Below are 47,806 nucleotides of genomic sequence, written 5' to 3' on the forward strand. Positions count from 1 at the left end.
GGAGCTTCGGCAAGCTGATGAGCTACCTGACGTATAAAGCCAGAGCCAACGGCATCGCCATCCAAAAGGTGGACGAAGCCTACAGTACGCAAACATGTCCTGTTTGCCACAACCGCAAGAAACATGCCGGTCGCAATGTCCTTTGTGCGTGCGGCTACACCAGCCACCGCGACATTCACGGAGCCAAGAACATCCTCAGCAAGACACTGTACGGGAACTTCCTGCCGTCGGCAGTCGCGGAACAGACAAAGTATCTACGACCATGTTAGGGAGTAGTAGATGGCGCGTCGCCGCCCACAAACAGTAAAAACTGTTTGCGTTGCTTTTTGTGGAGAGAAGAAACAGCCACTTCCCAAAGGGAAGCATCTCGGCAACTGTCGAGTCCCGCTGCAGCGTCTCTTTAGACAAAAAGAAACCCCGACTTCAAAATCCGTCAGGATTTAAGTGGGGGAGTGTTCATTTAAGCGATAGAAATATGCATTTCAATTCCGCTGTTATCCTTCAAGATAATGACACCATTATCCTCTTTGTATGTGTAGTCTTTTTCTTTCAAACGACTTAACAAAGCATCCATTTCCTCTTGGTTTGGGACCAACCATTCATAGTAGGCCAAACCTAATTGATTCTCGCGTGGTTCAGGTAAATTTTTACCTGCCCAAGTGTTTGAACCAACGTGATGATGATAATCCCCGGATGCGAAAAATTTCGCTTGGCCGAAGTAATCAGACTTCAAGCCCAATGGAACAATGTTCGTATAGAAATCTTCTGTTCCAGGTAAATCATGGACTGTTAAATGGACATGCCCCATAATCGTTCCGGCTGGCATACCTGTAAATTGTTTTTTGACAGTTCCAAGCACGCCTTCCGCATCCATTTGAATCGTGATTCCTTCGATACGACCGTTTTCACGTCTGTCCCATTCTGATTCGGGTTTATCTGCATAAATTTCAATCCCGTTACCTTCAGGGTCGTTAAAATAAAGCGCTTCACTGTAGCCATGGTCACTTGCACCACCCAGTGGATATTTATTCACCAACAAGTAGTATAGGTATTCTCCTAAATCTTGTCTAGATGGCAATAATAGCGCTAAGTGGAATAATCCTGCTGTAAGTGTCTTCGTTGCATCGGGTTGAATCTGCACGAGTTCCACCAATGGTTCCTTAGTAGATTCCAATCCAAGGGTGATGGCTTTCATTTTTGAATCCAATACCGTCAAACCTACAACCTTTTGATAAAACTCGGACATTTTTTCTAAATCCTTAACCTTTAGCACTACTTTACCTAATTTCCAATCTTTTTCTGTCATTCGAATACCTCTTTCCAATAATGTTATATATTAAATGTTTCAATCGTATATGCCAATTCCGACAAAGGATCATCGGTCCACCAATGACGACCATTACCTAAACAAGCACAGTAGTAAGTGATAGCATCTTCGCTCAATATTTTACGGTAGTGGACATGTCCCATGATACTTTTTGTAATAGGATATTTATCATATAAAGACATATAGCTTTTACTACCCAGAAAGGCGTTGTAATAATCGTAAACCCGATTAGGCAGCGGAACTGTGAAATGTGGATGCGTCACAATGTGGGTCATCAGAATAATTTCTCTTCCTGAAACCTGGGTAATGTCGTCTTCAATTTGATGCAACATCCCCTCAGCCACCTGTTGATCCGACTGGCCCCAATGGACGTATAGTCGGTCATTCCAGCCGCCAACACGTAATTTTTTCGCTTCGAATTCTTCCAGCGTATATTTGTTGCTCGCAAAACCGTAATCATACCAACCGGGATTAGCTACAATTGCAAATCCATCATTTATAATGAAGGGTCTTCCAACGAGCGATTCATCCCGGTCCATGAAGATTTGATTGATTTTCCCGGTGTCCGTCTCTTTATTACGGATAGACCAATAATCATGATTACCAGGAACAAAAAATATTTTTGAAACCTGGTGTTCTTTCATGCGGTCGAGGAAAGCTAAGGAATCATGGTAATCTGAACTGATGTCTCCCGCCAGGAGTAAAGCGTCTATTTCATGATTATAGAGATAATCTGCTAATAAACGGTCATATGTCTGCCCGGGTGCCAACTTTCGTTCGTTTATATCAATATGGAGGTCTGATAAAACACCGAATCTCAATCGAACCGCCTCCTTCAGCTTACTTAAATATAGTATATCACATTGTCTCGAATTTGGAATACTTTTATTCAAATTTTATCATTTTAATTTATTTTTGCCGTGACTGCCACAAATTTTGCTTCTGTCAGCTCTTTTAGATCCAACGGGTTTAACTCTATTTGCATTCCGCGTTTACCTGCAGATACAATTATCGTTTCCATCCCTTCTGCTTCTTGGGCGATAAAAGTTGGATAAAGTTTCTTCATTCCAATCGGCGAAGTTCCTCCACGGATATAGCCTGTCGTTTTTTCTAAATCTCCCAGCGGTAATAACTCGGTTCGTTTGTTGCCACTTGCACTCGCCAAAGCTTTTAAATCTATTTCTGCCAAAGCAGGAATGCAAACGACGATAGGTCCCGTATTATTCCCTTCAATCAGTAATGTCTTAAATACTTTTTCAATCGGTAGAGAACCATTTTTTGCTGCTGTGCGTGCATCCAAATGATCCTCGTGCCATGCATATTCATGAAGCCGGTAAGGAATTTTGGCTTGTTCTACCATCCGGATAGCATTCGTTTTATTGATTTTCTTTTTAGCCATTTCAATCACCTCAAAAAAAATAGAAGAAAGGTTTCCCTTTCTTCCCATTTTAACACGTTTATTTTTCTAGCTCCTCTATTTCAAGCTGAACTGGAACTTTCGTCCCGCCAAATTCATCCTTTATATAGGCTTGGACTTCTTCACTATGGTAAATTTCTCCAAGTTTTAAAATAGCTTCATCATTAGCTTTTTCAGGCTGGGTCACTAAAATATTTACATTTTGTTTTGTATCTTCTGAGACTTCTTCGTAAAATAAGGAGTCGTCAAGAACATTCAATCCACCTTCCAAAGCAATAGAGTTACTAATAAGGGCAATAGCTACGTCCGGTAATACCCGAGGTCCAGTCGTATCATCAATTTCAGTAAATACCAAATTTTTGGGATTTTCGATAATATCGGAAGGAGTGCCGAATGAATCAAAATCCTCCGTCAATGTAATCAATCCCGCTGCTTGTAAAAGTAATAAGCCTCTTGAGGCATTGGAAGGATTGTCAGCGATGGCAACTTCAGCGCCATTGGGCAATTCATCCAGTGACGTATACTGCGAAGAATAGATTCCCATTGGTTCGAGATAGGTCGTTGCAAAAGCAGTAAGTTGATCACCTGATTCTTCATTGAATGATTGCAAATAAGCCCACGATTGGAAAGCATTCACGTCTACCTCTTCATCAACTGTCGCCATATTTAATTGGGGGCCCCCATCTATTTCTTCAATTTCCAGAGTTATGCCCATTTCTTTCGCTGCCTCCGAATCAGCAATATAACGCCAAATATCAGCATCCGACGATTGTGAGCCAACTGTAATCACTTCATTCTTGATTGCTTCTTTTGATTCAGCATTTCCTGCCGTACAAGCGCCTAGAATCATGCTTGCGCCCGCTAAACTTAATCCCAATAGCCACTGTTTTTTATTCATATATAATCCTCTCCTAGTGCATTGTCATGCCACCCGTCACATTTATAGCTTGCCCCGTCATGTATGAAGCGAGGTGACTAGCCAAAAACAGTACAACATGGGCAACTTCATCTGGATTTGCGGTTCTTCCAAGGGGCACTTGTGAACAATCTTCAGCGTATATTTCATCTGCAGTCATGTTCCTGATTAACCCACCTTCGACCCGTTCTCTCTTTTTCATTGCTGTCTCAACAATTCCTGGACAAACTGCATTCACCAAGATGTCATCAGGGGCCAATTCCTTGGCCATGGTCTTGGTTAAACCAATAACGGCATGTTTGGATGCCACGTATCCTCCCATCCCCACATAGCCGTTTTTTCCGGCCTGGGAAGAGATTTGAATGATTCTGCCACTTGATTTATTATCTTTCATCCACTTCGCAACTTTTTTTGAAAATAGATAAACGCCACGGGAATTAATTGCAAAAACCTTATCCCAGTCTTCTAGCTTACTGTCCACCACCACATCCATGGTTGAAATCCCAGCACAGTTAACCAAAATATCTATTTTGCCAAAATGATCCAGAGTATTTTGGATGCACATATCTATCGAATGCTCATTAGCTACATCAACTTGCGCCTGTATTATCTGTCCCTGCATTATTTGGAACGGTTCAGGATAGGCATAATCAATGGAAACGACAGAAGCTCCAGCTTCAGACAAAACCGAAACAATTGCCTCGCCGATACCATTTTTTCCGCCCGTTACGAGGGCAACCTTGTTGGTTAAATCGATAGTTATCATTTTTCGGACCCATTACCCTTCAGTGAATATTCTTTCAAAAGGATCACGGCTAATTCCTTTTTCCAACACTGATCGGGTGTATTCTTTGGCAGCAAACAAACTATGGTCCCGATAATTTCCGCATTCTTTGGCTGTTACCGATGGAACAGTTTCTGTTTCCAACACTTTTTTCAATGTTTTTTCCAATGCTACAGCAATATCCTCTGCAGTTGCCTCATCCCATTTAATGCAATAGAATCCTGTTCGGCAGCCCATTGGCGAGATATCTATAATTCCCGGTAATTCGTCACGCAAGTAGGTGGCCAGTAAATGTTCCAATGTATGTAAAGCTCCTGTGGGGAAAGCATCTTGATTTGGTTGCAAAAAACGTAAATCTATTTTTTGTATTGTACTACCCTGGTTATGCTCAATTCCCGCTATCCTAACGTAAGGTGCTTTCACCAAATTATGATCCAATGTAAAACTTTCAACTTTTGCCATATTTATCATCCTCCGAATATTATTTATAAACAAAAAAAGTCCTTGAAGAAGCAAATTAATGCTTCTTCAAGGACGGGAAATTTTATCTTCACGTGGTACCACCTTTGTTCGTATTGCCCTCACGGACAATACCTCGTCAAGTGCTCAAGGAATAAACCTTGAATACTTCGATGCTGCAACGGGCATCCCCGTAGCTACCTTATATTAATGAATATTCGGCAACTCCACTCTAAGGCCATTTTCTATTTTACTTCCCTTCCCTCTTCTCACCTACCGAGGGTCTCTGCAAAGTTCTGGTAAAATATACTTTCCTTTTCAATGTGTTTGTTCTCATTATTCTCATTTAACTTTAATCTAGAATAACACTGAAAAAGTGGCTTGTCAAACTTATTTTGTATAAGCTTCAGTTAATTGAGGAACAATTTGTTTTTTGCGGGAAACAACACCCGGCAGGAAGACCGTTTGATTTTCCAGCACAACGTCAAATGCAGCCTCTGCTTTGTCTGCACCATTTCCGACAACAAGTAAAGTAGAGTCGCTGTCCACGATATTTGTGATCATCAGGACGAATAAATCATAATTTTCGGCAGCATTTTGCGCTGCCATCAAGCTAGTTAATTCTTCTTGACGATTTAAAACGTCTTGAATAGCTACCGTGTTTACTTGACCTACACGTACTGATTTGTCACCCATTGGGAAAGTTTTCGCATCCAGGCCTAATAACTCTTCACTCGTTTTGCTGTCCAAGTTTGTTCCAGCCTTCAACAAATCCATACCATAGCTGTCTAAATCAATCCCAGCGATTACCGCTAAATCTTTAGCTGCGTCAATATCTTCCTGGGTACATGTTGGTGATTTGAACAACAAAGTATCAGAAACAATGGCTGAGGCCATTAAACCAGCAATTTTTGCAGGAATTTCGATCCCTTTTTCTTTAAACATTTTGTAGATAACTGTATTTGTACATCCTACAGGTTCACTCCGGTAATACAAAGGATTAGCCGTTTCAAAATTTGAAATACGGTGGTGATCAATAACATATTTAATTTCAACATTTGTAATATCAGATGCACTTTGTTGGAACTCGTTATGATCCACAAGCGCAACGGCTGAAACTTCATTTGATACAGTATTAACCACACGTGGTGCCTCAAAGTTGAAATGATTCAAAGCAAAGGCCGTTTCTTCACTAGGACCTTCAAACGCAACCGCTTCTGCTTCAACTCCGATTTCGTTTAAGTAATAAGCAAATGAGATTGCTGATGTGATTGCATCTGTGTCTGGATTTTGATGTCCGAATACTAATAATTTTTCCATAATTGCCCCTCTTTCATCTATCTATCTGTATTTATGATATTAAAAAAAAAAGAAAAGGGCAACGAAATTTCGCCTTTTTCCTTTTTAATGGCACTGTTAAGCGTGCAAGTATCCTTTATATTCGTCACAACGCAATAATTTGCGGGCATTTTCAACACGTTCCTGTGTTGGCGGCTCAATCCCTTCCAACTTATAAGGAATCCCTAATGCCTCATATTTATAGATACCCATCTTATGGTAAGGAAGAATTTCGACTTTTTGCACGTTTTTCAAAGTTGAAATATAATCTCCCAAACGAACTAAATATTCATCATAATCCGATCTTTCTGGGACTAGTACGTGACGAATCCAGACAGGTTTACCAATCTTTGATAAGTATTCGGTCATTTCCAGAATACTATCATTTGGCCACATCGTTAATTCTTTGTGTTTTTGACGGTCGATATGTTTAATATCCATCAAAATCAAATCTGTTACTTTCATTAATTCTTCAAAGCGACCAAAGAATGGCTCGTCATATGTAAAAGGTTGACCGCATGTATCCAGCGCTGTATTAACACCCATGGCTTTAGCTTTTTGGAATAGTTCGATAATAAAATCTATCTGGAGCAATGGTTCACCACCACTTATTGTGAGACCACCTTTTTCTCCCCAGAACTCTCTATATTGCAGAGCCATGTCAAGAACTTGATCTGTCGTCATTTCTTGTCCACCACCAATATTCCACGTATCTGGGTTATGGCAGAATTCGCAACGCATACGACATCCCTGCATAAAAACGATAAAACGGATTCCAGGTCCGTCCACGGAACCAAAACTCTCAGTTGAGTGTACAAAACCTGTCATTGGGTTTGTCATAAGTCATTTCTCCTCCATAGCTTTATCTATATTTCCGACCAAAAAGAGAGAATTTTCTCTCCCTTTAGTCGAAAACGGAGGCGAAGCCTCCGCATTCAATTTTTATTACATACTTTCGTGCATTGTACGGTTGATAACGTCTAGTTGTTGTTCGCGTGTTAATTTAACGAAGTTAACTGCATATCCAGATACACGGATAGTCAATTGTGGATAGTTTTCTGGGTGATCCATAGCATCCAACAATGTTTCGCGGTTAAATACGTTAACGTTCAAGTGATGACCGCCTTTACGTACGTATCCGTCCAACATGTTTGACATGTTTTCTTCTTGAACTTCTGCTTCGCGGCCCAACGCTTTAGGTACGATAGAGAATGTATTTGAGATTCCATCCAATGAATATTTGTAAGGAATTTTAGCAACGGATGAAAGACTTGCCAAAGCGCCGTGTGTATCGCGTCCGTGCAATGGGTTCGCTCCTGGAGCGAATGGTACACCTGCTTTACGGCCATCCGGTGTTGCACCAGTACTCTTACCATAAACCACGTTAGAAGTGATTGTAAGGATTGAAGTGGTATGTTTTGCATCACGGTAAGTTTTATGTTTCTTAACTTTACTCATGAAGTCTTTCAATAACCAGATACCGATTTCGTCAGCGCGGTCATCATTGTTACCGTATTTTGGATAATCGCCTTCGATTTCGAAATCTACAGTAATGCCATCTTCATCGCGGATTGGTTTAACTTTCGCATATTTAATCGCTGAAAGTGAATCAATGGCAACTGAGAACCCAGCGATACCTGTAGCCATAGTCCGCATTACGTGTGTGTCATGCAATGCCATTTCCAAGTTTTCATAGCTGTATTTGTCATGCATGTAGTGGATAACATTCAAAGTATTGATGTAGAGTTCAGCTACCCATTCGTTCATCAAGTCATATTTTTCCATTACTTCGTCGAAATCAAGGTATTCAGAAGTGATTGGTTGGTATTTAGGACCAACTTGTTTTCTGGTAACTTCGTCAACCCCACCGTTGATTGCATAAAGCATTGATTTAGCCAAGTTTGCACGAGCACCAAAGAATTGCATTTGTTTACCGATACGCATTGCAGATACACAACATGCGATTCCGTAATCATCGCCCCACTCTGGACGCATGACATCATCGTTTTCGTATTGGATTGAGCTAGTAGCGATTGAAATATGTGCACAGAAGCGTTTGAAGCCTTCAGGCAAACGTGTTGACCAAAGTACAGTCAAGTTTGGCTCTGGAGCTGTCCCCATATTCTTCAATGTTTGCAAGAAACGGAATGAATTTTTCGTTACTAACGTACGGCCATCTTCACCCATACCCCCGATTGATTCGGTAACCCAAGTCGGATCTCCAGAGAACAAATCATTGTAATCCGGCGTACGTGCAAATTTAACCAGACGTAGTTTCATAACAAAGTGGTCAACAATTTCTTGTGCTTCTTTTTCTGTCAATGTACCGTTTGCCATATCGCGTTGGATGTAGATATCCAAGAATGTAGAAACGCGGCCCAAGGACATAGCAGCACCGTTTTGTTGTTTAACAGCAGCAAGATAACCGAAGTATACCCATTGGAATGCTTCTTTAGCAGTTGTTGCTGGTTTGGAAATATCGTAACCGTAAATGTTTCCTAATTCTTTCAACTCTTTCAAGGCACGGTATTGTTCGCTCATTTCTTCGCGTAGACGCATAATGTCTTCTGACATTGTACCGTTACCCACTACTGCATAATCTTTCAATTTTTCTTGCATCAAGAAATCAACACCATAAAGTGCTACACGGCGGTAATCTCCGATGATACGTCCACGTCCGTATGCATCTGGCAATCCAGTGATGATTTTATTTGAACGTGCTGCACGCATATCTGGTGTGTAAACATCGAATACACCTTGGTTATGTGTTTTTCTCCAATCGCGGAAAATATGCGAAATTTCTGGATCGATTTCATAACCATAAGCTTCAGCTGCTAACTCACTCATACGGATTCCGCCGAATGGTTGCAATGAACGTTTAAAAGGTTTTTCTGTTTGGAAACCAACAATTTGTTCTTTGTCTTTATCCAAATAACCTGCACCGTGAGATGCGATTGTAGACACAACTTTTGTATCCATATCCAACACGCCGCCAGCTTCTCTTTCTTGTTTGGTCAAGTCCATTACTTGATCCCATAATTCATTCGTTTCTTCTGTAGGACCTTCCAAGAATTCTGCATCGCCTTCATAGATTGTGTAGTTTTGTTGGATAAAATCGCGAACGTCAACTTCTTCTTTCCAAGTTTTACCTTTGAAACCTTGCCATTGTTCCATAACGTAAATCCTCCTAAATGATAATTTTTATTTTGTGAAATATGTAACACCTTTAACGAATTCATTATAACACGTTTCAGAGCTTGTGCAATACTTTTCATGCAATTTGTTTCTTTTTTTCATTTCTTTTGTAAATGTCCGCTAATACATTGATAATACAACGTTTTCAAAAATCGTTTTCAATGATAGGTCTTATTCATTAATTATCATATCATGAAAAAACAGGACCCATCTGTATTATAATACAGATGGGTCCTGTTTCATGTTGTATGAATACAGTTTGGATTATTCCTCTAATTGTGAAATTGGAAACATCTTTTTGATTCCATACACGAGCCCATCTTCGGTCTCTACCAGGATGGCAGAACCGTTTGTATAGCGAGGAGTATACGGAATATTTTTACTCATGAGTTCTTTCGTTTTTCCACGTGTCGTTTTAATAGTGTATGTGGATTGCGTATCCGGGTTTGGATCAAGATACACAATACGATGTGGATTCGCCTTTAATTCTTTGATTAACATTAATCCGCGTTTCGCTCTTCCGAGAGGAGAAATTTCGCCTGTCCGGAAACGTTTAGCGTTACCTCGTTGGGTAACGATTAAAACGGTGTGTTTATCGTCCCCGGCTTCAAATACGGTAGCTCCCACTACATGGTCATCTATTCGAAGGTTGATTGCCTTTACCCCACTGGTTCTTATTCCGGTTGGGGAAACTTCTTCAAGCAAATAGCGCAAGCTGAATCCGGCGTGGGTAACAAATAATACTTCAAAATTATGTTCAGTTTCATCAATCAGATGAATATTCTGAACGGTATCGGCTTCTGTTTTCAACTTGATTGCGACTGCTTTTTTCCGTTTATAACCGCGGAAAGTCTGATATTCAGATAAGAGTGTCCGCTTAATCATTCCTTCTTTAGTAACGAACACCACCGATTGTTTATCGGTTAAAGGTTGATTGTGCTTCACAATCGTTGCGTTAATAATCTCCTCACCAGTAGCGAATGGTATGGATTGGGAAATGTGGTGACCCATTTCTTTCCATTTTAATTCCGGAAGTTCATAAATAGGCATATGCATGTAGCTACCTTTATTAGTGAACATGACTATAGCATCCAGTGTTGACGCCTTTTCAACCAACATCGGTTGATCGCCTTCACGTAGGCCAATATCCCCCACATCAGTTGCTGCAAAGGAACGGAAATTAGTTCGCTTGTAATACCCTTCTTGAGTCAGTACGACATAAACTTCCTCATCAGGTATCAGCACTTGCGTCTCGATCTTGATTTCTTCTATTTCAGCTTCCAATGCGGACATACGTGGTGTTGCATATTTCTTCTTAATGGTTAAAAGTTCATTTTTCATAACCATCATCAAGGTTTTCTCATTTTTCAAAATACTCTGATAAGATGCTACTTGCTCATTTAAATCCAGTTTTTCGTTTTGCAAAGCGACAATATCGGTATTTGTTAAACGGTATAATTGTAAAGAAACAATCGCTTCAGCTTGGGTATCTGAGAATTTATAGGTCTTAACTAAATTATTTTTAGCATCTTTTTTATCTTTACTGTTACGAATTAACGCAATTACTTCATCCAAAATCGAGATTACTTTAATCAAGGCATCAACGATATGTAAACGCGCTTCGGCTTTTCGTAAATTATAACCGGTACGACGGGTAATAACCTCTTTCTGGAACTTAATATAAGCATCCAGTATTTGCACCAATCCTACTTGTTTAGGTCGTAATTCATCAATAGCCACCATATTGAAATGATAGTTTACTTGTAAATCCGTATTTTTAAATAGATAGTTTAATATCCCTTCAGCATTGGCATCTTTCTTTAGTTCTACAACAATTTGAAGGCCTTCACGGTCTGTTTCGTCTCGAACCTCGGCTATACCCTCCAATTTACGATTCAGGCGAATTTCATCCATTCTTTTTACCAATAGCGCTTTGTTTACTTCATAGGGAATCTCGTTAATAACGATTTGCTGCTTTCCGCCACGAAGCGATTCAATTTTCGTTTTAGAACGCACAACCACTTTCCCACGCCCGGTTTTATACGCACTCTCAAGTCCTTCTTTCCCTTGGATGATGCCACCTGTTGGAAAATCTGGTCCTTTTACGTATTTCATCAGCTGTTGTACGCTAGCATTGGGATGATCAATTAAATGAACGGTTGCATCCACTACTTCGCCTAAGTTGTGGGGCGGAATATCCGTTGCATAACCAGCTGAGATACCTGTTGTGCCATTGACAAGTAAATTCGGATAACGAGCCGGCAAAACGAGTGGCTCTTCATCCGTATCATCGAAGTTTAAGATAAAATCAACGGTTTCGCTATCGATATCTCCCAGTAATTCACTGGAAATTTTGGCAAGACGCGCTTCCGTATACCGCATTGCAGCAGCCGGATCGCCATCCATACTCCCGTTGTTACCGTGCATCTCAATTAATGGTTCACGCATTTTCCAATCCTGGCTTAAACGCACCATGGCTTCATACACACTTGAATCCCCGTGAGGATGGTAGTTACCAATTACGTTTCCTACCGTTTTAGCTGATTTACGGAATTGTTTTTCGGACGTATTTCCACTGACGTACATAGCGTATAAAATCCGCCGTTGTACGGGTTTCAATCCATCGCGGATATCCGGCAAGGCGCGGTCCTGGATAATGTATTTGGAGTAACGTCCAAATCGGTCTCCCATCACATCTTCCATCATGAGTTCTTTAATTTCATGCTCCTGTGCCATTAAATCTCCCCACTTTCAAAATCCAAGCTCATTTGAGCGGCTTCGTCCGCTTCTTTTCTCAACTGCTCGGCTGCTTCTTCTTGTTTGTGTTTCTTCATTTGATCAGATCCATTCGCATCCGATTCCTCTAAAATACTCTTATCATCTTCAAGCGAGAACTGAACATTATTCTCAATCCATTTTCGTCTTGGCTCTACCTTATTACCCATCAACGTGGTTACCCGTCGCTCCAAGGTCGCTTTGTCGTCGATGACAACACGGATTAAGGTCCTTGACTCCGGATTCATGGTGGTGTCCCACAATTGATCCGCATTCATTTCACCAAGTCCTTTGTAACGTTGAAGAATATAGTTTTTACCGATTTTTTTGATGGCATCGTCCAATTCTTTTTCAGTCCAGGCGTATTCCATAACTTCTTTTTTTCCAACCTTTTTAGAAACTTTATACAAAGGTGGTTGAGCTAAATATACTTTTCCCGCTTCAAGCAGGGGTTTCATATAGCGATAGAAGAATGTTAATAGTAAGGTCTGGATATGCGCACCGTCCGTATCAGCATCGGTCATGATAATAACTTTATCGTAATTTGTATCTTTAATATCGAAATCGGGTCCTACACCCGCTCCAACAGTGTGGATAATGGTGCTGATTTCCTCATTTTTGAGGATGTCCTGCATATTGGCACGTTCCGTATTGATAACTTTACCACGCAAAGGTAAAATCGCCTGGAATTTACGGTCTCGGCCTTGTTTAGCCGACCCCCCTGCGGAATCCCCTTCGACCAAGAATAATTCGTTCTTACTAGCATTTTTCCCTTGTGCTGGTGTCAATTTACCAGACAGGAGTAATTCTCCTTTGCGTTTTTTGCCATTACGTGTTAGTTCTCTAGCTTTACGCGCTGCATCTCGTGCTTCCCGTGCTTTTAGAGATTTACGCACGAGCATTTGTCCAACTTCCCCGTTCTCGATCAAATAGATACTTAAACGTTCATTGATAAGGTTATCGACAATTGCACGGGCTTGTGGTGTTCCTAGTTTTTCTTTGGTTTGGCCTTCAAATTGCAGAATGCCTTCAGGAACACGCAATGATAATACGGCTGTCAGTCCTTCACGGACATCGCTTCCCTCTAAATTCTTTTCTTTCTCTTTTAGAAGTCCGACTTTACGAGCATATTCATTAAATGCTTTGGTCATCCCAGTTTTAGCACCGACTTCATGTGTACCACCATCTTTAGTACGGACGTTATTAACGAAAGAGAGAATCGTTTCTGAATAACCATCATTATATTGGAAGGCAAAATCGACTTCAATATCTTCAACCATGGCTGTAAAGGCAGCCACAGGATTTAATGTATCTTTTTCCTCGTTTAAGTATGTAACAAACTCTTTTATGCCATCCTGATATTGGAAAGTGTCACTCTTGTCATGACGCTCATCGATGATGGTGATTTTCAAACCTTTTAACAAAAAGGCTGACTCACGCATACGTTCAGCCAGAATATCATAATTCAATTGCGCACTACCGAATATAGCTGGATCGGGTAAAAAGTGAACGGATGAACCGTTGGGTTTGTTCACTTTGAGTTGTTTTTTCATTTTCCCTTTCGGCTTTCCACCATTTGAAAATGACAAAGTATAAAGGGTTTTATCCCGGATTACATTAACATCCAAAAACGCTGAAAGAGCATTTACAACACTAGCCCCAACCCCGTGTAAACCACCGGATGTTTTATAACCACCTTCTTGGCCAAACTTTCCTCCCGCATGAAGCACGGTAAAAATAACCTGGATAGTTGGAATACCACTTTGGTGCATCCCCGTTGGCATCCCCCGACCATTGTCGGTGACCGTAACGCTTTGGTCTTCATGTATTTTTATAACAATTTCATCGGCAAAACCGGATAACGCTTCGTCCACTGCGTTGTCCACAATCTCATATACCATATGGTGTAGACCACGGCTATCTGTTGACCCAATATACATACCAGGTCTCTTTCTGACTGCTTCTAATCCTTCAAGGACTTGGATTGAATCGTCATTGTATTGATTCGTTTTTCTTTCAACCATCATTAAACTCCTTTGTTCTACAGAACTCGAACATCCATTCTACCATAATACTTTAAAATCAACTTGATGTAAAAGATATTTCCTGATTTTTCTGCTCAAAATGCTTTAGCATCGGGCTTTTAATAAAAATATAATAGGAAATAGCCACTTTTAGTGGTAAACTAGCTACAAAGTATATTCTGATTATTAGGAGTGACATGTTTGAATACCGTATTCGCTATAGTTTTAGCATATTTATTAGGTTCTATTCCCTCGGGTGTCTGGATTGGGAAAGGTTTTTATAAGACGGATATAAGGGAACACGGGAGTGGAAACATGGGAACAACCAATACCTTCCGCGTTCTAGGCACAAAAGCTGGAATCATTGTTTTAGTAATGGATATATTAAAAGGTTCCCTAGCAACACTATTACCATTGTGGTTGAATGTCCCTATCCATCCGCTATTTACTGGAGTCCTAGCTGCAGTTGGGCATACATTACCCATTTTCGCCAACTTTAGAGGTGGAAAGGCCGTTGCAACTAGTGCCGGAATCATTTTAGCATATAATCCGTTATTTTTTACACTTGCTATTACTTGTTTTCTAATTTATTTACTATTGTCCAGTATGGTTAGTTTTGCAAGCATCGCGGCTTGTTTGAGCGCTGTTTTGATTTCTTTATTTATGGGGGATTTTTGGTTGATAGTCGTGACAATGGCATTAACTACCTATATCATCATCCGCCATCGCGAAAATATTCAAAGGATCCGCCAAGGAACAGAGAGTCTTGTTCCATTCGGACTCAACTACAAGAGGAAAAATAAGCAATAAAAAAGATGCCATCAGGCATCTTTTTTATATTTCTAGTTTTTGTTTCATCTGCTGCAGTAGTACTTCTGAACTTACCTTGATATACGTTCCTTTCATCCCTAACGATCTAGATTCCAGGATACGGGCCGACTCTAATTTACGTAAGGCGTTAACAATCACTGAGCGCGTGATTCCCTTGCTTGCTGAAATTTGAGAAGCATTAATACGTGTTTCCAGCCCCTCAATTTGACTGAAAATTTCGGTGATTGCTTCCGTTTCACTGAAAGAGAGCGACTGCAAGGCAATTGTAACAGCCGTTTCAGCCCTTGTGGCCATTTCAGTTTTGATATTTTTCAGATGGAGAACCTCCACCCCAATCACAGTTGCACTATGCTCAGCCAAGATTAAATCACCACTGTCAAAAGGACGATTGAGGCGTGCAAATATGAGGCTACCTAAACGAACCCCGGCCGCAAAAATGGGGGTCACGGTCGTAAGACCGGTAACGAAAATGTCTCTCGTTTCCACAGGAAAAACACTTAAGTCCGATTCGATGCCAATATTGGCTGTCGTACGCTTGATTTTGTTTATTTCATCCGTGTATACGAGCGGGAATTTTTGGTCCACCAACATTTGCTTAACACGCGCATTATTAATATCAATCGCTTCGCTAAAGCCAAGCAGTGTGCCTTCTTCATCGATTAAATAAGTATTTGCTCCCAGGATCTCCGCCAAACGCTCTATCATATCCAAAAACGGCAAATCATTTATTTTTTCACGGTTAATGAAGCCACCTTCTTTTTGCAGCATGCGATTGATTGTTCTTAATCGTTCCAATATTTCATCCATTTACTTCAACCTCACAGAATATAGCGTCTTAAATCTTGGTCCTCAACAATATATGCTAATTTTTCATCAACATAGTTTGCTGTGATTGTTATTTGTTGCCCTGGCATATCCGGAGATTCAAATAAAAGATCTTCTAATAATTTTTCTAAAATAGTATGAAGACGACGGGCACCAATGTTATCCGTTTCATCATTCATTTTTGCGGCAATAGCAGCAATACGTTCAATTGATTCTTTGGTAAAGGTAACCACGACATTTTCTGTTTCCAAGAGTGCACGGTACTGCTTCACTAGCGAATTATCAGGTTCAGTTAGAATGCGGACAAAATCATCTTCCGTTAAATCATCCAGTTCCACCCGAATTGGAAAACGCCCTTGCAGTTCCGGAATTAAATCACTCGGTTTTGCAACATGGAATGCCCCTGAGGCAATAAACAGAATATGATCCGTTTGAATATTACCATATTTCGTTGAGACTTGTGACCCTTCCACGATTGGCAGGATATCTCGTTGAACACCTTCTCGTGAAACTTGACCGCCTTGATCGGATTTGGAAGTAATTTTATCAATCTCATCAATGAAAATAATGCCGTTTTCTTCCGCCATTCGCAAAGCCTCAGCTGATAAATCATTTTTATCGATTAGATTGTCTGTTTCTTCATCCGTTAAAACTTTGATGGCGTCTTTGACTTTCATCGTCCGTTTAACTTTTCTTTTAGGAGTCATGGAGTCCAACGCGGATTGTAACATCATCATTTGTTCATTATTCCCCATTGTACCCATTGGATTGCCGGTTTTTTCTACAACTTTAATGGTCACATCGCGGTTGTCCAAAATGCCTTTTCTTAACTGCTCGACGATTTCACGGCGTTCAGTAGCAATCTCTGCTGTTACTTCTTCCGTTTCTTCCTCTTCAGGCAGCATGGTATCTGTTGGGAGCCCGAATTGCTGAAACATGTTATACATACTATTTTGATTAGGAGCTTGTTTCTTTTTAATGCCAGGTTTCAAGGCCTGAGCAATGCGCTCCAAAGCTTTAGCGTTCGCTTGGCTATAAACATCACTACGTTTTTCATTTTCGACTATTAAAATCGCATTTTCGACCAAATCACGAACCATGGATTCAACGTCACGACCCACATACCCAACTTCAGTAAACTTTGTCGCTTCCACTTTTACAAATGGGGCATGGACAAGGTTAGCCAAGCGACGCGCAATTTCAGTTTTACCAACACCAGTTGGTCCAATCATCAAAATATTTTTGGGCGTTACTTCTTTCTGCATCTGGTCAGTTAATTGCATGCGACGATATCTATTACGCAAGGCAACTGCCACAGATTTTTTGGCATCATTTTGGCCAATAATATATTTATCAAGTTCAGCAACCACTTGCCGTGGTGTTTGGTTAGCTTTTACAATCATTAATGAACACTCCTTATTAAACGAATTCCTCAACGATAATATGGTCATTTGTAAATACACATATTTCTGAAGCAATCTTCAGACTTTGGTAAGCCATATCTCGTGCGGATTGATTGTTAGAATTCCGCTTCAAAGCCCGAGCCGCTGCCAATGCAAAATTCCCACCAGATCCAATTGTTAAAATTCCATCATCTGGCTCAATTACCTCACCACTTCCTGATACTAAAAACATTTGGTCTTTGTCCATCACGATCAACAAAGCTTCTAGTTTTTGCATGGCACGATCACCGCGCCATTCGCGGGCAACCTCAATTGAAGCACGCATTAAATTTCCTTTATGTTGGTTCAGTTTTGCTTCGAATTTATCTTCAAGCGTAAAAGCGTCGGCAACGCCACCCGCAAAACCCACGATAACCTTGTCATTATAGATTCTACGGATTTTCTTTGCGGATCCTTTCATGATGACGGATTCACCCATAGTTATCTGGCCATCGCCAGCCATCGCTGATTTCCCATTATGCTGAATTGCACAAATTGTTGTCATAATAAAACTTCCTTCCATTGTTTCTTTCGCTAATTATCGGTTCTCCGCTTCGCACGGGGATGAAAAGCTTGATAATTTCTTTGTAAGGCATCTTTCGTCACATGTGTGTAAATTTGCGTGGATGAAAGACTGGCATGTCCGAGCAATTCCTGGACCGTTCTTAAATCAGCACCCTCATTCAACATGTCAGTCGCAAAGGTATGACGTAACATGTGCGGATGCAAATTACCGGTTTGCCCAGATTTTTTCATGATTTGTTTCAAAATATGCTCAATCCCGCCAGACGTTAAAGGTTCGCCTAACCGATTAACGAATAGATAATCGTGTTCTTGCTTGTATTTTGTCATCAGAACCGAGCGTCCCTTTTCCAAATAGAAAGTAATAGCTTCCAAGGCAAAATGGCCAAAAGGCACATAACGCTCTTTGTTTCCCTTACCATATATCAAAATGACTCCTAGTGTTGTATCAATATCTGCCATTTGGATATTTCTACATTCGCTGACCCGGATACCAGTTGCATACAGAAGCTCTAATAAAGCAACATTTCGGTAGTCCAATGGCTCTGTCCCACTGGCTGCGTCGAATAGTTTCTCTAATTCTTCCTGATAAAGATGTTTGGGGAGCCGTAACGTGCGATTTTTGTAAGAAATGGATGCTACTGGATTTTCACTGATTTTGTTCTCCCGAAGTAAAAAGCTATAAAAGCCCCGTAAACTCGAGAGCATTCTGGAGATACTATTCCGACTTAATTGCTCTTCATCCAGAAAGCTAAGGAATAAGCGGATATCTATTAATTTAACATCCTTAAATGCCGCTTGCCCCGTATTACTGAGATAAGACTCAAATTTTTTCAGGTCCTGAAGATAAGCTTTGACTGTCTCATCGGAATACCTTCTCTCAATCGCTAAGTAATGGATGAAAGCTTCCAACCATATATGATTTTCTTCCATCGTCCAACCTCCCATCCTTATCCTAAAATATCATAAGGTTTACTTTTGTTCAATTCCAGATAGGAACGTTGACAATTCATTTTTGGACAATGGTATTTTGACAACGTTTTCTGATATTGTACCAAAAAAAGAAGCACTTATGCTTCTTTTTTGGAGATATTCTATTTTTGAACTTCTTCTTCATAGTCACAATGGCTACATTTTACTTGTTGTCCACCACGGACCTTCTTTTGCACCAGATAATGATCACATTTAGGGCAATTCCGACCAATTGGTTTATCCCACGAAACGAATTCACAATCAGGGTACCGATCGCACCCGAAGAATATTCTGTTTTTCTTGGATTTACGTTCAATGACTTCCCCTTCTTTACAAAGCGGGCATTTAACATTGATTTTCTTCACGATTGCCTTGGTATTGCGGCAGTCTGGGAAGTTGCTACAAGCATAGAATTTACCGAATTTACCAATTTTGATAACCATGGGGCTACCGCACAGTTCGCAATCGAATCCTGCTGGTTCATCCTTGATTTCGATTTTTTCCATTTCTACTTCTGCTTTTTTGAGGTGTTTCTCAAAAGGTTTATAGAACGCATCGATAACTTTAACCCATTCTAATTTACCTTCTTCAACAGCATCCAAATCCTTTTCCATATCCGCTGTAAATGAGACATCAACGATTTCAGGGAAATAGCTGTCTACTAAGCCATGTACAATTGTACCTAATTCAGTTGGTTCAAATCGTTTGGCCACGAGTTTAACGTAATAGCGACGCTGAATTGTTTCAATCGTTGGGGAGTATGTAGAAGGTCTTCCTACACCGTTTTCTTCCAACGCTTTAATAAGAGAAGCTTCTGAATAACGTGCTGGTGGTTGTGTAAAGTGTTGGTTTGGAATGATGTCTTTTGAATAGACAACATCTCCAACATTTAGCTCTGGCAGCATATTATCCTTTGTTTTATTGTCTTGATAAACTTTTCTAAATCCAGGGAATTTTTCTTTCGAACCATTAGCCCGGAAAACCAAATCTTGATTGGCCAAGTGAACGCGCATGGTGTCAAAAATTGCTGGTTGCATCTGGCTGGCTACAAATCGTGACCAGATAAGTTGATACAATTTAAACTGGTCTTTGCTCAAGTATTGCTCGATATCCGCTGGTTTTCGCATCACACTGGATGGCCTGATCGCTTCATGGGCATCTTGAGATCCTGTTGAGGATTTATCAGCACGTGGTTTATTCCGAGCATACTCCTGTCCATATTCATCAAGTACAAATTGATGTGTTTCAGAAACAGCACTATCCGCAACACGTGTCGAATCCGTACGCATATAGGTAATCAAACCGACAGAACCTTCTTTACCAAGGGAAATCCCTTCATATAATTGTTGGGCAACCATCATCGTTTTTCTAGTTCTGAAGTTTAACTTATTCGCTGCATCTTGTTGTAAACTGGATGTTGTAAAGGGCGGTGCGGGATTTCTTTTTTGTTGTTTCTTTTCTACATCGGAAACCAGGAATTCATTTCCGGATAATTTCGCCAAGGCTGACTTGGCTTCTTCTTCATTTGAAAGTTTGGCTTTTTTACCATCGTTGAAACCATAAAAACTAGCTTCAAAAATACTCTTATCTTTTTGGAAAGTACCATCCAACGTCCAGGATTCTACTGGTTCGAAGTTAGAGATTTCCTCTTCACGATTGATGATAAGTTTCAGGGCAACTGACTGAACGCGTCCGGCACTCAAACCTTTTTTTACTTTCTTCCATAATATAGGAGAGATTGAATAACCAACTACCCGGTCTAATACCCGCCTAGCCGTTTGAGCGGAAACCAGATCCAGATTGATGGGTCTTGGATTTTTTATTGCTTCTTTAACTGCCGTTTTTGTTACTTCATTATAAATAACACGGATGTTATCGGATGGGTCTAGTCCTAGCAAGTAAGCCAAGTGCCAGGCAATAGCCTCACCTTCCCTATCCGGGTCAGATGCGAGAAATATTTTTTCTGCACCTTTTGCATATTTTTTCAGTTCCTTGATTAAAGGACCTTTTCCCCTGATGGAGATATAGTCCGGTTGGTAATTGTTCTCAAAATCAACCGCCATGCGGCTTTTTGGTAAGTCACGTAAATGGCCTTTACTTGCAACCACTTTATAATTGCGACCGAGATATTTTTCGATTGTTTTCGCTTTTGTTGGTGATTCTACGATCACCAAATATTTATAGGCCAAAGGAAAACTCCTTTCATTACTTACTTGTCATTATCATGACCTGAAATCGTTTATCATCTTATGCTATTAATTAGAGTTTTGTCAAATATTTATTTTTTTTGCCAAAAACCAATCATTTCTGAAACGATATCTTCAAAGCTTAAAACTGCTTTGGCTCCCGCCTGTATTAATTGATTGGTTCCTTTATAAGCAGCATTTAAAATGTTTCCGGGAACAGCAAAGACTTCTCGATTTTCTTGAAGAGCCACATTTGCAGTAATCAAACTGCCTGACTTTTCTTTGGCTTCCACAACCAATACCCCTTGCGAAAGACCTGCAATAATGCGATTTCGCATCGGAAAATGATGTCTTTGAGGCCCGACACTTAATGGATATTCGCTCAGAACCAACTGCGTTTTCAACATTACTTTTTGTAATTCTTTATTCTCAGCCGGATAAAATTGGTCCATCCCTGTCCCGATAACAGCTATTGTAGCACCGTTATGTTTGATTGTCTGTTTATGGACCTCGCGATCTACTCCTTTAGCTAAGCCGCTGACGGTTATGATTCCCGCCCGCACAACTTCTGGAGTAATGGTGGCTATCACATTTTTTCCATATTCTGTTATCTGGCGGCTACCCACAATGCCCAAGCGCTTGCCTCTTGTTAATTCCCAATCCCCTTGAAAATAGATGACAACAGGGGGAAGGTAAATCTCCTTTAACTCATCAGGATAATCTTCATCGATGATTGTACAAACTTTCGTACCTGTTCGCTGAAGCTTCTCCATTTTGCGGTTGATATTTTCAATTTCCAATGCTTTTTTGACTGCATCTAATTTTTTGCAAGCCGTGTTGTAGTTTTGCCAAATACCTTTTCTCAAGATAATGTCTTCCAGTGCTAATTGCGGATCATTGATTAGAGCTACGGTAATTGCTACCATTTCTTCAGCACTAAATACATTCACGAGCGAACAAATGATTAATTTGTTTCGTATTAATTTTCTCATAAAAAAACTCCTTTCTCTCTATGTATATATAGAGAAAAAAGAGCCAAAAACTTTTTTTTAGTTTAAATTATTTTTCGCCATCGTTTTTATTGGTTCAAAACTCAATCGGTGAATTGAGGTGAAACCGTATTGTTCCAGCCCTTCCAAGTGTGCTTTTGTTCCATATCCGGCATTTTTCTCAAATGCATAATGGGGATATTCTTTGGCATACTCTTCCATAAGACGGTCCCGGTATACTTTTGCAACAATACTGGCCGCTGCGATGGAATAGGACTTAGCATCGCCTTTGATAAGGGAGATTTGCTTCACAGGAAGTGCCAACTTCATTGCATCAATCAATAAGGCATCCGGAGATTCGGGTAAATTGGCTACAGCAGCCATCATGGCTATTTTAGTAGCCTCATAAATATTCAAGGAATCAATATCGGTATTTTCTACTATACCGATACCCACTTGAGCTTTGTCAAGAATGATATCGTAGAGTTCGTTACGCACTTTTTTTGATAATTTTTTTGAGTCATTGATCCGTAATGCAGGCATATCCTCGGGCAAAATAACAGCTGCTGAAACAACGGGACCTGCTAGGGGTCCTCTTCCTACTTCATCAATACCAGCAATACATTGATAACCTTCTGCTTTTAATTGGTTTTCAAAAAGCAACATGTTAGCCTGATGTTGCAAGAGATTTTGGCGCTTTTCATGTTGATTGCGCCATTTTTTCAGCTCATTGAGGACCCCTTTACGGGTATCCGTACTGAGTTCAGAAAAAAATGGATGGGTCGGCTCAGTAATTTCAGCCAAAATAGTTTTTATTTCGCCAATGGAATATTTATTGCTCATTGCTTAACTCCCGTGAATCTTGATGGATTACTGGAACACTATCAAGAGTATAGGTGCCTAATTTCCCATCACGAATATCAAAAATCAACTTTTCGCTGGCACGTTCATAGTCTTCGCCAAAATTTAACTTCTTGGTCAACTCCATCAGCAATTCTGGGTACGTTTTTTCATCCATTGTTTCTGAAAGATGATAGGTTGCCGCTATTCTTCCAGGGTAATGGTTGATGAAAAATTCCAGTGCGTGTAAAGCAATATCATCTTTGTGGAAAAGTGTGTCCTTGATAGCGCCCGTTAGAGCTAACTTCACTCCTACTGTTTGATCTTCGAACTTATGCCATAAAATACCTGGTGTATCCAGAAGCTCAAAATCATCGCCAATTTTTAGCCATTGCTGTTGTTGCGTAACACCTGGCTTATTAGCTGTTTTGGCCCGGTTTTTCTTTATCATCTGATTAATAAACGTTGACTTCCCAACATTCGGTATACCTAAAACCATTAAGCGAATAGCACGCGGCTTCAATCCTTTAGATTTACGGACCGCCATTTTCTCAGCCATCATTTCTTTGATTATTTTCTTGGTTCGAGTAATGTCGGATTGGCTAAAGGTATTGATAGCAACTGCTTGTTGGTTTTTATCAACGTGACTGAAATAGGCAAGCCATCTATCCGTGCTGCTTCGATCTGCTAAATCGGCTTTATTCATAATAATCAAACGTGGTTTATTCCCAACAATTTCATCCATTAAAGGGTTACGGCTTGATTCTGGAATACGCGCATCCACCAATTCAAGGACAATATCAACCATATTTCTGTTTTCGATTGCTTCTCTTTTAGCTTTGGCCATATGCCCAGGGAACCATTGAATCTGCATTTATTTACGCCTCCATTAATCTATAAATGAGGGTGAGACAAAAGGTCTCACCCTCTTTGTATTCTTGCTAATAGTTACTCATTTTCTCCTAAAAAACCTATCTTATCTAATGGCCATATTCTCAAACTGGATGTCCCTTCAATCTCTTCAGCGGGTACAAATCCAAACATGCGACTATCTTTGGATACTTGACGGTTGTCGCCCATAACAAAAAATGTGTCTGGTGGCACAACTGCAGAAGTACTTCCGGGAATATCAACTAACGAAAAATCGTTTGTGATTTGCCCTTCGTTCACCGTTTCTTTCAACGGTTCAAGATAATGTTCTTCAACTAGTTCACCATTGATGAATAAGTCATCTTTATAATATGTGATTTCATCACCAGGCAGACCAATGACACGTTTCACATATTCTTCGTCATCGGTTGGATTGTCCGGGGCGGGAAATACTACGACATCAAATCGATCCACATTTCCCAAACGATTTAAAATCAAGCGGTCGCCACTCGTTAGTGTTGGTACCATTGAATCACCAACCACTTCAAAAGGAAAGAATAAGAAGGTTCTGATAAGAATAAATAACACATAAGCAACTACAACTGATAGCAATATATTTACAATCTCTTTTATTAAGTTGTAACCTCTGCTTTTGTTTTCCTTTTGGTTATTATCCATATGAACACTCCTTTATTTGATTCGATAGACTTACTTTATCCAGGCAATTTGATCAAATGGATAAATAATTACCCGCGCTTTTCCTACCACAGATTCTCCAGGAACAAACCCAAACATGCGGCTGTCTTTGCTTCTTGGCCTGTTGTCTCCCAAGACAAAATAATGACCTTCTGGAACTTTACGTTCATCATCTGATTCAATAATAGAAAAATCAGAAGTAAAAATTTGATTCGATTCCAATTTTTTAGCCAAAAACGGTTCCGAAATTCGTTTCCCATTTATATACAACTGGTCATTTTTGTAAGCGACAGTCTCCCCAGGCAGGCCAATCACCCGTTTAATATAAGTGGCGTCTTTATCATCATGGAATAAAATGATATCAAAACGATCAATTGACTTACTCTGATGATATATTAAATAACTATCGGGAATTAAAGTAGGTGCCATTGAATCGCCCGCTACTTGCAAAGGTATAAATACAAAGTAACGAACGAAGAGTGCCAAAGCAATGGCTACAGCAAAAGCCTTAAACCATTGCCAAATAGTTTCAGAAAGTGATTTTCTCATTTACTCACTCATATTCCCCAATAATTCCAGTGCTTTATCCAGCTGGGTATCATTTTCTGAAATAACTTCTCGAAGTTCTTCCACTAATCCAACTGAAGTTTGGTCATCAATTTCACCTGTCTGTGACAAATCGTTATCTTGTTGGAATTGCTTGACTGCTTCCACCGTATCATAGTCATAATAGCCATCAGCGACCAAAGAATAACCAACTGCACTCAGCATTTCTTCTACATTTTTAACTGCTTCAGAAACAGATCCAACTTCATAAGTCGCAGTAGAATCAATAATTGTCAAGAAGGCGTATGAAGGCAACTCAACTTCATGGTCAGGGGCAATCCCTTCTCCATGAATCCAGTTCCCTGCTGGTGTTAACCATTTTGCCACCGTTAACTTGAGTTCACTGTCCTCCGTAAGAGGATAAATGGATTGAACAGTACCCTTTCCAAAGGTGGTCATCCCAACCAAAGGAACCTCTGCTTCTTCTTTCATGATACCTGCTACGATTTCTGAAGCACTAGCACTTCCCTCGTCAATCAGCATGATTACCGGTTCATCAATTTGGAACTCGCCATATTCTTGATCATTTGCCTTTATGATATAAGGATTACCATTTTTTTCTTCCGTTTGCATCAGAATAGCGCCATCCTCTACAAACATATTCCCAATTTTCAAAGCCTGGTCAAGTAAACCACCCGGATTTTGTCTAAAATCGAAAACGAATTTTTTTGCACCTTGTTCCCGTAACGCCTCTACTCCAGTAACAATTTCATCATAAGTAGGTCTGGCAAAACTGAACACTGAAATCACGCCGATTTCCGGATTTTCTTTTGATAATTCATAAGATACGGTTTCAATTGGAATCGTATCCCTCATAATTTCCACAGTGAATATTTGCGTTCCACGTTGAATTTCTAAACTAACCGAAGTCCCGCGTTCACCACGAATGAGGTTGACTGCTTCTGAAGCTGTCATCCCAGACAATGAAGTTCCGTCAGCACTCAAGACAATGTCATTAGGTAATAAGCCTGCTTTATCGGCTGGCGCACCTTTGATGGGTGAAACGATGACTATCTGATCATTAATGCTCATAATTTCAGCACCAATACCTTCAAACGAAGAGGAAATTGTTTCGTCCATTGTTTCAGTTTCTTCAATATTCAAATATTGGCTGTAAGGATCCTCGATAGCATTGACCATTCCTGCCAATGCTCCTTCAAGTAAATCTTCTTCATTAACGTCTTCGATATAATTTGAGAGGATAATTTCATAGACGGCCTGAATATTTTGCGAACCGGGCACATCTTGAATGTCCTTTATGGTTTGCGTTGACTCTGACTGAGAATTACTCGTATCGCGATTGGCAAGATTTACTTGATTGCTTTTTGCGAATATAAAAGTCACTCCCGCAGAAATCGCAGCAACTAAAATAAGGGATAACAAGTAAACAGGAAGTTTGATGCCCACTTTTCTTTTTTTATTGTTTTTATTCATATTCATTTGTATGGGGACCTCCTTCAGGATAGTTGAACAGTGTTTATTTCAATACGCTGTCCAAAGCAACCAACATCATATCATCAAATGTACGTTCGCGCTCTTCAGAAGTGGTTTCTTCTCCTGTCAGGATATGATCACTAATAGTTAAAATCGCAAGTGCATTTACATGATGTTGCGCTGCCAACATATAGAGGCCTGTCGCTTCCATTTCGATTGCCAAGACACCATAGTCAGCTAGTTTCTTTGTGTCTAATTCTTGATTATAGAAACGGTCTGAGGAAAGAACATTACCAACATGAATGTTTAATCCACGTTCTTTAGCAGTATTGTAAGCATCATATAGCAAGTTGAAACTCGCAAGCGGAGCAAAGTTTACTTGATTATTGAAAATATTAGAGACAACACTTGAATCCGAAGTTGCGCCTTGTGCTAAAACAATGTCACGGATATGAACATCTTCCTGGATACTTCCCGCCGAACCTACACGAATTAAGTTTTTAACACCATACTCGGTAATGAGTTCATTCGCATAAATCATAATGGATGGAAGCCCCATTCCTGTACCTTGAACCGATACGCGTTTACCTTTGTAGGTACCAGTGTATCCAAACATGTTGCGGACAGAATTGTACTGAACTACGTCTTCCAAGTATGTTTCAGCGATATATTTAGCCCGTAGTGGATCCCCTGGTAATAAAACTGTTTCTGCTATTTCTCCTGGTTTTGCTGCAATATGTGTACTCATAAATTAATCCCCACTTTTTCTTAATATTTTATTTGCTTGCTCTTTTCTTTCTTTGAACTGGCTATACATCTCATCAAAATCATCCATGTGATTAGAATATTCACCACTCAACTCCAGATAATCCGCTAATATGTAGTAATCAGAATGATTTCTGGGAAATCCAGTATCTTTGTCTAACTTGTTTGCAAACTGGACCATGGAATCTTTTTTGTTGCGATCCCTAAAAGTCATTGCAAATTGATAAAATTGCTGGTCCATTTTTCCCCTCCAGTCTATTCATTATTCTTATTGTAGCAAATTTTCTTTTGTTATGGTTATGATAAAGGTGTATTCTGCAACATCTTTATCGATTTTCTCAAGTTTTATTCTCTGTATAGCATCAGTTTGAATTTCAGAAAGCAAAATTATAATCATCTGTGCTTTCGAATCAATCAAAATGGGTATTTCAGCATCCAGTTGGGTCGCAAGTAATTGCAATACTTGTGCGATAGGTAACGTCAGTTTACCTAGTTTAACATCATTAACTTTTAATTGGAGATTTCCGTCCTCCATTGCGAACGGATCCGCCTCAATTTGATAGCTAGTCTCAAACCCAAACACAGATAACTCACCTAAAACTAGTAGCGCTTGGTCTGAAATTTTAATTTGGGGGACACGCTCAGTTGCGCTATTTTCACTTATTGCGAATTGTAATAACTCTTCTAAATCTTTATTTTCCAAGGTTATTGTCGCTGCAATCGTATCTTTATCGTTTTCTGATACTGTGCTCTTATTCTCAAGTGCTATTTCGTTCACATCATTGTCTATGGGTTTCAATAAATTTAAGGCATAGAAAATGGCTCCAATATTTATTGAAAGCAAAAGTATAAAAGCCCATTTCCACCCGGCATTTGAACGTTTTCCCCGTTGCTTAAACACGCAATCACCCTCAATCTAAGACTACTTGTTTTTTCTAATTCTAGCACTAAATGTGTTATACTTCTATTAGATATGTTCGAAATAAACATGAGCGACGAAATATGGAGGTTAACCTATGTCAAATCAAACACTTGAAATCAAAAAAAGCGACCTTGTCATGGAAGTTCTAAACGCAATTACCCATGGAATTGGCACCCTACTCAGTATTGTCGCGTTAGTATTTTTGGTTGCTAAAGGGATACAATCGGGTGATGGCATCCATTTGACTGCCTACCTCGTTTATGGCATATCCATGATCCTGTTATTTCTTGCATCCACACTCTATCATAGCTTTAGTTTTACCCGATTCAAAAACATTTTTCACTATATCGATCATGCTGCTATCTATCTGTTGATTGCTGGGAGCTACACCCCCTTTTGTTTAATAGCACTGGAAGGAACCCAGGCGAAAGTATTATTTATTTCAGTTTGGGGGATTGCCTTGGTTGGGGTAGTCCTTAAAGTGTTTTTCGTGGGAAAATATAACAAGCTATCGACTATTTTGTATTTAATGATGGGTTGGCTCGCAATATTCTTAATTAAACCAATTAGTGCATATTTAGGAACAAGTGGATTAACCTTGATGATATTAGGTGGTTTAGCCTATAGTTTGGGTACTATATTCTATAGTATTAAACGATTCAAATTCATGCATGTCATTTGGCATCTTTTTGTTCTTGCAGGGGCTGCCTTCCACTATTTCACAGTATTACTTTACGTCTAAAAAAACCGGAAAATCTGTAAAAGATTTTCCGGTTTTTTTATTTTCTTTTGAATGTTTGAAAACGATGGGCGTATTTATTCTTTTCGTCAACGGTTCCTTCTGTTTCTTCAACTAATTCCCATTCATCCCAATTTACTTCAGGAAAAAAAGTATCACCATCGAAAGTACCACTTATTTTTGTTCGTATAAGTACATCGGCTTCCGGAAGGAATTTTTTGTATATCTCGCTTCCACCAATTACATAAATGTCCTCATCGGGTAAATCATTCAAACGGTTTATCACAACCGCACCCGGTGCTTCGTAATCATTTTGGCGTGTCAACACATAATTTTTACGATTTGGTAACGGACGGTTCCCCATGCTTTCAAAAGTTTTGCGACCCATGACAATGGTTTGTCCATTTGTTGTGGTTTTAAAAAATTTTAAATCATTTGGAAGGTGCCATGGCAGTTTGCCATTTTTACCAATCGCCCCTGCATCATCTTCAGCCCAAACCAGTATGTACATTTATACCCCTACTTTCCTATACCGCTATCGGCGCTTTAATCCTTGGATGACTCTTATATCCTTTGACGACAATATCATCTTTCTCCATGTCAAAGATGGATTTTTCTGGATTTTTAATAACCAGTTCAGGTAATTCATATACTTCGCGAGAAAGTTGCTCTTTAATTTGGTCCATATGGTTTAAGTAAAGATGTGCATCCCCAAAAGTATGGATGAATTCTCCCACTTTTAAGCCTGTCTCATTCGCAATAAGATGCGTTAACAAAGCATAACTGGCAATATTAAAAGGAACCCCTAAAAATACATCCGCACTCCGTTGATACAGCTGGCAACTCAATTTACCATCAGCAACAAAAAATTGGAATAAAGTATGGCAAGGTGGTAAAGCCATATTTGGAACGTCTTCTGGATTCCAGGCTGACACAATTAAGCGCCTAGAATCCGGAGTTGTTTTAATCATTTTAATAACGTCCTTGATTTGATCAATGGTCTCCCCTTGCGTTGTTTTCCAATGACGCCATTGCGAACCGTATATATTCCCCAGCTCGCCATATTTTTCAGAAAAGATATCATCAGTTAAAACTTTCTCCCTGAACGCGGATAACTGTTCTTGATAAACTTCATTAAACGCTTCATCCTGTACTGCTCGTCTACCAAAATCAGTCATATCAGGCCCTTGGTAATCAGTTGATTTACTATAACGTTCAAAGGCCCATTCATCCCAAATGTGATTATTGTTTTCCAGTAAGTAACGGATATTGGTGTCCCCTTTTAAAAACCACAGTAATTCGCTTTTAATCAGCCCAAATGCGGTTTTTTTAGTTGTCAGAAGCGGGAATCCCTTTTGCAAATCAAAACGCATCTGATAGCCAAAAATGCTCTTTGTGCCGGTTCCGGTTCGATCTGATTTCTCGACCCCTTCATCCAGTATTTTTTGTGCTAGCTCAAGATATTGTTTTGTCATCTTCAATCCTCCTTACTTTCATATTTATTCGGAAACAAATTGGCTCAAATACTCATATCGTTCCCACTTGGCAGCTAATAATGCTTCTTTTTTTTCTACTTCGCTTTGTAGTTCACCGAGTTTGATAAAGTCTGATGCATTTTCCAGCATTTTTTCTTTCATGTCCGTAATATCTTCTTCCAAGAGCATTAATTCTTCTTCGATTCCTGCCCATTCTAACTGTTCACTGTAAGTTAACTTAACTTTTTCTTTTGATTCAGTTATTTTTGGTTTTACCGATTCCAATTTAGATTGAGAAGGTTGATTGAGTTCAGCTTCAACTTCTAAATACTCAGTCATGTTTCCAAAATACAAGAAAGGACCATTCATGCCATCTACGATGAGTAGATTGTCGACTACTTTATCCAGGAAATAACGGTCATGGGATACGACTAAAGCTGCGCCCTGGAAACTTGTCAAATAGTCTTCCAAAACGGTCAGTGTTTCTATATCCAAATCATTTGTCGGTTCATCAAAAAGCAAGACATTGGGTTGATTCATCAGTAATTTCAACAAATACAAACGACGTCTTTCCCCACCCGACAAAGTGCGAATCAAACTTCCATGCATTTCACGCGGAAATAAGAAGGTTTCAAGCAATTCCGTTACACTAACCCGCGTACCATCGGCTATTTTCGCTTCTTCTGCAACTTCCTGTAAGTAATTAATGACACGTTTGTCTTCAGGGAATGGTTCCATAATTTGACGGTAATATCCGATTTTAACGGTCTCACCTATTGTGAGTATGCCCGATTCAGGTTCAACTTCACCAGCCAGCATTTTCAGGAATGTCGTTTTCCCTGAGCCGTTTTTACCTACAATACCGATGCGATCGCTAGCCTGGAAAATATGATTGAAATGCTCAAGCACAATTTTTTCTCCAGCTTTTAACGTGATATCCTCCAATTGGAAAACACGCTTGCCCAGACGGGAGCTGTCAAAATTGATTTCCAACTGTTGATCATCAACGTTCGATCCTTTAACATCTTTTTCCAAATCTTCAAAACGATGAATACGTGCTTGTTGTTTTGTCGTCCGAGCTTTGGCGCCTTTACGCATCCAGGCAAGTTCACTCTTATATAATTTAGCTTGTTTTTCAGTCATTTTTTGCTGAATGGCCTCACGTTCGGCCTTTTGCTCTAAATAAGTAGCATAATTCCCTGAATAGCTCTCAATTTCGCCATTCTTTAATTCCAACATCTGATTTGTAACACGCTCAAGGAAATAACGGTCATGGGTTACTAATAATAAAGAACCCTTATACTGAGCCAAATATTTTTCCAACCATACAATAGCATCCACATCTAAGTGGTTGGTAGGCTCATCCAAGAGAAGTAAGTCAGGCGCCTGCATCAGAACCTGTGCTAAACCGACACGTTTACGTTGCCCACCAGAAAGCTCACCAATTTTTTGTTCGAGATTCTCAAGTCCCAATTTATTCAGTATCGTTTTGAATTGGACTTCTGCCTGCCAGGCGTCATTCGTATTCATCTCTTGTTCAGCACGGGAATAGGCTTCTTGATTGCTGACATTATCGCTGACAGCGGTTAGACGTGCCAGTGCTTCTTCATAGTGGCGAACAGTCTTGATCAAGGGGACGTCGCTGGAAAAGACCGTTTGAAAAATGGTTTTTGATTCATCGAAAACTGGTTCTTGTGGTAAATAGTTAATACGATAGTCATTTGCTTTTTCAATTTTGCCTTCATCAGGAGTGTCTAATTCGGCAATAATACGCATTAAAGAACTTTTTCCACTACCATTCTGACCAATCAGTCCTACATACTCTCCCTCACGGATTGTGAAGGAGATATTTTCAAATAGTTGCTTTATACCGTGGGATTTAGATAATCCAATTGCTTTCAAATCTTTCATATTTAGGTCAACCCTCAATTTCTATCAATTACTGTATTTCCATCCTACAGTATATCGCACCTTGGACTTTAGAACAATCCAACTACGGTTCCATCCTCCAGGACATCCATATTTAAGGCTGCCGGTTTCTTAGGCAAGCCTGGCATCGTCAATATGTCACCGGTCAGAGCGACAATGAAGCCAGCACCAATTTTTGGTACAAATTCCCTAATCGTGATCGCAAAATTTTCGGGACGAGCCAATTTTTTAGGGTTATCTGATAAAGAATATTGTGTTTTCGCCATACAGATTGGTAAATGGCTCCAACCATGTGTATTGAATTGCTTCATTTGTTGACGTGCTTTTGGACTAAAGATGGCTTCGTTTCCACCGTAAATCTCTTTAATAACCTGATTAATTTTTTCTTCAATGGTTGTGTTTGGTGCATCATATAAAGGCGTGAATTGGCTTGCATTATCAGTCGCCTCTATCACGGCCTGTGCTAATTCCAAGCCTCCTTCAGGACCTTTACCCCATACATCTGCAATTTTACAAATTACACCAAGACGTTTACATCCTTCTTGTACCACAGCAATTTCCTCCGCAGTATCCTGGGTGAAGGCATTAACGGCAACAATGACAGGCAAGCCATATTTCTTCATGTTACTGATATGCTTTTCTAAATTAGAGAAGCCTTTTTCCACTGCGGATGGGTCTACCGTGTCTTTCAAATCAGCAACTTTAATGCCACCATGCATTTTTAGGGAGCGTATCGTCGCGACGATGACAACGGCATCCGGGGCTTTTCCTAAAACGGGCACCTTGATATCGAGGAATTTCTCTGCCCCCAAGTCCGCTCCAAAACCGGCCTCGGTTACCACATAGTCAGCTAGTTTCAAGGCCGTTTTCGTTGCAATGACACTGTTGCAGCCATGGGCAATATTGGCGAAAGGTCCACCATGCACGAATGCTGGAGTATGGTAAAGTGTTTGAACCAAATTAGGCTCCAATGCGTCTTTTAAGATGAGTGTCAGTGCACCTTCCATTTTCAAATCACGAACGGTTAGTGGTTCTCTCGTACGATTATATCCAAAAACGATATTCCCTAAACGATGCTTCAAATCCTCCATTGAAGTCGCAAGACACAAAATAGCCATGATTTCACTGGCTACAGTGATATCGAAACCATCTTCACGTGGCACACCATTTGTAGGACCACCCAATCCTACAACGATATTTCTCAAAGCTCGGTCATTCACATCCATAACACGTTTCCAAGTAATCCTTCTCGTATCAATATCAAGTTCGTTTCCTTGTTGGATGTGATTATCAATGAAGGCAGACAATGCATTGTTGGTGGCGGTAATAGCGTGCATATCCCCAGTAAAATGTAAATTTATTTCTTCCATAGGCTGAACTTGGGCAAAACCACCTCCAGCAGCCCCACCCTTCATACCCATCGTTGGGCCCATTGAAGGTTCGCGTAAAGCAATCATACTTTTTTTGCCCGCTAAAGCTAGTGCGTCACCCAAGCCCACCGTCACAGTCGATTTACCTTCGCCTGCAGGCGTAGGATTGATTGCTGTCACCAAAATTAACTTGCCATCTTGTTCATCTTTTAATTTTTCGATGGCGCCCCAGTCAATCTTAGCTTTATATTTACCATATAATTTTAAATCATCAGGGTCTAGATTAATTTTTTCAGCAACTTCCACAATCGGTACCATTACATTTTCTTGTGCGATTTGAATGTCTGTTTTCATCATTGCATCCTCCAAGTGAGTATTTTCCTATATCTTAACAAAAAAAACTCAAACCGGGTATACCCAGTTTGAGGCAAAATACGACTATTCGACAAATAACCCCGTCGTGTTTCCTATAGGAAACACGAACAATACACCCGTTCCTGGGTCATCCAATCGGAATTCTTCGTTTATACTCTTACTGATGGAATAGGATTTTTCTCTTTTTGCTATCATCATAACAAGTTCCTTCTCTGGTTCAATGTCATTAATAAACAGCCTGTGTTCCACAACATGGGAACCTCTGGCATGGAAGATAGTGCCTCCCGTTGAGCCACCTTTTTCAGCCGAAGCAATCACGGCCGCATCTTTCCCAGAAGGAACGATCGCCCAGATTGCATCATATTGATCACCGGAATTCTCATAATTTGTGCCTGATTCCACTAATCTATTTTTAAATAAACCATGAATTTCATTAACATCGAAAGTAAATAAGATTCCCGAATTAGCTTTTTGAAGGTTTAGATTGTTAGACAGTTTTTGCTTTAATTCTGAAACTTTACTCGCCGGAACGAGCATCAAAACAGTCTCTTTTTCATCTTGGGTAGCCAAATTAAATATTTTGCGGGAATAATCCGCTGAGCCATGTGCAGGCAGGATGGTTCCCCCAAAATAAGCATCATCGTTTGTGAGTTCAACGATTTCTTCGCCAATTCCTTTATTGACTACAATACAGACACCAACCACACCGGATGTTAGTTTCGTATCTTCAAGTTGGATTTCCGGTGCTTTATGCGTGATACCAAGACAATGTGACAAGGTAACAGAGAATATGATGCCACTATTACGTTTGTCGAAATTGAACTTTTCATTAAAAGATTGGATGTGTTCTTTTTCTTTTATAGTCGGAACAATAAACAAAAGAATTTCCTTGCTTACTTCCCCCAATTCCAACATCTGAAGGATTGCACTTGGAATGGTACCCCGACCGTGTAAACTCGTATATCTTTTGATTCCAAGTGATTTTGCAAATTGAATAATACGTTGTGCTTTCGTTCGGTTCACAATGACCGCTAACAAGCTATAATTACCATCTAAGTGATTATTCATATATATCTTCCTTTCCTAAGCGAGCATCGTTCTTAGTGCGGAGACGGTATAATAATCCTAATGCCTGGACCGTTACCAATGGTGTCATAGCCACAAGCGCAATAACACCAAAACCATCTGTTAAAACGTTGGCAGATGGGTTGGATTCCGCAACACCCTGGGCAAATGGCAGTATAAATGTAGCAGTCATCGTTCCCGCTGCAACACCGCCCGAATCAAATGCTATACCTACAAAAATATCTGGAACAACAAATGACAATACAATTGCGATAATGAGGCCTGGCAAAAGGATGTGCCATAACTGTAGAGAAGGAATAATAATTCTTAAAATGGATAACCCAACCGCTAACCCAACGCCTAGCGCCAAGCTAAACATTACTGTTCTGGCTTTGATAGCCCCCGCTGTTTCTTCTTCAATTTGGTTCGTCAAAACATGGACGGATGGTTCTGCCGGTATGGTAAGAACACCAAAGATAATTCCAACCGCAATGACCCATAAATTACCTTTTGTTTCAGACAACAGAAACCCAACACTACGGCTGGCATCCATGAAACCAGCATTGACACCAGTCAAGAATAAAATCAAACCAATGATGGTATAGACTAATCCGATATTAATACGAATCATTTGGCGTTTGCTTTTCTTTAAGCTAACGGCATTTAAAATGTAAAAGAGAATCAGGACAGGAATTAATGATAGTAAGGAATCACGAGTTGTTATCGGTAGTTGCTCGATAAAAGCGCCCCACACTCCTGTGGACTGAATCGTCTCAACAGGGATTTCTCCTGATAAATTGCTGTCCGGACTTACAATTCCCATTACTAGTATTCCCAATATGGCCCCGGTTGAGGCAATACCCAACAAACCAAAGCTGTCCGTGTCTTCTTCAAGACCACTCCTTGTGATAGCAGATGCTCCACCTGCCAGTGCCAACATGAAAGGAACGGTAATCGATCCGGTAGTAGATCCCGATGCATCAAAAGCGATGGCTAAAAAATCACCGGAATTAAAAAGAGCCAAAATAAAAATAATGCCATAGATAACTGCTATAAATCTATTCAAGGGGACGCTCTTTAAAATACGATACATCCCTAAAGCTATCATTAAACCAATTCCCAGTGAAACGACGATCACTAATGTCATTTGAGGAATGGCATTATTAGTAACAGCACTTACTTGTTGCGCTAATATATGTAAATCTGGTTCGGCTACAGAAATGATAAAGCCAAATAGAAAACTTCCGATCATAACAATTTTCATCTTATTCGTTTGAATAAGCGCCTGACTCATGTCTTCTCCTATTTTTTCGATACTTATATCGACACCTCTAAGAAATAAAGGCATACCAATCATTATAAGAACAGATCCAATAATAAACCGATAAATTATTTCAGATTCAATCGGCACTACAAAGAAATGTAACAACAAAATCGAAACGATGATTGGAATAATTGAAAGTGATACCTCTCTAAACTTTTCTGTTAACGCGTTCAATTTAACCTACTCCCTTCGAAAATTTCACCCTAGAAGTATAACATATTTTCAACTTTTCGTCTAAAGATTGACATTCAATATTGTTATTTTATAGCGGTGATGGTCTTAAGGAGAATAGCGCCATCCAAATTCATCATGATAAATCATTTGGGTTTTCATCCCACCATCAACGATAAATTCTTGCCCTGTTATAAAGCCTGATTTCTGATCATCCAACAAGAATTCTACCATGGACACTATATCAGTCGGTTTTCCTACCCGTCCTACGGGATGCTGTAAATGGTCACTTTGAGAAAGTGGAAATGATTCACTTTGGTACTGTAAAGAAGAGACGTCAATCCAGCCGGGACTTATAGCATTAACCCGAGCTCTCGTCTTTAAACTATTTGCCAAAGCGTGTGCCAATGACAGAATCGCTCCTTTAGATGTTGCATACGTTTCATTATTTTCCATACTTTGAGAATGACGCGTAGAAGAGAGGAGGATAATACTCATGTCATCCGAAAAATAATCTTGCAGGTGTTTTACTAAATAGTAGGCTGAACCAACATTGACTTGAAATGTTTCCATAAAATCCGCGTAGCTCGCATCACTCTTCAGACCACCTTTGTCAATAGCAGCATTATGGATGATTCCATGAATAATTTCAGTCTCACTTTTTATTAATGAGATAAATCGCTTTAAGTCTGCTTCCTTGGCTAAATCGCCATACATAAAATGAAGATGCGGATCGGAAAGTTTTCCTTCTAAAGCTTTACCAGCTGCTTCATCTCTATCTATTACAAATAAATCGACATTCGTGTGCAGACATTCTACGATTGCACGACCAATGCCGTTTGCGCCACCTGTTAATACAACTGCTTTTTTCATCTGTTTACCTCCTAAAAAAAAGATTAAAGCACCTCGTTGAGATGCTTTAATCTTAGTTATAAAAGTTTAGATATTCAAGTTTGAGCTGCCTGGATTTACTTATCTTCGTCCAACTTAAGAACAGCCATAAACGCTTCTTGTGGCACTTCAACGGATCCAACTTGTTTCATCCGTTTCTTACCTGCTTTTTGCTTCTCCAACAATTTACGTTTACGTGAAACGTCACCACCATAACATTTTGCCAAAACGTTTTTACGTAAGGCTTTGATGGTTGTACGAGCCAGAATTTTATGCCCGATTGCTGCTTGAATAGGCACCTCAAATTGTTGACGCGGGATTAATTCACGTAATTTCTCTGTAATGGCACGGCCACGACTAAAAGCAAAGTCACGGTGAATAATCGAGCTCAAGGCGTCAACCTGTTCGCCATTTAAAAGAATATCCATCTTCACTAATCTACTTGGCTTATAGCCAATCAGTTCATAGTCCAAAGACGCATAACCTTTTGTACTTGATTTTAACGTATCAAAGAAATCAAAGATTATTTCTGCCAATGGAATTTCATAAACAACATTAACTCGAGTATCATCCAAGTAATCCATCGTCATAAAATTCCCACGTTTTTTTTGTGCAATTTCCATTACCGCACCAACATAATCATTAGGTACCATAATTGTTGCCTTCACATACGGCTCTTCAATTGTTTCTACTTCCGTTGCATCTGGTAATTCAGATGGGTTATCGATAGAAAGAGTCGTCCCATCGGTTTTTTGGATGTGATAGATAACTGATGGTGCAGTTGTAATGATATCCAATCCGAATTCACGCTCAATCCGTTCCTGAATTACATCCATATGCAACATTCCCAAAAATCCTGTCCGGAAACCGAATCCAAGTGCTTGCGAGGATTCTGGTTCGAATTGCAAGGATGCGTCATTTAATTGTAGTTTTTCCAACGCTTCTCTTAAGTCGTTGAAGTCAGAAGAATCAACAGGATAAATACCACAATAAACCATCGGATTTAATTTGCGGTAACCTTCCAAAGCTTCTTTAGTTGGATTGTTGGCCAACGTTACGGTATCCCCAACCCGAGCATCCTGGATGTTCTTGATGCTGGCCGTTACATACCCTACATCTCCAACCATTAGATAGTCACGTTTGATAGGTTTTGGAGAAAAGATTCCGACTTCAGTAACATCATATTCTTTGCCACTTGCCATCATGCGAATCTTATCACCAGGACGTAAAATACCATTCTCAACTCGGATATTCAATACTACCCCACGATACGAATCATAGGCTGAGTCAAAAATAAGTGCTTGTAGTGGTTCTTCCAAATCCCCTTTAGGAGCTGGGATTTTATGGACGATTTCTTCTAGTAATTCAGAAATACCGATACCTGCTTTTGCACTAGCAAGGACTGCTTCACTCGCATCAATACCGACAACATCTTCAATTTCCGTTCTGACGCGTTCAGGGTCTGCAGCAGGTAAATCAATTTTGTTGATAACCGGCACAATCTCTAAATCATTGTCGATAGCTAAATAAACATTTGCCAACGTTTGTGCTTCAACACCTTGGGCCGCATCCACAACAAGGACTGCCCCTTCACACGCCGCCAAACTACGGGAAACTTCATATGTAAAGTCGACGTGCCCAGGCGTATCAATCAAGTGGAAAATATATTCCTCACCATCTTTGGCCTTGTATGTAAGTTCTACGGCATTCAATTTAATTGTAATTCCGCGCTCACGTTCCAAATCCATGGAGTCCAATAATTGTGCCTGCATTTCCCGTTCTGCTACTGTGTGGGTTTGTTGCAGAATCCGGTCTGCCAATGTGGACTTCCCATGGTCGATATGAGCGATAATGGAAAAGTTCCTTATCTTCTTTTGTCTTTCTTTCATCTGCTCTAAATTCATATATTTGCTCACTTTCTGGAAACCTATTATTCTAAAATTATACCAAGACTACGAGAAAGTAACAAGCTAACAAAGAGCTACTACCAAAAATATAGGGTAGTAGCTCCTTGAAAAAATTAGTTAGCAACGATATTTACAAGTTTACCGGGAACAGCGATAACTTTCCGGACTTGTTTTCCATCAATTGCTTCTTTCACTTTCTCGTCAGCCAATGCAATACCTGTCAGCTCTTCTTTTGAGGCAGCTGCTGGAACGTTGCGGCGTGCTTTCACTTTACCATTTACCTGAAATACAACTTCAACCTCATCTTCAACCAAGTACTTTTCGTCATAAGTCGGCCAATCAGCTTTTGTTACACTCGTTGTGTGCCCCAATTTCTTCCAGATTTCTTCCGTCATATGTGGTGCAATTGGTGCCAGAACTTGAACAAACCCTTCGATATATTCAATCGGTAAAGCATCTACTTTGTTTGCTTCGTTAACAAAAATCATCATTTGTGAAATGGCAGTATTAAAGTGCAATTGTTCATAGTCTTCCGTTACTTTTTTAATGGTTTGGTGGTAAACCTTATCCAGTTCGCCACGGTTCACTTTAGTAATGCGGTCACGAACATTGCCTTCTTCATCGATGATTAAACGCCATGCCCGATCCAGGAAACGACGGCTTGCTTCAATCCCTTTTTCGCTCCAAGCTGTACTTGCATCCAGTGGTCCCATAAACATTTCATATAGACGTAACGTATCTGCACCATATGCTTCCACGATATCATCAGGATTTACTACGTTCCCTTTAGATTTAGACATTTTTTCGTTGTTTTCACCCAGAATCATCCCTTGGTTGAACAATTTTTGGAAGGGTTCTTTTGTTTTTACGATGCCTAGGTCATAAAGGAATTTATGCCAGAAACGCGCGTACAACAAGTGAAGTACCGCGTGCTCTGCTCCACCAATATACAAATCAACATTTTGCCAGTATTCCATCGCATCTTCTCCAACCAACGCCTCTTCGTTGTGTGGGTCCATGAAACGCAAGAAGTACCATGAGCTACCTGCCCATTGAGGCATCGTATTTGTATCACGACGACCTTTCAAACCTGTTTCTGGATCGGTGACATTAACCCAATCAGAAATGTTTGCCAACGGAGATTCCCCCGTACCACTTGGCTTGATTTTATCCGTTTTTGGAAGTAGCAATGGCAATTCTTCTTCAGGAACAGTTGTCGTTGTTCCATCTTCCCAGTGAATAACAGGAATTGGCTCACCCCAATAACGTTGACGGGCAAATAGCCAGTCACGCAGACGGTAAGAAACTACGGATTCCCCTACGCCTTCTTTTACTAACCATTCATTCATTTGGCTAATTGCCGTTTCTTTATCCAATCCATTCAAAAATTCAGAGTTGATATGTGGACCATCACCTACAAATGCTTGTTCAGAAACATTGCCACCTTCCAAAACCGCAATGATTTCCAATCCGAATTTTGTTGCAAATTCATAGTCACGTTGGTCATGTGCGGGAACAGCCATAATCGCTCCAGTACCATAAGTAGATAGAACATAATCAGAAATCCAGATAGGCATTTCTTTTCCGTTTACAGGATTGATTGCGTAAGCTCCGGTAAATACTCCTGTTTTTTCTTTTGCCAAGTCTGTACGATCCAAATCACTTTTTGTTGCAATGGAATCAACATAGGCTTTCACTTCCGCCGCTTGTTCTGGGCTCATAATTTCTTGAACCAGTGGTAGTTCTGGTGCCATGACCGCATAAGTTGCTCCAAACAATGTATCCGGACGTGTTGTGAAAACAGTGAATTCCTTGTCAGTGTCCTTAATTTTGAATGTGACATTCGAACCTTCAGAACGTCCAATCCAGTTACGTTGCATATCTTTAATGCTATCTGGCCAGTCTACAAGTTCCAAATCTTCCAGCAAACGCTCTGCGTAGGCAGTAATTTTAAGCATCCATTGACGCATTGGTTTACGATATACTGGGTGGCCCCCACGTTCGCTCACGCCATCAACAACTTCTTCATTCGCCAAAACGGTTCCCAATGCTGGACACCAGTTAACGGAAACTTCTGCTTCATAAGCCAAACCTTTTTCATAAAGTTTAGTAAAAATCCATTGGGTCCATTTATAGTAATCTGGATCTGTCGTATTAATTTCACGATTCCAATCATAACTGAAACCTAGTGATTGAATTTGACGTTTGAACGTTTTGATATTATGCGCTGTAAACTCGGCAGGATCATTTCCTGTATCCAATGCATATTGTTCCGCTGGCAAACCAAATGCATCCCATCCCATTGGATGAAGAACATTAAAACCTTGCGCACGTTTCATCCGAGCGACAATATCTGTGGCAGTGTAGCCTTCAGGATGCCCTACATGCAAACCCTGTCCAGAAGGATAAGGAAACATATCCAAAATATAGTATTTTGGTTTTTCTGAGGGCTGTTCCGTTTTGAATGTTTCATTAGCCTCCCAATATTTTTGCCATTTTTTTTCAATCGTATTGTGATTATAAGACATGACTATTCTCCTTTAGTGATCATTTTCTCAATAAAAAAACCTATAGACTTCCCCCTTTGGAAAGTCTATAGGACGAATTTTCGTGGTACCACCTATAATTAGTTCTCTTCATGCCAATAACGCGACGAGACGGTAATGCTTACTCAAAAAATTCAGCATTACAACTTATAGGTGAGTTCAAAAATGTCATCCATGCATTTTCACCGTCCATGCACTCTCTACAGGAATCAATCTCCTACTAATCCTATTCACAGTTTTTTTATTATTTGCCTTATTTTAGCAGATGAAGCAGGTATTTTCAAGAACCCTTACTTGACCCGTAGATTTTGGCCTGGATAGATTGTATTGCTCGTAATATCGTTCCATTCCATCAGTTGTGTTACAGAGATACCGTTGATGCGAGCGATAGTATAAAGTGTATCTCCAGATTTAACTGCATAACTGGTTGTCGAAACTGCCTTCTCAGCTTTTTCTATTACTGGGGTATTAGCCTTCAACACCAAGCCTTGTCCTACAAAAATAATATCGGAAGATAGATTGTTCCACTCTTTTATTTGTGCAACACTGACGCCGGCATTTGTGGCTACTTTATATAAAGTATCTCCCTGTTTAACCGTATAGTTTTGTCCACTTACTGCAGTTTCCACGGGTTGCTGCTCCACAACGGTAGCTTTATTAGAAAACAGTACTTGACCTGGATAAATGATGTCTGAACTTAACTGATTGACACTTTTTAACTGTGAGACAGTCAATTCCAGTTGAGAAGCAATTTTATAAAGGGTATCTCCATTTTTAACCGTGTAACTGGAAGTCGTTGTTTCTTTTTGAACAGGCGGCGTCACGGGCGTTACAGTCTTATTATCCGTTTCAGTAACTGTAGTGGTCGTTTTACCGGTAACTAAAGTTTGTCCTGGATAGATAATATCCGTTGATAAATTGTTTGTCTTCTTCAATTCTGCCACGGTCACTCCAAACTGAGAAGCAATCTTGAATAAAGAGTCACCCTTTTGAACTGTATAGGATTGTTTGCTTTTTTCTTCTTTAGGGGCAGGCACATTATCCTGCGTTGCTGGAATAGTATTTATTTTCGTAGCTTTCAATTGTTGGCCAGGATAAATCACATCTGATTGTAAGTTGTTCACTGATTTTAGTTCAGCGACAGTTACCCCCAAGTTACTTGCAATTTGGAAAAGTGTGTCACCTTTTTTCACGGTATAATCTGACCCACTAACTATAGGTTTGACTGTTTCTTGCCCAGTCGCCGGTTTAGTCGACGTTGCTTGATTGGAAACTTTAAGTCCTTGTCCCGGATGGATAAAATCACTCTTCAATCCATTCCAATTTTTCAGCTGCGCTACAGTCACATTATATGCCTGACTTATTTTCCATAAAGAATCCCCTGATTTAACTGTATATGTTCCACCGTTAGTTGGTGCAGGCGTTGTTGGTGTTTGCGTTTCAGTTTTAGTATCGGTAACTGGAGTTGGAGCTGGGACTGTGCTTACTTTCAAAGACATACCCGGAAAAATAGTGGCGCTGTTTAATTGGTTCCATTCCATCAATTGAACAACTGAAATTCCATGATTACGAGCAATTCCGTACAATGTATCACCTGATTGAACAACATAACTACCAGTCGGCGCTGGTGTAACTGGTTGGACAGGTGCGGTTTCAACTGCCGTGGATGGCGTGTCATATGTTGCCAGCCCATTGGACTCAATAATGCGATTTAATTTACTTGCATATGCAGTATCTGTCGCATAACGCCCAGTCAAATACTGAGTCGCATCCTGATAAGTTGCAGCATTACTTTTCCAGGCTCCGCTATAATACATGGGGTCCCAATTTGTTCCGTTTCGTAATAATTGCGCATAATCTTCCAATGATTCTGCATATGAAGGATATTTACGAAATTCTGCCTGTATTTGGTAATAGTTTTGATTCCCACTATCTTCCAACGTATTCATGGAGACAGTTTCGCCTTTATAGTCGCCTTTAATGCCAAAAAGGTTATGATTAGGAGATTTAGCTAATGTACTTTGACCCCAAGCACTTTCCAGAATGGCTTGAGCCATCATTACGGAAGCATAGAGATCATTTTTATCTGCAATTTTAGTTGCAGAAGGAATAATTGAATTCAGGAAAGGATTACTGGATTGAACGGTTTGTCCTTTTTCTACCGCATCTACTGCTTTTGTTTGCACAAATGGGGCAGCTAACGTAGAAACAAGAGCAGATGCTCCTACCAAAACCATGCTTTTACGCATTGATGCAGAAGCTTTTCTGATTTTTTTGTTTAAATCAGTTGTATGTTTTTTATAAAAAAATTGTTTTCTAGAACTTTCCAATATGGACCACTCCGTTCATATCTTAAATTTAATTTAATTTTTTCTATAATTATCATTATATAGAGTTTAGCTACCAAATTGGTACATATCTTTTAAATGTTACATTTGTAATGTATTTGTAACAAACATGTGGTTATAATGAATATAAAAAAGGAAGTGATTTCATGTTGGAAAAAGCTGTAGACTATAGCCACAGCCTACTTAAAAGCACGGTGAGTCCGGGAGATACCGTTATAGATGCTACCGTGGGAAAAGGAAATGATACTATTTTATTGGCTTCTCTGGTTGGAAAGTCAGGGCGCGTCATTGGGTTCGATGTGCAAGAAAAAGCTATTAGGCTGACCCGAGAAAAATGTCTTTTAACTGGTTTATCAGATCAAGTGACTTTGCACCATATTGGTCATGAAAAAGCAGATGAATTCGTACCGGCTAACACCGAACTTGGTGGAATCATCTATAATTTAGGTTATTTACCAGGTAGCGATAAAAGTATTACCACATTGCTTGAATCAACACTAGCAAGCATCAAAAGATTATTACCGCTGCTACGTGTCGGTAGTTTAATGATTTTGGTTGTATATAGTGGACATCCTGAAGGTGAAACAGAAAAAAATGGCGTATTGAACTTCGCAAAAAATTTAGATCAGAACGAATTCTCTGTTTTACAATACGGATTCATTAATCAACAAAATAATCCACCTTTTGTCTTAGCCATTGAAAAAAGAAAAAACGCGTCTTCATCTTAATTTGATGAAAACGCGTTTTCTTATAGTGAAAGAGCTTCTTTCAATGCATCGACTTTATCAGTTTGTTCCCATGTAAAGTCGCTGTCGTTACGGCCGAAATGTCCGTAAGCAGCCGTCTTTTGGTAAATAGGACGACGTAAATCCAACATTTTAATTATACCAGCTGGTGTTAGTTCAAAAATTTGACGGATTGCAGCGATTAATCTTTCCTCAGAAACTTCACTTGTTCCAAATGTGTCTACTGAAATTGATACTGGTTCAGCTACCCCGATAGCGTAAGCTAATTGAATCTCACATTTCGTAGCAATTTCTGCAGCAACAATATTTTTTGCAATATACCGAGCCGCATAACTTGCGGAACGATCTACCTTAGTCGCGTCTTTTCCTGAGAAAGCACCACCACCATGACGTGCATAACCACCATATGTATCAACGATGATTTTCCGTCCTGTAAGACCCGAGTCACCCTTTGGCCCACCTGTTACGAAACGTCCTGTAGGGTTGATGTAGAATTTTGTATCATTATCAAGTAATTCTGCTGGAATCACTGATGCGATGATTTTCTCCATAACATCATCTTTCAAAGTCTCGTAAGTAACTAATTCATCATGTTGTGTACTCAAAACCACTGTATCGACACGTAGCGGCTTGTCGTTTTCATCATACTCAACAGTAACTTGTGCTTTGCCGTCAGGACGCAAATACTCCATTGTACCGTCTTTTCTGACTTCAGCTAGTCTCTTGGTCAATTTGTGACTCAAACTGATTGGTAGTGGCATTAACTCTTCAGTTTCGTTGATTGCAAAACCAAACATCAAACCTTGATCTCCAGCTCCGATAAGCTTAGTATCTTCTTCAGAAACAACTTCATCCTCACGAATTTCCAAAGCTTTATCAACGCCTAAAGCGATATCGTCTGATTGTTCATCTAACGCTACCATTACCGCTAGGTTATCCGCATCAAAACCGAATTTACCACGTGTATAACCAATCTCTGTAACGGTATCGCGCACAACTTGTTGAATGTTTACATAAGCAGAAGTTGTTACTTCTCCAAATACAAATACCAATCCAGTTGTCACCACTGTCTCACAAGCCACACGTGCTTGTGGGTCCATAGATAGCAGCTTATCCAAAATTGCATCACTAATTTGATCCGCAATTTTATCCGGATGACCTTCTGTTACAGATTCTGATGTAAATAATTTTCTTTCTTCCATATGTAATTCCCCCATTTTTTTGGTTACAAGGCTTCTCCAACTTAATGGATCCTATCGGGATATTGCTCTCTGCCTTTTAAACAGCAACGGCTATACTATACACTTTTCGAACCCCAATTGCAAGCTATTTTTTATGTTGTCTTGACATCGTGTTCATAATTTGATTAGATGGAGTTTAACAAATTAGCATGCAAGGATGTGTAATATGGAACAGTCAATTACCTTTATTACAAAAACGCTTAATCACCCCTTCTTATCTTGGGTAACACTTCCTATCTCTATAATCATTTTTGGGACTGTAACTGGCGCTAAACAAACGGGTTTTCAGCTCCTGCCTTTCCTCCTTTTGTTTATTTTTCTCTTATTAACAGTTCTCTTGGAACGACTCCTTATAAAAAAAACGAAGCAACAGTTGGATTCACCCCGACTGCTTAATCATATATTCTGGATTGCAGTTGCTATCCTTCTGATTTTAATCTGGGCAACAACAAATTGGTTATGTGCAAGTATTTTAATTTTGTATATATTATTTATCTATTCTGCTTATCATCCTATACTCAAAATGGAACAAACCGTTTTTTATGTCATATTACAGGTGTTCTTTAAAGTGTATATGATGAGCTACATTTCGTTTTATATTCAAACAGGTTATCTAGAACCACACTTTTTATTATATTTAGTACCGATTATATTTTTTCTCCTGGCTATTATCGTTTACCGGCAACGCGGTATGTTAAAATATGAAAACAATGGTTACCAGTCTTTTATCGGAATATATTATTTGCCACTGATTATTGGTAGTTATTTAATTGGTGTGGGGGTTATAATGCTCCTTTTGAATATTCAAGGGGCAAATTTAACTCAATTTTTGATTTTTACTGCACCACTCCTATTATTTTTTATCTTGTTGCTGCTGAAAAAATTTCGTCTTCACATGCGAATGGATAATTACATGAATTTTGTCATTATGGTGACCATTATTCTTTATGCATTTATGGTGAAGTATACATAAAAAAAACGACGATCAGCTGTTTAGAAAATTGCTGATCGTCGTTTTTTGGTGATTCTGCGCCTATTAGATAGGCGCAACTATTCCAATTGTCGCCTTTTTGGAAAATCACGACGATTAGACCAAACAACAAAACTTAATCGTCGTCTATACTTGATGGTTCTTGGTTATCTGGAGTTGGTGAAGGAAAAGCCCTTCGGCCTGCGTGTTTGCTTGTGTACTGCCGTGGGACCGCCCTGAGCCTGTAGTCTCTGGGCTTGCAAGCCTCAAAGGGACCGTAGACGCTGAAGCGCCAACGCTCCCTACTTTCGCATTGCATCCTTGACACGGCCACAAGCAACCCCACCGTCCTTCGGGATTTCCGCGAAGAATACCTACCAACACCATAAATAATAGAACCAAAAAAGATCGGTTAGTCATATGACTAGCCAATCTTTTTTCTTGCAATTAAGCGGGTGAGGAGAATCGAACTCCCATCATCAGCTTGGAAGGCTGAGGTTTTACCACTAAACTACACCCGCGTGGCGGTTCCGACGGGATTTGAACCCGCGATCTCCTGCGTGACAGGCAGGCA

Annotated in this window: 41 protein-coding genes, 1 tRNA gene, 1 pseudogene, 1 riboswitch and 2 other annotated features; of the genes and pseudogenes, 5 read left to right on the forward strand and 38 right to left on the reverse strand. The window is 39.9% G+C overall.

Annotated features, from left to right (window positions below; all coding sequences use genetic code 11):
* The coding region (locus ACTU7M_RS10405; RefSeq protein WP_443474329.1) for a zinc ribbon domain-containing protein at nt 1-269 on the forward strand (269 nt) is incomplete at its 5' end.
* A gap of 191 nt (nt 270-460) precedes the next feature.
* Here ACTU7M_RS10405 and ACTU7M_RS10410 read toward each other — a convergent pair.
* From ACTU7M_RS10410 to parE, 12 genes and pseudogenes are all read right to left on the reverse strand, one after another.
* Entirely contained in the window at nt 461-1,306 is an 846-nt protein-coding gene (locus tag ACTU7M_RS10410; RefSeq protein WP_443474330.1) for a VOC family protein, read from the reverse strand.
* A gap of 23 nt (nt 1,307-1,329) precedes the next feature.
* Entirely contained in the window at nt 1,330-2,148 is an 819-nt protein-coding gene (locus ACTU7M_RS10415; RefSeq protein ID WP_443474331.1) for a metallophosphoesterase, read from the reverse strand.
* Nucleotides 2,149-2,231: 83 nt separating this feature from the next.
* A complete protein-coding gene (gene ybaK, locus ACTU7M_RS10420; protein WP_443474332.1) occupies nt 2,232-2,726 on the reverse strand; it encodes a Cys-tRNA(Pro) deacylase in 495 nt (164 codons plus the stop codon).
* A gap of 58 nt (nt 2,727-2,784) precedes the next feature.
* Nucleotides 2,785-3,642, reverse strand: a complete 858-nt coding sequence (locus ACTU7M_RS10425; RefSeq protein ID WP_443474333.1) for a MetQ/NlpA family ABC transporter substrate-binding protein — start codon at nt 3,640-3,642, stop codon at nt 2,785-2,787.
* Between the two features lie 13 nt (nt 3,643-3,655).
* Nucleotides 3,656-4,426: an SDR family NAD(P)-dependent oxidoreductase gene (locus tag ACTU7M_RS10430; RefSeq protein WP_443474334.1), complete on the reverse strand. Its 771-nt coding sequence runs from the start codon at nt 4,424-4,426 to the stop codon at nt 3,656-3,658.
* A gap of 12 nt (nt 4,427-4,438) precedes the next feature.
* Nucleotides 4,439-4,906, reverse strand: coding sequence for an S-ribosylhomocysteine lyase (locus tag ACTU7M_RS10435; protein ID WP_443474335.1), 468 nt, complete (start codon nt 4,904-4,906; stop codon nt 4,439-4,441).
* 65 nt (nt 4,907-4,971) lie between these two features.
* Nucleotides 4,972-5,234, reverse strand: a binding site (T-box leader).
* A 59-nt stretch (nt 5,235-5,293) separates the two neighbouring features.
* Nucleotides 5,294-6,223 carry a manganese-dependent inorganic pyrophosphatase gene (locus ACTU7M_RS10440; RefSeq protein ID WP_443474336.1) on the reverse strand — a complete coding sequence of 310 codons (930 nt, stop codon included), beginning with the start codon at nt 6,221-6,223 and terminating at the stop codon, nt 5,294-5,296.
* A 96-nt stretch (nt 6,224-6,319) separates the two neighbouring features.
* Nucleotides 6,320-7,081 carry a pyruvate formate-lyase-activating protein gene (gene pflA / locus ACTU7M_RS10445; RefSeq protein WP_443474337.1) on the reverse strand — a complete coding sequence of 254 codons (762 nt, stop codon included), beginning with the start codon at nt 7,079-7,081 and terminating at the stop codon, nt 6,320-6,322.
* 105 nt (nt 7,082-7,186) lie between these two features.
* Nucleotides 7,187-9,415, reverse strand: coding sequence for a formate C-acetyltransferase (pflB, locus tag ACTU7M_RS10450; RefSeq protein WP_443474338.1), 2,229 nt, complete (start codon nt 9,413-9,415; stop codon nt 7,187-7,189).
* A pseudogene (locus ACTU7M_RS10455) lies at nt 9,349-9,516 on the reverse strand (hypothetical protein); the annotation flags it as partial. The pseudogene ACTU7M_RS10455 and the gene pflB, both read right to left, overlap by 67 nt.
* A 184-nt stretch (nt 9,517-9,700) precedes the next feature.
* Nucleotides 9,701-12,172 (reverse strand): DNA topoisomerase IV subunit A, encoded by a 2,472-nt coding sequence (gene parC / locus ACTU7M_RS10460; RefSeq protein WP_443474339.1) that lies wholly within the window; start codon nt 12,170-12,172, stop codon nt 9,701-9,703.
* Nucleotides 12,172-14,235, reverse strand: a complete 2,064-nt coding sequence (gene parE, locus ACTU7M_RS10465) for a DNA topoisomerase IV subunit B (protein ID WP_443474340.1) — start codon at nt 14,233-14,235, stop codon at nt 12,172-12,174. The genes parC and parE overlap by 1 nt, the downstream gene beginning before the upstream one ends.
* Nucleotides 14,236-14,436: 201 nt before the next feature.
* Here parE and plsY point away from each other — a divergent pair, with 201 nt between their 5' ends.
* Entirely contained in the window at nt 14,437-15,045 is a 609-nt protein-coding gene (gene plsY, locus ACTU7M_RS10470) for a glycerol-3-phosphate 1-O-acyltransferase PlsY (RefSeq protein ID WP_443474341.1), read from the forward strand.
* Between the two features lie 24 nt (nt 15,046-15,069).
* Here plsY and codY read toward each other — a convergent pair whose 3' ends face one another.
* The 14 genes from codY to ACTU7M_RS10540 form a co-directional block, all read right to left on the reverse strand.
* Nucleotides 15,070-15,873, reverse strand: a complete 804-nt coding sequence (gene codY, locus ACTU7M_RS10475; protein WP_443474342.1) for a GTP-sensing pleiotropic transcriptional regulator CodY — start codon at nt 15,871-15,873, stop codon at nt 15,070-15,072.
* 11 nt (nt 15,874-15,884) lie between these two features.
* Complete coding sequence (gene hslU / locus ACTU7M_RS10480) at nt 15,885-17,291, reverse strand: ATP-dependent protease ATPase subunit HslU (protein WP_443474369.1); 1,407 nt, start codon at nt 17,289-17,291, stop codon at nt 15,885-15,887.
* A 19-nt stretch (nt 17,292-17,310) separates the two neighbouring features.
* A complete protein-coding gene (gene hslV / locus ACTU7M_RS10485) occupies nt 17,311-17,856 on the reverse strand; it encodes an HslVU peptidase proteolytic subunit (RefSeq protein WP_443474343.1) in 546 nt (181 codons plus the stop codon).
* 11 nt (nt 17,857-17,867) lie between these two features.
* On the reverse strand, nt 17,868-18,788 hold the full coding sequence (gene xerC, locus ACTU7M_RS10490; protein ID WP_443474344.1) for a tyrosine recombinase XerC: 921 nt from the start codon (nt 18,786-18,788) through the stop codon (nt 17,868-17,870).
* Between the two features lie 161 nt (nt 18,789-18,949).
* Nucleotides 18,950-21,016 (reverse strand): type I DNA topoisomerase, encoded by a 2,067-nt coding sequence (topA, locus tag ACTU7M_RS10495; RefSeq protein ID WP_443474345.1) that lies wholly within the window; start codon nt 21,014-21,016, stop codon nt 18,950-18,952.
* A gap of 89 nt (nt 21,017-21,105) precedes the next feature.
* Complete coding sequence (gene dprA, locus ACTU7M_RS10500; protein ID WP_443474346.1) at nt 21,106-22,005, reverse strand: DNA-processing protein DprA; 900 nt, start codon at nt 22,003-22,005, stop codon at nt 21,106-21,108.
* A gap of 57 nt (nt 22,006-22,062) precedes the next feature.
* Nucleotides 22,063-22,845 carry a ribonuclease HII gene (locus tag ACTU7M_RS10505; protein ID WP_443474347.1) on the reverse strand — a complete coding sequence of 261 codons (783 nt, stop codon included), beginning with the start codon at nt 22,843-22,845 and terminating at the stop codon, nt 22,063-22,065.
* The gene (gene ylqF, locus ACTU7M_RS10510) at nt 22,835-23,716 is read right to left on the reverse strand and encodes a ribosome biogenesis GTPase YlqF (RefSeq protein WP_443474348.1); all 882 of its coding nucleotides are present in this window, start codon (nt 23,714-23,716) and stop codon (nt 22,835-22,837) included. Before ylqF ends, ACTU7M_RS10505 begins: the two co-directional genes overlap by 11 nt.
* 74 nt (nt 23,717-23,790) lie before the next feature.
* A complete protein-coding gene (lepB, locus tag ACTU7M_RS10515; protein ID WP_443474349.1) occupies nt 23,791-24,390 on the reverse strand; it encodes a signal peptidase I in 600 nt (199 codons plus the stop codon).
* A 30-nt stretch (nt 24,391-24,420) separates the two neighbouring features.
* On the reverse strand, nt 24,421-24,957 hold the full coding sequence (gene lepB / locus ACTU7M_RS10520; RefSeq protein WP_443474350.1) for a signal peptidase I: 537 nt from the start codon (nt 24,955-24,957) through the stop codon (nt 24,421-24,423).
* Nucleotides 24,958-26,454 carry a S41 family peptidase gene (locus ACTU7M_RS10525; RefSeq protein WP_443474351.1) on the reverse strand — a complete coding sequence of 499 codons (1,497 nt, stop codon included), beginning with the start codon at nt 26,452-26,454 and terminating at the stop codon, nt 24,958-24,960. It lies immediately after the preceding gene.
* 37 nt (nt 26,455-26,491) lie between these two features.
* Nucleotides 26,492-27,196, reverse strand: coding sequence for a purine-nucleoside phosphorylase (deoD, locus tag ACTU7M_RS10530; RefSeq protein ID WP_443474352.1), 705 nt, complete (start codon nt 27,194-27,196; stop codon nt 26,492-26,494).
* A gap of 3 nt (nt 27,197-27,199) precedes the next feature.
* The gene (locus ACTU7M_RS10535) at nt 27,200-27,454 is read right to left on the reverse strand and encodes a YozE family protein (protein WP_443474353.1); all 255 of its coding nucleotides are present in this window, start codon (nt 27,452-27,454) and stop codon (nt 27,200-27,202) included.
* Nucleotides 27,455-27,481: 27 nt separating this feature from the next.
* Complete coding sequence (locus ACTU7M_RS10540; RefSeq protein WP_443474354.1) at nt 27,482-28,114, reverse strand: DUF2140 family protein; 633 nt, start codon at nt 28,112-28,114, stop codon at nt 27,482-27,484.
* A 115-nt stretch (nt 28,115-28,229) separates the two neighbouring features.
* On the opposite strand from ACTU7M_RS10540, the gene trhA reads away from it, so the two are divergent.
* Nucleotides 28,230-28,877, forward strand: a complete 648-nt coding sequence (gene trhA, locus ACTU7M_RS10545; RefSeq protein ID WP_443474355.1) for a PAQR family membrane homeostasis protein TrhA — start codon at nt 28,230-28,232, stop codon at nt 28,875-28,877.
* A gap of 37 nt (nt 28,878-28,914) precedes the next feature.
* Here trhA and ACTU7M_RS10550 read toward each other — a convergent pair whose 3' ends face one another.
* From ACTU7M_RS10550 to ACTU7M_RS10595, 10 genes are all read right to left on the reverse strand, one after another.
* A complete protein-coding gene (locus tag ACTU7M_RS10550; protein ID WP_443474356.1) occupies nt 28,915-29,385 on the reverse strand; it encodes a dihydrofolate reductase in 471 nt (156 codons plus the stop codon).
* A gap of 16 nt (nt 29,386-29,401) precedes the next feature.
* Nucleotides 29,402-30,349 (reverse strand): thymidylate synthase, encoded by a 948-nt coding sequence (locus tag ACTU7M_RS10555; RefSeq protein WP_443474357.1) that lies wholly within the window; start codon nt 30,347-30,349, stop codon nt 29,402-29,404.
* Nucleotides 30,350-30,373: 24 nt separating this feature from the next.
* Nucleotides 30,374-32,260, reverse strand: a complete 1,887-nt coding sequence (locus ACTU7M_RS10560; protein WP_443474358.1) for an ABC-F family ATP-binding cassette domain-containing protein — start codon at nt 32,258-32,260, stop codon at nt 30,374-30,376.
* Nucleotides 32,261-32,328: 68 nt separating this feature from the next.
* A complete protein-coding gene (locus tag ACTU7M_RS10565) occupies nt 32,329-34,002 on the reverse strand; it encodes a formate--tetrahydrofolate ligase (protein ID WP_443474359.1) in 1,674 nt (557 codons plus the stop codon).
* Nucleotides 34,003-34,086: 84 nt separating this feature from the next.
* Nucleotides 34,087-35,091: a hypothetical protein gene (locus ACTU7M_RS10570; RefSeq protein ID WP_443474360.1), complete on the reverse strand. Its 1,005-nt coding sequence runs from the start codon at nt 35,089-35,091 to the stop codon at nt 34,087-34,089.
* Entirely contained in the window at nt 35,084-36,586 is a 1,503-nt protein-coding gene (locus tag ACTU7M_RS10575) for a DUF1538 domain-containing protein (protein WP_443474361.1), read from the reverse strand. The genes ACTU7M_RS10570 and ACTU7M_RS10575 overlap by 8 nt, the downstream gene beginning before the upstream one ends.
* 105 nt (nt 36,587-36,691) lie before the next feature.
* Complete coding sequence (locus ACTU7M_RS10580) at nt 36,692-37,456, reverse strand: SDR family oxidoreductase (protein ID WP_443474362.1); 765 nt, start codon at nt 37,454-37,456, stop codon at nt 36,692-36,694.
* Nucleotides 37,457-37,551: 95 nt separating this feature from the next.
* Nucleotides 37,552-39,378 carry a translation elongation factor 4 gene (lepA, locus tag ACTU7M_RS10585; protein ID WP_443474363.1) on the reverse strand — a complete coding sequence of 609 codons (1,827 nt, stop codon included), beginning with the start codon at nt 39,376-39,378 and terminating at the stop codon, nt 37,552-37,554.
* 116 nt (nt 39,379-39,494) lie between these two features.
* Nucleotides 39,495-41,909 carry a leucine--tRNA ligase gene (gene leuS, locus ACTU7M_RS10590; protein ID WP_443474364.1) on the reverse strand — a complete coding sequence of 805 codons (2,415 nt, stop codon included), beginning with the start codon at nt 41,907-41,909 and terminating at the stop codon, nt 39,495-39,497.
* Nucleotides 41,910-41,974: 65 nt separating this feature from the next.
* Nucleotides 41,975-42,170, reverse strand: a binding site (T-box leader).
* 47 nt (nt 42,171-42,217) lie between these two features.
* On the reverse strand, nt 42,218-44,257 hold the full coding sequence (locus tag ACTU7M_RS10595; protein WP_443474365.1) for a LysM peptidoglycan-binding domain-containing protein: 2,040 nt from the start codon (nt 44,255-44,257) through the stop codon (nt 42,218-42,220).
* 164 nt (nt 44,258-44,421) lie between these two features.
* Between ACTU7M_RS10595 and ACTU7M_RS10600 the strand changes: the two genes are divergently transcribed.
* Nucleotides 44,422-45,003 carry a class I SAM-dependent methyltransferase gene (locus ACTU7M_RS10600; protein WP_443474366.1) on the forward strand — a complete coding sequence of 194 codons (582 nt, stop codon included), beginning with the start codon at nt 44,422-44,424 and terminating at the stop codon, nt 45,001-45,003.
* A gap of 20 nt (nt 45,004-45,023) precedes the next feature.
* Here the strand turns inward: ACTU7M_RS10600 and metK are convergent, their stop codons facing one another.
* Complete coding sequence (gene metK, locus ACTU7M_RS10605; RefSeq protein WP_443474367.1) at nt 45,024-46,223, reverse strand: methionine adenosyltransferase; 1,200 nt, start codon at nt 46,221-46,223, stop codon at nt 45,024-45,026.
* Nucleotides 46,221-46,296, reverse strand: a riboswitch (SMK box riboswitch). It overlaps the preceding gene by 3 nt.
* Before the next feature lie 132 nt (nt 46,297-46,428).
* On the opposite strand from metK, the gene ACTU7M_RS10610 reads away from it, so the two are divergent.
* Nucleotides 46,429-47,235 (forward strand): hypothetical protein, encoded by an 807-nt coding sequence (locus ACTU7M_RS10610; protein ID WP_443474368.1) that lies wholly within the window; start codon nt 46,429-46,431, stop codon nt 47,233-47,235.
* Between the two features lie 447 nt (nt 47,236-47,682).
* On the opposite strand, the gene ACTU7M_RS10615 is transcribed toward ACTU7M_RS10610, so the two are convergent.
* Nucleotides 47,683-47,753: transfer RNA gene (locus tag ACTU7M_RS10615), tRNA-Gly, on the reverse strand.
* Between the last annotated feature and the right edge of the window lie 53 nt (nt 47,754-47,806).

The sequence above is a fragment of the Jeotgalibaca sp. A122 genome (assembly GCF_052266715.1).
In the GTDB taxonomy this organism is placed as follows: domain Bacteria; phylum Bacillota; class Bacilli; order Lactobacillales; family Aerococcaceae; genus Jeotgalibaca.

What these genes read in the sequence shown, in the direction of transcription:
- ACTU7M_RS10410 (WP_443474330.1), bottom strand. Translation starts at nt 1,306, where the DNA reads ATGACAGAAAAAGATTGGAAATTAGGTAAAGTAGTGCTAAAGGTTAAG.
- hslV (WP_443474343.1), bottom strand. Translation starts at nt 17,856, where the DNA reads ATGGAAGGAAGTTTTATTATGACAACAATTTGTGCAATTCAGCATAAT.
- trhA (WP_443474355.1), top strand. Translation starts at nt 28,230, where the DNA reads ATGTCAAATCAAACACTTGAAATCAAAAAAAGCGACCTTGTCATGGAA.
- pflA (WP_443474337.1), bottom strand. Translation starts at nt 7,081, where the DNA reads ATGACAAACCCAATGACAGGTTTTGTACACTCAACTGAGAGTTTTGGT.
- deoD (WP_443474352.1), bottom strand. Translation starts at nt 27,196, where the DNA reads ATGAGTACACATATTGCAGCAAAACCAGGAGAAATAGCAGAAACAGTT.
- ACTU7M_RS10525 (WP_443474351.1), bottom strand. Translation starts at nt 26,454, where the DNA reads ATGAATATGAATAAAAACAATAAAAAAAGAAAAGTGGGCATCAAACTT.
- ACTU7M_RS10425 (WP_443474333.1), bottom strand. Translation starts at nt 3,642, where the DNA reads ATGAATAAAAAACAGTGGCTATTGGGATTAAGTTTAGCGGGCGCAAGC.
- ylqF (WP_443474348.1), bottom strand. Translation starts at nt 23,716, where the DNA reads ATGCAGATTCAATGGTTCCCTGGGCATATGGCCAAAGCTAAAAGAGAA.
- metK (WP_443474367.1), bottom strand. Translation starts at nt 46,223, where the DNA reads ATGGAAGAAAGAAAATTATTTACATCAGAATCTGTAACAGAAGGTCAT.
- ACTU7M_RS10610 (WP_443474368.1), top strand. Translation starts at nt 46,429, where the DNA reads ATGGAACAGTCAATTACCTTTATTACAAAAACGCTTAATCACCCCTTC.
- ACTU7M_RS10570 (WP_443474360.1), bottom strand. Translation starts at nt 35,091, where the DNA reads ATGAATAATCACTTAGATGGTAATTATAGCTTGTTAGCGGTCATTGTG.
- ACTU7M_RS10580 (WP_443474362.1), bottom strand. Translation starts at nt 37,456, where the DNA reads ATGAAAAAAGCAGTTGTATTAACAGGTGGCGCAAACGGCATTGGTCGT.
- codY (WP_443474342.1), bottom strand. Translation starts at nt 15,873, where the DNA reads ATGGATGAAATATTGGAACGATTAAGAACAATCAATCGCATGCTGCAA.
- ACTU7M_RS10430 (WP_443474334.1), bottom strand. Translation starts at nt 4,426, where the DNA reads ATGATAACTATCGATTTAACCAACAAGGTTGCCCTCGTAACGGGCGGA.
- ACTU7M_RS10440 (WP_443474336.1), bottom strand. Translation starts at nt 6,223, where the DNA reads ATGGAAAAATTATTAGTATTCGGACATCAAAATCCAGACACAGATGCA.
- ACTU7M_RS10565 (WP_443474359.1), bottom strand. Translation starts at nt 34,002, where the DNA reads ATGAAAACAGACATTCAAATCGCACAAGAAAATGTAATGGTACCGATT.
- lepB (WP_443474350.1), bottom strand. Translation starts at nt 24,957, where the DNA reads ATGAGAAAATCACTTTCTGAAACTATTTGGCAATGGTTTAAGGCTTTT.
- ACTU7M_RS10560 (WP_443474358.1), bottom strand. Translation starts at nt 32,260, where the DNA reads ATGAAAGATTTGAAAGCAATTGGATTATCTAAATCCCACGGTATAAAG.
- ACTU7M_RS10435 (WP_443474335.1), bottom strand. Translation starts at nt 4,906, where the DNA reads ATGGCAAAAGTTGAAAGTTTTACATTGGATCATAATTTGGTGAAAGCA.
- parE (WP_443474340.1), bottom strand. Translation starts at nt 14,235, where the DNA reads ATGGTTGAAAGAAAAACGAATCAATACAATGACGATTCAATCCAAGTC.
- lepA (WP_443474363.1), bottom strand. Translation starts at nt 39,378, where the DNA reads ATGAATTTAGAGCAGATGAAAGAAAGACAAAAGAAGATAAGGAACTTT.
- ACTU7M_RS10535 (WP_443474353.1), bottom strand. Translation starts at nt 27,454, where the DNA reads ATGGACCAGCAATTTTATCAATTTGCAATGACTTTTAGGGATCGCAAC.
- pflB (WP_443474338.1), bottom strand. Translation starts at nt 9,415, where the DNA reads ATGGAACAATGGCAAGGTTTCAAAGGTAAAACTTGGAAAGAAGAAGTT.
- ACTU7M_RS10505 (WP_443474347.1), bottom strand. Translation starts at nt 22,845, where the DNA reads ATGAGCAATAAATATTCCATTGGCGAAATAAAAACTATTTTGGCTGAA.
- ACTU7M_RS10550 (WP_443474356.1), bottom strand. Translation starts at nt 29,385, where the DNA reads ATGTACATACTGGTTTGGGCTGAAGATGATGCAGGGGCGATTGGTAAA.
- lepB (WP_443474349.1), bottom strand. Translation starts at nt 24,390, where the DNA reads ATGGATAATAACCAAAAGGAAAACAAAAGCAGAGGTTACAACTTAATA.
- dprA (WP_443474346.1), bottom strand. Translation starts at nt 22,005, where the DNA reads ATGAGAAAATTAATACGAAACAAATTAATCATTTGTTCGCTCGTGAAT.
- parC (WP_443474339.1), bottom strand. Translation starts at nt 12,172, where the DNA reads ATGGCACAGGAGCATGAAATTAAAGAACTCATGATGGAAGATGTGATG.
- ACTU7M_RS10555 (WP_443474357.1), bottom strand. Translation starts at nt 30,349, where the DNA reads ATGACAAAACAATATCTTGAGCTAGCACAAAAAATACTGGATGAAGGG.
- xerC (WP_443474344.1), bottom strand. Translation starts at nt 18,788, where the DNA reads ATGGAAGAAAATCATATATGGTTGGAAGCTTTCATCCATTACTTAGCG.
- leuS (WP_443474364.1), bottom strand. Translation starts at nt 41,909, where the DNA reads ATGTCTTATAATCACAATACGATTGAAAAAAAATGGCAAAAATATTGG.
- ACTU7M_RS10600 (WP_443474366.1), top strand. Translation starts at nt 44,422, where the DNA reads ATGTTGGAAAAAGCTGTAGACTATAGCCACAGCCTACTTAAAAGCACG.
- ybaK (WP_443474332.1), bottom strand. Translation starts at nt 2,726, where the DNA reads ATGGCTAAAAAGAAAATCAATAAAACGAATGCTATCCGGATGGTAGAA.